At 56.5% G+C, this 56,836-nt stretch carries 51 protein-coding genes, 6 tRNA genes and 2 rRNA genes; 44 read left to right on the top strand and 15 right to left on the bottom strand.

Annotation, left to right across the window (positions count from 1 at the left end):
• The 4 genes from ACOTXT_RS11695 to ACOTXT_RS11710 all read left to right on the top strand — a co-directional run.
• A 23S ribosomal RNA gene (locus ACOTXT_RS11695) occupies positions 1–158 on the top strand; the annotation flags it as partial.
• A gap of 64 nt (positions 159–222) precedes the next feature.
• Positions 223–338, top strand: a 5S ribosomal RNA gene (gene rrf, locus ACOTXT_RS11700).
• Positions 339–394: 56 nt separating this feature from the next.
• Positions 395–471: transfer RNA gene (locus ACOTXT_RS11705), tRNA-Asp, on the top strand.
• A 53-nt stretch (positions 472–524) separates the two neighbouring features.
• Positions 525–600: transfer RNA gene (locus tag ACOTXT_RS11710), tRNA-Trp, on the top strand.
• A gap of 99 nt (positions 601–699) precedes the next feature.
• Here ACOTXT_RS11710 and hdfR read toward each other — a convergent pair.
• The gene (gene hdfR, locus ACOTXT_RS11715) at positions 700–1,521 is read right to left on the bottom strand and encodes an HTH-type transcriptional regulator HdfR (protein WP_021242824.1); all 822 of its coding nucleotides are present in this window, start codon (positions 1,519–1,521) and stop codon (positions 700–702) included.
• A gap of 118 nt (positions 1,522–1,639) precedes the next feature.
• Here hdfR and ACOTXT_RS11720 point away from each other — a divergent pair, with 118 nt between their 5' ends.
• A complete protein-coding gene (locus ACOTXT_RS11720; protein WP_008501577.1) occupies positions 1,640–1,978 on the top strand; it encodes a DUF413 domain-containing protein in 339 nt (112 codons plus the stop codon).
• Positions 1,979–2,007: 29 nt separating this feature from the next.
• On the opposite strand, the gene ACOTXT_RS11725 is transcribed toward ACOTXT_RS11720, so the two are convergent.
• The gene (locus ACOTXT_RS11725) at positions 2,008–3,528 is read right to left on the bottom strand and encodes a YifB family Mg chelatase-like AAA ATPase (RefSeq protein ID WP_421625317.1); all 1,521 of its coding nucleotides are present in this window, start codon (positions 3,526–3,528) and stop codon (positions 2,008–2,010) included.
• A 340-nt stretch (positions 3,529–3,868) separates the two neighbouring features.
• Here ACOTXT_RS11725 and ilvL point away from each other — a divergent pair, with 340 nt between their 5' ends.
• The 7 genes from ilvL (at position 3,869) to ilvA (ending at position 10,419) form a co-directional block, all read left to right on the top strand.
• Complete coding sequence (gene ilvL, locus ACOTXT_RS11730) at positions 3,869–3,967, top strand: ilv operon leader peptide (protein ID WP_001311244.1); 99 nt, start codon at positions 3,869–3,871, stop codon at positions 3,965–3,967.
• Between the two features lie 86 nt (positions 3,968–4,053).
• Positions 4,054–4,104 carry a peptide IlvX gene (gene ilvX, locus ACOTXT_RS11735; RefSeq protein ID WP_166792073.1) on the top strand — a complete coding sequence of 17 codons (51 nt, stop codon included), beginning with the start codon at positions 4,054–4,056 and terminating at the stop codon, positions 4,102–4,104.
• Between the two features lie 2 nt (positions 4,105–4,106).
• A complete protein-coding gene (ilvG, locus tag ACOTXT_RS11740; protein WP_063418312.1) occupies positions 4,107–5,753 on the top strand; it encodes an acetolactate synthase 2 catalytic subunit in 1,647 nt (548 codons plus the stop codon).
• On the top strand, positions 5,750–6,013 hold the full coding sequence (gene ilvM / locus ACOTXT_RS11745; RefSeq protein ID WP_003860184.1) for an acetolactate synthase 2 small subunit: 264 nt from the start codon (positions 5,750–5,752) through the stop codon (positions 6,011–6,013). Before ilvG ends, ilvM begins: the two co-directional genes overlap by 4 nt.
• 18 nt (positions 6,014–6,031) lie before the next feature.
• Complete coding sequence (ilvE, locus tag ACOTXT_RS11750; RefSeq protein WP_023326297.1) at positions 6,032–6,961, top strand: branched-chain-amino-acid transaminase; 930 nt, start codon at positions 6,032–6,034, stop codon at positions 6,959–6,961.
• Between the two features lie 60 nt (positions 6,962–7,021).
• Positions 7,022–8,872, top strand: a complete 1,851-nt coding sequence (ilvD, locus tag ACOTXT_RS11755; protein WP_333165327.1) for a dihydroxy-acid dehydratase — start codon at positions 7,022–7,024, stop codon at positions 8,870–8,872.
• A 2-nt stretch (positions 8,873–8,874) separates the two neighbouring features.
• The gene (gene ilvA / locus ACOTXT_RS11760) at positions 8,875–10,419 is read left to right on the top strand and encodes a threonine ammonia-lyase, biosynthetic (protein WP_039267211.1); all 1,545 of its coding nucleotides are present in this window, start codon (positions 8,875–8,877) and stop codon (positions 10,417–10,419) included.
• Positions 10,420–10,464: 45 nt separating this feature from the next.
• On the opposite strand, the gene ilvY is transcribed toward ilvA, so the two are convergent.
• On the bottom strand, positions 10,465–11,355 hold the full coding sequence (gene ilvY, locus ACOTXT_RS11765) for an HTH-type transcriptional activator IlvY (protein WP_023293577.1): 891 nt from the start codon (positions 11,353–11,355) through the stop codon (positions 10,465–10,467).
• A gap of 152 nt (positions 11,356–11,507) precedes the next feature.
• On the opposite strand from ilvY, the gene ilvC reads away from it, so the two are divergent.
• On the top strand, positions 11,508–12,983 hold the full coding sequence (ilvC, locus tag ACOTXT_RS11770; RefSeq protein ID WP_008501571.1) for a ketol-acid reductoisomerase: 1,476 nt from the start codon (positions 11,508–11,510) through the stop codon (positions 12,981–12,983).
• Positions 12,984–13,069: 86 nt separating this feature from the next.
• Here ilvC and ppiC read toward each other — a convergent pair whose 3' ends face one another.
• Positions 13,070–13,351, bottom strand: coding sequence for a peptidylprolyl isomerase PpiC (ppiC, locus tag ACOTXT_RS11775; protein WP_008501570.1), 282 nt, complete (start codon positions 13,349–13,351; stop codon positions 13,070–13,072).
• Positions 13,352–13,436: 85 nt separating this feature from the next.
• Here ppiC and rep point away from each other — a divergent pair, with 85 nt between their 5' ends.
• Positions 13,437–15,461 (top strand): DNA helicase Rep, encoded by a 2,025-nt coding sequence (rep, locus tag ACOTXT_RS11780; protein WP_008501569.1) that lies wholly within the window; start codon positions 13,437–13,439, stop codon positions 15,459–15,461.
• 51 nt (positions 15,462–15,512) lie between these two features.
• Here rep and gppA read toward each other — a convergent pair whose 3' ends face one another.
• Both gppA and rhlB read right to left on the bottom strand, forming a co-directional pair.
• Entirely contained in the window at positions 15,513–16,997 is a 1,485-nt protein-coding gene (gene gppA, locus ACOTXT_RS11785) for a guanosine-5'-triphosphate,3'-diphosphate diphosphatase (RefSeq protein ID WP_333165330.1), read from the bottom strand.
• A 6-nt stretch (positions 16,998–17,003) separates the two neighbouring features.
• Positions 17,004–18,272, bottom strand: coding sequence for an ATP-dependent RNA helicase RhlB (rhlB, locus tag ACOTXT_RS11790; protein WP_021242834.1), 1,269 nt, complete (start codon positions 18,270–18,272; stop codon positions 17,004–17,006).
• Between the two features lie 144 nt (positions 18,273–18,416).
• Between rhlB and trxA the strand changes: the two genes are divergently transcribed.
• From trxA to ACOTXT_RS11875, 17 genes are all read left to right on the top strand, one after another.
• Positions 18,417–18,746 (top strand): thioredoxin TrxA, encoded by a 330-nt coding sequence (gene trxA, locus ACOTXT_RS11795; protein WP_006179218.1) that lies wholly within the window; start codon positions 18,417–18,419, stop codon positions 18,744–18,746.
• A gap of 344 nt (positions 18,747–19,090) precedes the next feature.
• Positions 19,091–20,350 carry a transcription termination factor Rho gene (gene rho / locus ACOTXT_RS11800; protein WP_008501566.1) on the top strand — a complete coding sequence of 420 codons (1,260 nt, stop codon included), beginning with the start codon at positions 19,091–19,093 and terminating at the stop codon, positions 20,348–20,350.
• A gap of 238 nt (positions 20,351–20,588) precedes the next feature.
• On the top strand, positions 20,589–21,692 hold the full coding sequence (gene wecA / locus ACOTXT_RS11805) for a UDP-N-acetylglucosamine--undecaprenyl-phosphate N-acetylglucosaminephosphotransferase (protein WP_008501564.1): 1,104 nt from the start codon (positions 20,589–20,591) through the stop codon (positions 21,690–21,692).
• Between the two features lie 13 nt (positions 21,693–21,705).
• The gene (gene wzzE / locus ACOTXT_RS11810) at positions 21,706–22,752 is read left to right on the top strand and encodes an ECA polysaccharide chain length modulation protein (RefSeq protein WP_008501563.1); all 1,047 of its coding nucleotides are present in this window, start codon (positions 21,706–21,708) and stop codon (positions 22,750–22,752) included.
• Between the two features lie 56 nt (positions 22,753–22,808).
• Entirely contained in the window at positions 22,809–23,939 is a 1,131-nt protein-coding gene (wecB, locus tag ACOTXT_RS11815; RefSeq protein WP_063418315.1) for a non-hydrolyzing UDP-N-acetylglucosamine 2-epimerase, read from the top strand.
• Positions 23,936–25,198, top strand: a complete 1,263-nt coding sequence (wecC, locus tag ACOTXT_RS11820; protein WP_333165333.1) for a UDP-N-acetyl-D-mannosamine dehydrogenase — start codon at positions 23,936–23,938, stop codon at positions 25,196–25,198. Before wecB ends, wecC begins: the two co-directional genes overlap by 4 nt.
• Positions 25,195–25,872 (top strand): dTDP-4-amino-4,6-dideoxy-D-galactose acyltransferase, encoded by a 678-nt coding sequence (gene rffC / locus ACOTXT_RS11825; protein ID WP_023345094.1) that lies wholly within the window; start codon positions 25,195–25,197, stop codon positions 25,870–25,872. The genes wecC and rffC overlap by 4 nt, the downstream gene beginning before the upstream one ends.
• 4 nt (positions 25,873–25,876) lie before the next feature.
• A complete protein-coding gene (gene rffA, locus ACOTXT_RS11830; RefSeq protein WP_039025160.1) occupies positions 25,877–27,007 on the top strand; it encodes a dTDP-4-amino-4,6-dideoxygalactose transaminase in 1,131 nt (376 codons plus the stop codon).
• Between the two features lies 1 nt (position 27,008).
• Complete coding sequence (gene wzxE, locus ACOTXT_RS11835; protein ID WP_008501558.1) at positions 27,009–28,259, top strand: lipid III flippase WzxE; 1,251 nt, start codon at positions 27,009–27,011, stop codon at positions 28,257–28,259.
• Complete coding sequence (locus ACOTXT_RS11840; RefSeq protein ID WP_045336956.1) at positions 28,256–29,335, top strand: TDP-N-acetylfucosamine:lipid II N-acetylfucosaminyltransferase; 1,080 nt, start codon at positions 28,256–28,258, stop codon at positions 29,333–29,335. Before wzxE ends, ACOTXT_RS11840 begins: the two co-directional genes overlap by 4 nt.
• A complete protein-coding gene (gene wzyE, locus ACOTXT_RS11845; RefSeq protein ID WP_021242840.1) occupies positions 29,332–30,684 on the top strand; it encodes an ECA oligosaccharide polymerase in 1,353 nt (450 codons plus the stop codon). The genes ACOTXT_RS11840 and wzyE overlap by 4 nt, the downstream gene beginning before the upstream one ends.
• A 12-nt stretch (positions 30,685–30,696) precedes the next feature.
• Positions 30,697–31,437, top strand: a complete 741-nt coding sequence (wecG, locus tag ACOTXT_RS11850; RefSeq protein ID WP_008501554.1) for a lipopolysaccharide N-acetylmannosaminouronosyltransferase — start codon at positions 30,697–30,699, stop codon at positions 31,435–31,437.
• Positions 31,438–31,634: 197 nt separating this feature from the next.
• The gene (gene thrP / locus ACOTXT_RS11855; RefSeq protein ID WP_021242842.1) at positions 31,635–33,020 is read left to right on the top strand and encodes a bifunctional threonine/serine APC transporter ThrP; all 1,386 of its coding nucleotides are present in this window, start codon (positions 31,635–31,637) and stop codon (positions 33,018–33,020) included.
• A 102-nt stretch (positions 33,021–33,122) separates the two neighbouring features.
• Positions 33,123–33,199: transfer RNA gene (locus ACOTXT_RS11860), tRNA-Arg, on the top strand.
• Between the two features lie 67 nt (positions 33,200–33,266).
• A tRNA-His gene (locus ACOTXT_RS11865) sits at positions 33,267–33,342 on the top strand.
• Between the two features lie 21 nt (positions 33,343–33,363).
• Positions 33,364–33,449, top strand: a tRNA-Leu gene (locus ACOTXT_RS11870).
• A gap of 45 nt (positions 33,450–33,494) precedes the next feature.
• Positions 33,495–33,571 (top strand) — tRNA-Pro (locus tag ACOTXT_RS11875).
• 506 nt (positions 33,572–34,077) lie between these two features.
• Here the strand turns inward: ACOTXT_RS11875 and ACOTXT_RS11880 are convergent.
• From ACOTXT_RS11880 to hemC, 5 genes are all read right to left on the bottom strand, one after another.
• On the bottom strand, positions 34,078–35,289 hold the full coding sequence (locus ACOTXT_RS11880; protein WP_023293569.1) for a hypothetical protein: 1,212 nt from the start codon (positions 35,287–35,289) through the stop codon (positions 34,078–34,080).
• A gap of 172 nt (positions 35,290–35,461) precedes the next feature.
• On the bottom strand, positions 35,462–36,661 hold the full coding sequence (gene hemY / locus ACOTXT_RS11885; protein WP_023293568.1) for a protoheme IX biogenesis protein HemY: 1,200 nt from the start codon (positions 36,659–36,661) through the stop codon (positions 35,462–35,464).
• Positions 36,662–36,663: 2 nt separating this feature from the next.
• Complete coding sequence (gene hemX, locus ACOTXT_RS11890; RefSeq protein WP_023293567.1) at positions 36,664–37,860, bottom strand: uroporphyrinogen-III C-methyltransferase; 1,197 nt, start codon at positions 37,858–37,860, stop codon at positions 36,664–36,666.
• 20 nt (positions 37,861–37,880) lie between these two features.
• Complete coding sequence (gene hemD / locus ACOTXT_RS11895; RefSeq protein ID WP_021242845.1) at positions 37,881–38,621, bottom strand: uroporphyrinogen-III synthase; 741 nt, start codon at positions 38,619–38,621, stop codon at positions 37,881–37,883.
• Entirely contained in the window at positions 38,618–39,559 is a 942-nt protein-coding gene (gene hemC / locus ACOTXT_RS11900) for a hydroxymethylbilane synthase (protein ID WP_032622927.1), read from the bottom strand. The genes hemD and hemC overlap by 4 nt, the downstream gene beginning before the upstream one ends.
• 349 nt (positions 39,560–39,908) lie before the next feature.
• On the opposite strand from hemC, the gene cyaA reads away from it, so the two are divergent.
• Positions 39,909–42,452, top strand: a complete 2,544-nt coding sequence (gene cyaA / locus ACOTXT_RS11905) for a class I adenylate cyclase (protein WP_008501547.1) — start codon at positions 39,909–39,911, stop codon at positions 42,450–42,452.
• 89 nt (positions 42,453–42,541) lie between these two features.
• Here the strand turns inward: cyaA and cyaY are convergent, their stop codons facing one another.
• Complete coding sequence (cyaY, locus tag ACOTXT_RS11910) at positions 42,542–42,862, bottom strand: iron donor protein CyaY (RefSeq protein WP_008501546.1); 321 nt, start codon at positions 42,860–42,862, stop codon at positions 42,542–42,544.
• Positions 42,863–42,997: 135 nt separating this feature from the next.
• Here cyaY and lptM point away from each other — a divergent pair, with 135 nt between their 5' ends.
• The 8 genes from lptM to corA all read left to right on the top strand — a co-directional run bounded on the left by lptM (position 42,998) and on the right by corA (position 49,957).
• A complete protein-coding gene (gene lptM / locus ACOTXT_RS11915) occupies positions 42,998–43,201 on the top strand; it encodes an LPS translocon maturation chaperone LptM (protein ID WP_021242847.1) in 204 nt (67 codons plus the stop codon).
• A 35-nt stretch (positions 43,202–43,236) separates the two neighbouring features.
• Positions 43,237–44,061 (top strand): diaminopimelate epimerase, encoded by an 825-nt coding sequence (dapF, locus tag ACOTXT_RS11920; RefSeq protein ID WP_008501545.1) that lies wholly within the window; start codon positions 43,237–43,239, stop codon positions 44,059–44,061.
• Entirely contained in the window at positions 44,058–44,765 is a 708-nt protein-coding gene (locus ACOTXT_RS11925) for a DUF484 domain-containing protein (RefSeq protein WP_008501544.1), read from the top strand. Before dapF ends, ACOTXT_RS11925 begins: the two co-directional genes overlap by 4 nt.
• Positions 44,762–45,664 (top strand): tyrosine recombinase XerC, encoded by a 903-nt coding sequence (gene xerC / locus ACOTXT_RS11930; protein WP_008501543.1) that lies wholly within the window; start codon positions 44,762–44,764, stop codon positions 45,662–45,664. Before ACOTXT_RS11925 ends, xerC begins: the two co-directional genes overlap by 4 nt.
• Entirely contained in the window at positions 45,664–46,380 is a 717-nt protein-coding gene (gene yigB, locus ACOTXT_RS11935) for a 5-amino-6-(5-phospho-D-ribitylamino)uracil phosphatase YigB (protein WP_333165338.1), read from the top strand. Before xerC ends, yigB begins: the two co-directional genes overlap by 1 nt.
• A gap of 107 nt (positions 46,381–46,487) precedes the next feature.
• Entirely contained in the window at positions 46,488–48,650 is a 2,163-nt protein-coding gene (gene uvrD, locus ACOTXT_RS11940; protein WP_021242849.1) for a DNA helicase II, read from the top strand.
• Positions 48,651–48,799: 149 nt separating this feature from the next.
• Positions 48,800–48,856: a YsgD/CorL family protein gene (gene ysgD, locus ACOTXT_RS11945; protein ID WP_212743980.1), complete on the top strand. Its 57-nt coding sequence runs from the start codon at positions 48,800–48,802 to the stop codon at positions 48,854–48,856.
• A gap of 150 nt (positions 48,857–49,006) precedes the next feature.
• Complete coding sequence (gene corA, locus ACOTXT_RS11950; protein ID WP_008501540.1) at positions 49,007–49,957, top strand: magnesium/cobalt transporter CorA; 951 nt, start codon at positions 49,007–49,009, stop codon at positions 49,955–49,957.
• 84 nt (positions 49,958–50,041) lie between these two features.
• On the opposite strand, the gene rarD is transcribed toward corA, so the two are convergent.
• Positions 50,042–50,938, bottom strand: a complete 897-nt coding sequence (gene rarD / locus ACOTXT_RS11955; RefSeq protein WP_008501539.1) for an EamA family transporter RarD — start codon at positions 50,936–50,938, stop codon at positions 50,042–50,044.
• A 51-nt stretch (positions 50,939–50,989) separates the two neighbouring features.
• On the bottom strand, positions 50,990–51,457 hold the full coding sequence (gene yigI, locus ACOTXT_RS11960; RefSeq protein ID WP_008501538.1) for an acyl-CoA thioesterase YigI: 468 nt from the start codon (positions 51,455–51,457) through the stop codon (positions 50,990–50,992).
• Positions 51,458–51,620: 163 nt separating this feature from the next.
• Here yigI and pldA point away from each other — a divergent pair, with 163 nt between their 5' ends.
• From pldA to rhtC, 3 genes are all read left to right on the top strand, one after another.
• Positions 51,621–52,490 (top strand): phospholipase A, encoded by an 870-nt coding sequence (gene pldA, locus ACOTXT_RS11965; RefSeq protein WP_008501537.1) that lies wholly within the window; start codon positions 51,621–51,623, stop codon positions 52,488–52,490.
• A 90-nt stretch (positions 52,491–52,580) separates the two neighbouring features.
• Complete coding sequence (recQ, locus tag ACOTXT_RS11970; RefSeq protein WP_047653585.1) at positions 52,581–54,410, top strand: ATP-dependent DNA helicase RecQ; 1,830 nt, start codon at positions 52,581–52,583, stop codon at positions 54,408–54,410.
• A 61-nt stretch (positions 54,411–54,471) separates the two neighbouring features.
• Positions 54,472–55,092, top strand: coding sequence for a threonine export protein RhtC (rhtC, locus tag ACOTXT_RS11975; RefSeq protein WP_010426287.1), 621 nt, complete (start codon positions 54,472–54,474; stop codon positions 55,090–55,092).
• On the opposite strand, the gene rhtB is transcribed toward rhtC, so the two are convergent.
• On the bottom strand, positions 55,089–55,709 hold the full coding sequence (gene rhtB / locus ACOTXT_RS11980; RefSeq protein WP_008501533.1) for a homoserine/homoserine lactone efflux protein: 621 nt from the start codon (positions 55,707–55,709) through the stop codon (positions 55,089–55,091). The genes rhtC and rhtB overlap by 4 nt on opposite strands.
• Before the next feature lie 109 nt (positions 55,710–55,818).
• On the opposite strand from rhtB, the gene pldB reads away from it, so the two are divergent.
• Positions 55,819–56,811, top strand: coding sequence for a lysophospholipase L2 (gene pldB / locus ACOTXT_RS11985; RefSeq protein ID WP_008501532.1), 993 nt, complete (start codon positions 55,819–55,821; stop codon positions 56,809–56,811).
• Positions 56,812–56,836: the final 25 nt, after the last annotated feature.

Genomic DNA, 56,836 nt, shown 5'->3' on the forward strand with positions numbered 1-56,836 from the left:
GAAAGCATCTAAGCACGAAACTTGCCCCGAGATGAGTTCTCCCTGAGACTTTAAGTCTCCTGAAGGAACGTTGAAGACGACGACGTTGATAGGTCGGGTGTGTAAGCGCAGCGATGCGTTGAGCTAACCGATACTAATGAACCGTGAGGCTTAACCTTACAACGCCGAAGATGTTTTGGCGAAGAGACAGATTTTCAGCCTGATACAGATTAACAGAATTTGCCTGGCGGCTTTAGCGCGGTGGTCCCACCTGACCCCATGCCGAACTCAGAAGTGAAACGCCGTAGCGCCGATGGTAGTGTGGGGTCTCCCCATGTGAGAGTAGGGAACTGCCAGGCATCAAATTTAGTAGTAAGCCGGTGCATTAATCCGGTGGTTACAAGCAATCTTCGGTGGAGCGGTAGTTCAGTCGGTTAGAATACCTGCCTGTCACGCAGGGGGTCGCGGGTTCGAGTCCCGTCCGTTCCGCCACTTATTAAGACATTAAGCCTGCCTTACTGGCAGGCTTAATGGCAAAAAACTTTAGGGGCGTAGCTCAGTTGGTAGAGCACCGGTCTCCAAAACCGGGTGTCGCGAGTTCGAGTCTCTCCGCCCCTGCCATATAGAATCCTTTGCTTCGGCAAAGGATTTTTTTTTGCCTGAAAGACTGTAAAAACGCCTCTTCTTACTATTCAGCCAGCATTCCTGCTGGCTGATGTATCAATCCATTACATTGATTTTTAACAGATCTTTTATCTGCGACTGCTTATCACTGTTTTGCAGCCAAATCGCATACAGCGGTCTGGTAAGCGTGGTGGAATCCATTACGGTATGCAGCCCAGCTTTAGTGTCTGCCCAGCGAACAGGTAACCAGGTACAACCTCTCAGCAAGGGCAGTTGCTGACAGGCGATCTCTGCAGAGCTGGTCGTTAACTGTGGGACGTCATCAGGTGCAATCAAGCCCGTCTCATGCTGCTGAAAATCAGGCCCCCATTCCAGGCGCAAATAGGTCAGGTCTGCCTTCATCATCGAAGGTTCAGAGGCATAAAGCGCCAGGCCAAACTGGCCCACAATCTGGCTGCTAAATTCGTCCATCTTGGGGGCTTCGGTTGTGATAAGAAGATCAAGCTGGCGCTCATGAAGTTGCTTAACCAGCGACTGCCGTTGCGCAATCCTGGCTTCAAATTGCAGGTGGCTATGAGATTGATAAAGCCGGGTAAGCCACTGACTTAGCATACATTCCCACAGGGAAGCGCTGGCCCCTATTGAGAACTCATTATGCCTCGAAGTATGTGCAACCTCTTTGCGTGCCGCCTGCCAGGTATTCATCAGCGTTTCTGCGTAAGGCAGCAGTTTTTCACCGGCGGGCGTGAGGCGAATATTGTTGCGATGGCGGGTAAAAAGATTCACACCCAGTTGATTTTCCAGCTGTCGAATACGAAAACTGACTGCTGACTGCGTCAGGTAAAGGGCTTCCGCTGCTCGCCCAAAGTGGCGTGTTCTGCTCACTTCAAGGAAAGTTTTAAGCAATTCCGTATCCACATCTTTCTCCGCAAAATTATTTGTCGTTATGATTTAAATGTTTTGTTTTACACTCTGTCAAGCGTAACTAATACTCCGCGCCATAAATAGCTCGGCCAAAGAATTAGGAGCGTGTAGGATGGCGGAAAGCTTTACGACGACTAATCGTTTTTTCGACAATAAACATTATCCGCGCGGGTTCTCTCGTCACGGCGATTTCACCATCAAAGAAGCTCAGCTGCTTGAGCGCCATGGTTATGCCTTTAACGAGCTGGATCTGGGCAAGCGTGAGCCTGCTACTGAAGACGAAAAACAGTTTGTTTCTGTTTGCCGTGGTGAGCGTGAGCCGCAGTCTGAAGCGGAACGTGTATGGATCAAGTATATGGCACGCATTAAGCGTCCAAAGCGCTTCCATACGCTGTCTGGCGGTAAGCCGCAGATGGAAGGTGCAGAAGACTACACCGAGTCTGATGACTAAGATGATAAGAAGGGGCTACGGCCCCTTTTTTATGCCAGCAACTTCTGCAGGTGCAGCAGCAAACGATCGATAGCGCGGTAACTCAGCGCCTCCTGCAAGTGTTTCCTCTCAATGTCAGTACATCCCTCCACGTCAGCAATGGTTCTGGCCACTTTTAGCAAACGTTGCCACGCTCGTATAGACAGCCCAAAGCGCGTCAACGTCTCCTCAAGCCATCCTGCATCTTCACTGTTAAGCGAACAAAACTGCCGGATCCCGGCATTATCAAGCCGAGCATTCAGCCTGTTTTGACGGGCGTATTGTCGTGCCTGGGCAGCGATCACCCGCTCGCGCACTTTTACTGAGCTCTCACCCGTTATGCCCGTCTGCCTGAGCAGGCCCGGCGGCGGGAGGGGGATTTCGAGGGATAAATCGAAACGGTCGAGGAATGGGCCGGAAAGCTTTCCCAGATAGCGCAGCGTCTGCTCTGGCGTACAGCGGTTATGGTTGCCCTGATAATGCCCCGTCGGGCTGGGGTTCATCGCAGCGACCAGTAGAAACTGCGCGGGATAGCTTATTTTGGCACGCGTGCGCGAGATATGTATCTCACCAGATTCAATTGGTTCTCTCAGTGCATCCAGCACGCGACGCTCAAACTCAGGTAACTCATCAAGAAACAGAATGCCATTGTGTGCTAGTGAGATCTCACCCGGTCCGGGGATAGACCCACCGCCGACCATTGCCGTCAGTGAAGCGCTATGATGTGGGGAACGAAAAGGGCGACGGCGCCACTGTTTTTGCAACGATGCCGAACTGATGAGGCTATATATGGCAGCGCTTTCCAGCGCTTCATGATTATTGAGCGGCGGGAGCAACCCGCTCAGCCTGCTCGCCAGCATCGTTTTACCTGTACCAGGCGGGCCAATCAGCAGGAGATTGTGTCCGCCTGCAGCCGTAATCTCCAGCGCCCGTTTACCTTGCTCCTGTCCCATGATCTCACTGAGATCTTCTGGCGCATCTGCTACAGCCTCGTCGCACTCCTCCGGCTCGGACAGTTCATGTCGGCCTTCCAGCCAGGCACACACTTCCTGAAGATGCCCGGCGATAAGGCACCCCTTTTCGGCAATAAGACTCACTTCTGATGCGTTTTCATTGGCGACAATGATTTGCCGCCCTGCACGAATGGCTTCCAGCGCTCCCGATATCGCACCGGGAACGCCTCTCAATGCGCCTGTGAGCGCGAGTTCACCCACGAACTCGTACGAGCCTAGCCTGGTCGTAGTAAGCTGCTCAGAAGCCGCGAGAAGCGCAATTGCGATAGGTAAATCGTATCGCCCGCCCTCTTTGGGCAGATCGGCGGGGGCAAGGTTGATGGTGATCTTCTTCGCGGGGAAGGTATAACCGCTATTTATTATTGCGCTGCGAACGCGATCCCTGGCCTCTTTAACCGTCGTTTCAGGTAACCCGACAAGCGTGAGTCCGGGCAGCCCATTACTCAAATGAACCTCTACGGAAACAAGCGGTGCCTTTACCCCGAGAGCCGCACGCGTATAAACAACTGACAGTGACATTTGCACTACCTCCTGGTGTGACTATGCCAGTACGCGTTATGCCTGTTTAGCGCTATTTAGCGAATTTACGCTGCCTGTTCAGGGATTTTAAAAGCACACTGAAACTATTGCACAATCGTGGAACCCTCCTCGCAGAGCGAAAAAAACCTGTTTTGACGGTTAGCGGAGGAGTAAAAAAGTGAAAAATATTCATTTTCTAATTTCCGTATATAAAACAACGATTTTAAGAAATATGATTCGCGGGCTAACCAAATCCGTCATAAATAAATCTTGTGTTTGATTTAAAAACTGTGATAACTCTTTAGGTATTCCTTCGAACAAGATGCAAAAAGAACTGAAAATGACAGCCCTTCTACGAGTGATTAGCCTGGTCGTGATTAGCGTGGTGGTGATTATTATCCCACCGTGCGGGGCTGCACTTGGACGAGGAAAGGCTTAGAAATCAAGCCTTAACGAACTAAGACCCCCGCACCGAAAGGTCCGGGGGTTTTTTTATGACTAAAAAACGTAAATGAGGAGCAGAGAATGACGACTAGCACAAAATTCTGTTTCTCCCGATTTATGACGGGGAACTAACTATGAATGGGGCACAGTGGGTAGTACATGCGTTGCGCGCGCAGGGAGTCGAGACAGTATTCGGTTATCCGGGTGGCGCAATTATGCCGATTTACGATGCACTGTATGACGGCGGCGTGGAGCACCTGTTGTGCCGACACGAGCAGGGCGCAGCGATGGCCGCCATCGGTTATGCCCGTGCCACCGGTAAAACCGGTGTCTGTATGGCGACCTCAGGTCCGGGCGCAACGAACCTGATCACCGGTCTGGCTGATGCACTGCTGGATTCTGTTCCCGTTGTTGCCATCACCGGACAGGTTGCCTCTCCGTTCATCGGCACCGACGCGTTCCAGGAAGTCGATGTACTCGGTTTATCGCTGGCCTGCACCAAACACAGTTTTCTCGTTCAGTCACTGGAAGAGCTGCCGCGCGTAATGGCGGAAGCATTCGAGGTTGCCAGCTCCGGTCGCCCTGGTCCGGTTCTGGTCGATATCCCGAAAGATATCCAGGTCGCACACGGCGAACTGGAGCCGCACTTCTCCACCGTTGGAAGCGACGACGCCTTTCCGCATGCGGAAGTTGAAGAGGCGCGTCAGATGCTGGTGCAGGCGAAACAGCCGATGCTGTACGTTGGCGGTGGCGTAGGCATGGCGCAGGCCGTTCCCGCCCTGCGTGAATTTATTGCGGTAACGCAAATGCCTGCCACCTGCACGCTGAAAGGGTTGGGTGCGGTAGATGCCGATTACCCCTACTATCTGGGCATGCTGGGGATGCACGGCACCAAAGCGGCAAACCTGGCGGTGCAGGCGTGCGATCTGCTCATCGCCGTCGGTGCCCGTTTTGACGACCGCGTCACCGGTAAGCTGAATACCTTTGCGCCGAACGCCAAAGTTATCCATATGGATATCGACCCGGCGGAAATGAACAAGCTGCGTCAGGCGCACGTCGCGCTGCAGGGCGATCTCAACGCGCTATTACCGGCATTGCAGCAGCCGCTGGATATCAACGCGTGGCGTCAGCACACCGCCGAAATGCGCGCTGAACACGCCTGGCGTTACGACCATCCCGGCGAGGCCATCTACGCGCCGCTGCTGTTGAAGCAGTTGTCCGACCGTAAGCCCGCCGACAGCGTGGTGACGACCGATGTCGGCCAGCATCAGATGTGGTCCGCCCAGCACATGACCTACACCCGTCCGGAAAACTTCATCACTTCCAGCGGGTTAGGGACGATGGGCTTCGGTCTGCCAGCCGCGGTTGGCGCACAGGTTGCCCGCCCGAACGATACCGTTATCTGTATCTCCGGTGACGGCTCCTTCATGATGAACGTTCAGGAGCTCGGCACCGTGAAGCGCAAGCAGTTACCGCTGAAGATCGTGTTGCTCGATAACCAGCGTTTAGGGATGGTTCGCCAGTGGCAACAGCTGTTCTTCCAGGAACGTTACAGTGAAACCACCCTGACCGATAACCCCGATTTCCTCACCCTGGCCAGCGCCTTCGGCATTCCTGGCCAGCACATCACCCGTAAAGACCAGGTTGAAGCGGCACTCGACACCATGCTGTCAAGCGAAGGGCCATACCTGCTTCATGTCTCAATCGACGAGCTTGAGAACGTCTGGCCGTTGGTACCGCCCGGTGCCAGTAACTCACAAATGCTGGAGAAATTATCATGATGCAACATCAGGTCGCCGTGCAGGCTCGCTTCAACCCGGAAACATTAGAACGCGTTTTGCGCGTGGTGCGTCATCGTGGTTTTCAGATTTGCTCTATGAATATGGAGACGGCCACCGACGCGCAAAACATCAGTATCGAATTAACCGTTGCCAGCCCGCGGCCGGTCGACTTACTGTTTAGTCAGTTATCAAAGCTGGTAGACGTTGCCCATGTTGCCATCTGCCAGAGCACAACCACATCACAACAAATCCGCGCTTAAGCGTGACAGGACGAAAAAATGACGACAAAAAAAGCTGATTACATTTGGTTCAACGGTGAGATGGTTCGCTGGGAGGACGCGAAGGTCCACGTGATGTCCCACGCGCTGCATTACGGTACCTCCGTGTTTGAAGGCATCCGCTGCTACGATTCTCACAAAGGGCCAGTGGTGTTCCGCCATCGCGAACACATGCAGCGTCTGCATGACTCAGCCAAAATTTATCGTTTCCCGGTTTCTCAAAGCGTGGATGAGCTGATGGAAGCCTGCCGCGACGTGATCCGTAAGAACAACCTGACCAGCGCCTATATTCGTCCCCTGGTCTTCGTGGGCGACGTCGGCATGGGCGTGAACCCGCCAGCCGGTTACAACACCGATGTGATCATTGCCGCGTTCCCATGGGGTGCCTACCTGGGTGCAGAAGCCCTGGAGCAGGGGATCGACGCAATGGTCTCTTCATGGAACCGCGTTGCACCAAACACCATCCCGACCGCGGCGAAAGCGGGCGGTAACTACCTTTCTTCCCTTCTGGTCGGCAGCGAAGCGCGCCGTCACGGTTACCAGGAAGGTATCGCGCTCGACGTGAATGGCTACATCTCCGAAGGCGCAGGTGAAAACCTGTTTGAAGTGAAAGACGGCATTCTGTTTACGCCGCCATTCACCTCGTCCGCGCTGCCTGGCATCACCCGTGACGCCATCATCAAGCTGGCGAAAGATTTGGGTATCGAAGTGCGCGAGCAGGTGCTGTCTCGCGAATCCCTGTACCTGGCCGATGAAGTGTTCATGTCCGGTACCGCGGCTGAAATTACGCCGGTGCGTAGCGTAGACGGCATTCAGGTGGGCGAAGGCCGCTGTGGCCCGGTGACCAAACGCATTCAGCAAGCGTTCTTTGGCCTCTTCACCGGCGAGACAGAAGATAAATACGGCTGGTTGGATCAGGTTAATCACTAAATATAAATTTGGGACGGCACGCACCGTCCCATTACATAGTCAGACGGGAGTAAATAAAGCATGCCTAAGTATCGTTCAGCCACCACCACCCACGGCCGCAACATGGCCGGTGCCCGCGCGCTGTGGCGCGCCACCGGAATGACCGACGCCGATTTCGGCAAGCCAATTATCGCCGTGGTGAACTCCTTCACCCAGTTCGTACCGGGCCACGTGCACCTGCGCGATCTCGGTAAGCTGGTTGCCGAGCAAATCGAAGCCTCCGGCGGCGTGGCGAAAGAGTTCAACACCATTGCGGTGGATGACGGTATCGCGATGGGCCACGGGGGCATGCTCTATTCACTCCCGTCGCGCGAGCTGATCGCCGACTCGGTAGAGTACATGGTTAACGCCCACTGCGCCGATGCGATGGTCTGTATCTCCAACTGCGACAAAATCACCCCGGGGATGCTGATGGCCTCCCTGCGCCTGAACATTCCGGTGATCTTCGTCTCCGGTGGCCCGATGGAAGCGGGGAAAACCAAGCTCTCCGACAAAATCATCAAGCTCGACCTGGTCGATGCGATGATTCAGGGCGCGGACCCGAAAGTCTCTGACGAGCAGAGTGACCAGGTGGAGCGCTCCGCGTGCCCGACCTGCGGCTCCTGTTCCGGTATGTTCACGGCGAACTCCATGAACTGCCTGACCGAAGCGCTGGGTCTGTCTCAGCCGGGCAACGGCTCGCTGCTGGCGACCCATGCCGACCGTAAGCAGCTGTTCCTCAACGCCGGTAAACGCATCGTTGAACTGACTAAGCGCTACTACGAGCAGGACGACACCAGCGCGCTGCCGCGCAGCATCGCCAGCAAAGCGGCGTTCGAGAACGCCATGACCCTGGACATCGCCATGGGCGGTTCCACCAACACCGTTCTGCACCTGCTGGCCGCCGCGCAGGAAGCCGAAATCGACTTCACCATGAGCGACATCGACAGGCTCTCCCGTAAAGTGCCGCAGCTGTGTAAGGTCGCACCGAGTACCCAGAAGTACCATATGGAAGACGTGCATCGCGCGGGTGGCGTCATCGGTATCCTCGGCGAACTGGATCGCGCCGGGCTGCTGAACCGTGACGTGAAAAACGTGCTTGGCCTGACGCTGCCGGAGTCGCTGAACCAGTACGACGTGATGCTGACCAAAGACGACGCGGTGAAAAAAATGTTCCGCGCGGGCCCTGCTGGTATTCGTACTACCCATGCGTTCTCGCAGGACTGCCGCTGGGATACCCTGGACGATGACCGCGCTGAAGGCTGCATCCGCTCGCTGGAGCATGCCTATAGCAAAGACGGCGGCCTGGCCGTGCTGTACGGTAACTTTGCGGAAAATGGCTGCATCGTGAAAACCGCTGGCGTGGACGACAGCATCCTGAAATTCACCGGTCCGGCGAAGGTGTACGAAAGCCAGGATGAAGCGGTAGACGCCATCCTCGGCGGCAAAGTGGTGGAAGGCGACGTGGTGGTCATTCGCTACGAAGGGCCAAAAGGCGGGCCGGGCATGCAGGAGATGCTCTACCCGACCACCTTCCTGAAATCCATGGGCCTCGGTAAAGCCTGTGCGCTGATCACCGACGGTCGTTTCTCCGGTGGCACTTCCGGCCTCTCTATCGGCCACGTTTCCCCGGAAGCGGCAAGCGGCGGCAACATCGCCATCATCGAAGACGGCGATCTGATCGAAATCGACATTCCGAATCGCGGCATTCAGCTCAAGCTGAGCGACCAGGAAATTGCGGCCCGTCGTGAAGCGCAGGAAGCGCGCGGCGACAAAGCCTGGACGCCGAAAGACCGCCAGCGCGACGTCTCGTTTGCCCTGCGCGCCTACGCGAGCCTTGCCACCAGTGCAGATAAAGGCGCGGTGCGCGATAAATCTAAACTTGGGGGCTAATGATGGCCGAGTCACAACCCTTATCCGCCGCCCCTGAGGGGGCGGAATATCTCAGGGCGGTGCTGCGCGCACCGGTCTATGAAGCCGTTCAGGTCACGCCCCTGCAGAAAATGGAAAAACTCTCTTCGCGCCTCGACAACGTCATTCTGGTGAAGCGCGAAGACCGTCAGCCGGTGCACAGCTTCAAGCTGCGCGGCGCCTACGCGATGATGGCCGGGCTGACCGACGAGCAAAAAGCGCGCGGCGTGATTACCGCGTCGGCGGGCAACCACGCCCAGGGCGTCGCGTTCTCGTCTGCTCGTCTGGGGCTGAAGGCGCTGATCGTGATGCCGGTTGCTACCGCCGACATCAAGGTCGACGCGGTGCGCGGTTTCGGCGGCGAAGTCTTGCTCCACGGGGCCAACTTTGACGAAGCAAAAGCCAAAGCGATCGAGCTGGCGCAGCAGCAGGGGTTCACCTGGGTGCCGCCGTTCGACCACCCGATGGTGATTGCCGGGCAGGGGACGCTGGCGCTTGAACTGCTGCAGCAGGATGCCCATCTCGACCGCGTCTTTGTCCCGGTGGGCGGCGGCGGTTTAGCCGCAGGCGTGGCGGTGCTGATCAAACAGCTGATGCCGCAGATCAAAGTCATTGCCGTGGAAGCGGAAGACTCCGCCTGCCTGAAAGCGGCGCTGGATGCCGGGCATCCGGTCGACCTGCCGCGCGTCGGGCTGTTTGCCGAGGGCGTGGCGGTGAAGCGCATTGGCGACGAAACCTTCCGCCTGTGCCGGGAGTATCTCGACGATATCGTCACCGTCGACAGCGACGCTATCTGCGCGGCGATGAAAGATCTCTTCGAAGACGTGCGTGCGGTGGCGGAACCGTCCGGCGCGCTGGCGCTGGCGGGCATGAAAAAATACATCGCGCAGCACAACATCCGCGGCGAGCGTCTGGCGCACGTGCTTTCCGGTGCCAACGTGAACTTCCACGGCCTGCGCTACGTGTCCGAGCGCTGCGAGCTCGGCGAACAGCGTGAAGCGCTGCTGGCGGTGACTATTCCGGAAGAGAAGGGCAGCTTCCTGAAGTTCTGTCAGCTGCTGGGTGGACGTTCGGTGACGGAGTTTAACTACCGTTTTGCCGATGCCAAAGACGCCTGCATTTTTGTCGGCGTGCGTCTGAGCCGCGGCGTGGAGGAGCGCAAAGAGATCCTCAACCTGCTGCATGAGGGCGGCTATAGCGTGGTCGATCTCTCCGACGACGAGATGGCGAAGCTGCACGTGCGTTACATGGTCGGTGGCCGTCCTTCCAAGCCGCTCAGGGAACGCCTGTTCAGCTTTGAGTTCCCGGAATCGCCGGGCGCGTTGCTCAAGTTTCTGCACACGCTCGGCACGCACTGGAACATCTCTCTGTTCCACTACCGCAGCCACGGCACCGACTACGGCCGCGTGCTGGCGGCGTTCGAACTGGGCGAGCACGAGCCGGATTTCGAAACGCGGCTGAACGAGCTGGGCTACGAGTGCCATGACGAAACCCACAACCCGGCGTTCCGCTTCTTCCTGGCAGGCTAAGGGCTGAGCGGCATGTAGGCCGGGTAAGCGCAGCGCCACCCGGCTTTAGTGGTTCGGCAGTATCGTCCAGAACGCATCAATAAGCGGCTCATGCAGCCGCTTTTTTTGTGCGCACACGCCAAGCTCAAACGGCGTTTTCTCGTCGCTGCGCTCTAAAATCATCACGCGATTGCGCACCGGCTCCGGGCTGTTGTCCAGCACCACTTCCGGCAGCAGCGCCACGCCGCAGCCCAGCGCCACCATCGACACCATCGCCTCATGGCCGCTGACGGTGGCGTAAATCGACGGGTTGCTGATTTTCTGACGGCGGAACCACAGCTCTATGCGGCGACGCACCGGTCCCTGATCGGCCATGATAAACGGCACCGTCGACCAGTCCGGTTTTTCCACCGATACCTGGTTACGCACCGGGCAGGGCAGCGCGGGGGCAATCAGCACCACCGCCAGATTTTCCAGCATCGAGAACGCTACCGCGCCCGGCAGGGTTTCCGGTTTCCCGGCAATGGCGAGATCCGCTTCGCCCGTCACCACTTTTTCCATCGCGTCGGCAGCGTCGCCGGTGGTGAGCTTAATTTCAACCGACGGATGCGCCGCGCGAAAGCGGTCAAGGATGGGCGGCAGATGGCTGTAGGCGGCGGTCACGGAGCAGAAAATATGCAGCTCACCGGAGAGTGACGGCCCCTGCTGATCGATAGAGTGCCGCAGCTGCTGGTACTGCAGCAGCGTCTGCTGGGCAAAAATACGCAGCTCTTCGCCCGCTTCCGTGAGGGTGACGGTGCGGTTATCGCGCACGAACAGCGGCTGGCCGAGGTCTTCCTCAAGGCGCTGGATCTGGCGCGAAAGCGTGGAGGGGCTGACGTGCATCGCCCGGGCGCTGCGGCCAAAGTGACGGCTTTCCGCCAGGTGCAGGAACATTTTCAGATCGCGTAAATCCACCGATTCCACTCCCTCTTTTTACATTGCATAAATTGCAATGTGACGTTGTGAATATATCAATTTCCGCAATAAATTTCCTGTTGTAATGTGGGTACATTCTCGCTGAAACGCGAACCGAACAATAAGACACACAACATCACGAGGTATCACCCATGGCTAACTACTTTAATACACTGAACTTGCGCCAGCAGCTGGCGCAGCTGGGCAAATGCCGCTTCATGGCGCGCGATGAATTTGCCGATGGCGCGAGCTACCTTCAGGGTAAAAAAGTGGTCATCGTCGGCTGTGGCGCACAGGGTCTGAACCAGGGCCTGAACATGCGTGACTCCGGTCTGGATATCTCCTACGCACTGCGCAAAGAAGCGATTGCCGAGAAGCGCGCTTCATGGCGTAAAGCGACCGAAAACGGCTTCAAAGTGGGTACCTACGAAGAGCTGATCCCGCAGGCGGATCTGGTGGTTAACCTGACGCCGGACAAGCAGCACTCTGACGTTGTGCGTTCCGTACAGCCGCTGATGAAAGACGGCGCGGCGCTGGGTTACTCCCACGGCTTCAACATCGTTGAAGTGGGCGAGCAGATCCGTAAAGACATCACCGTGGTGATGGTGGCACCGAAGTGCCCGGGTACCGAAGTGCGTGAAGAGTACAAGCGTGGCTTCGGCGTGCCGACGCTGATCGCGGTTCACCCGGAAAACGATCCGAAAGGCGAAGGCATGGCGATTGCCAAGGCATGGGCAGCGGCGACCGGCGGCCACCGTGCGGGCGTGCTGGAATCGTCCTTCGTTGCCGAAGTGAAATCCGACCTGATGGGCGAGCAGACCATTCTGTGCGGCATGCTGCAGGCCGGTTCTCTGCTGTGCTTCGATAAGCTGGTTGAAGAGGGCACCGACCCGGCATACGCGGAAAAACTGATTCAGTTCGGCTGGGAAACCATCACCGAAGCGCTGAAGCAGGGCGGTATTACGCTGATGATGGACCGTCTGTCTAACCCGGCAAAACTGCGTGCTTACGCGCTGTCTGAACAGCTGAAAACCATCATGGCGCCGCTGTTCCAGAAACATATGGACGACATCATCTCCGGCGAGTTCTCTTCCGGCATGATGGCTGACTGGGCAAACGACGACAAGAAACTGCTGACCTGGCGTGAAGAGACCGGTAAAACCGCGTTCGAAACCGCGCCACAGTATGAAGGTAAAATCGGCGAGCAGGAGTACTTCGATAAAGGCGTCCTGATGATTGCGATGGTGAAAGCAGGCGTTGAGCTGGCGTTCGAAACCATGGTGGATTCCGGCATCATTGAAGAGTCTGCGTACTACGAATCACTGCACGAGCTGCCGCTGATCGCGAACACCATCGCCCGTAAGCGTCTGTACGAAATGAACGTGGTTATCTCGGATACCGCAGAATACGGTAACTACCTGTTCTCTTACGCCTGCGTACCGCTGCTGAAAGAGTTTATGACCACTCTGCAGCCGGGCGATCTGGGTAAAGCGATTGCAGAAGGTGCCGTGGATAACGCGCAGCTGCGCGACGTGAACGAAGCCATTCGCAGCCACCAGATCGAGAAAGTGGGTCACAAACTGCGTGGCTACATGACCGACATGAAGCGTATCGCGGTAGCGGGTTAACAACCTTGTCGGGTGGCGCTTCGCTTACCCGACCTACAAAACCGTAAGATGTAGGCCGGGTAAGGCGTAGCCGCCACCCGGCTTGTTTATTTGCGGTACAGCACTTTAATCACGTGGTAGCCGAACTGCGTGTGCAGCGGGCCGGTTGGCTCCAGCACCGGGCAGGAGAAGACCACTTTATCGAATGCCGGTACCATCTGACCCTGGCGGAATTCACCCAGATCGCCGCCGCGTTTGCCTGACGGACAGATAGAGTGCTTCTTCGCCAGCTTGCCGAAGTCGGCGCCGTTTTTGATCTGCTCCAGAAGATCCAGAGCCAGTTTCTCTTCTTTAACAAGAATATGCAGTGCTGCTGCTGTTTTTGCCATGATCGTGCCTTGAGTGGTATGGATTAGGCTCGCTATACTACCACGCTGTTATTCTCCCCTCCTGACTTTCATTGAGTGATCATTTATGCGTTTAAACCCCGGACAACAACAAGCCGTCGAATTTGTCACCGGACCGTGTCTGGTGCTGGCGGGTGCAGGATCCGGCAAAACGCGCGTTATCACCAATAAGATTGCGCACCTGATCCGCGGCTGTGGCTATCAGGCCCGGCACATTGCGGCGGTGACGTTTACCAATAAAGCGGCGCGTGAGATGAAAGAGCGTGTCGGCCAGACGCTGGGACGAAAAGAGGCGCGCGGCCTGATGATCTCCACCTTCCACACGCTGGGGCTGGATATCATCAAACGCGAGTATGCGGCGCTGGGAATGAAGTCCAACTTCTCGCTCTTCGATGACACCGACCAGGTGGCGTTGCTCAAAGAGCTCACCGAGGGGTTGATCGAAGATGACAAGGTGCTGTTGCAGCAGCTGATCTCAACGATCTCAAACTGGAAAAACGATCTGATGACCCCGGCCCAGGCCGCGGCGATCGCCAAAGGCGAACGGGATCGGATCTTCGCCCACTGCTACGGTCTGTACGATGCGCACATGAAAGCGTGCAACGTGCTGGACTTTGACGACCTGATTCTGCTGCCCACGCTGCTGCTGCAGCGGAACGAAGAGGTTCGCGAGCGCTGGCAGAACAAAATCCGTTACCTGCTGGTGGATGAGTATCAGGACACCAACACCAGCCAGTACGAGCTGGTGAAGCTGCTGGTGGGGCAGCGCGCGCGTTTCACCGTGGTCGGCGACGACGACCAGTCAATTTACTCCTGGCGCGGCGCGCGTCCGCAAAACCTGGTGCTGCTGAGCAAAGATTTTCCCGCTCTGCAGGTGATTAAGCTGGAGCAAAACTACCGCTCCTCCGGGCGTATCCTGAAAGCGGCAAATATCCTGATCGCCAATAACCCGCATGTGTTTGAGAAGCGTCTCTTCTCCGAGCTGGGTTACGGTACTGAATTGAAGGTGCTCAGCGCCAATAATGAAGAGCATGAGGCGGAGCGCGTGACGGGCGAACTGATCGCCCACCACTTCGTCAATAAAACCGAATATAAGGATTACGCGATCCTCTATCGCGGCAATCACCAGTCGCGCGTCTTTGAAAAGATGCTGATGCAGAACCGCATCCCGTACAAAATTTCGGGCGGTACGTCGTTCTTCTCACGGCCAGAGATTAAAGATCTGCTGGCCTATCTGCGCGTCCTCACGAACCCGGATGACGACAGCGCGTTTCTGCGCATCGTGAATACGCCGAAGCGCGAGATTGGCCCTGCGACGCTGCAAAAGCTGGGCGAGTGGGCGATGACGCGTAATAAAAGCCTGTTTACCGCCAGCTTCGACATGGGGCTGAGCCAGACGTTAACCGGCCGCGGTTACGATTCTTTAACACGATTCACCCACTGGCTCGGCGAAGTGCAGCGTCTCGCGGAGCGCGAGCCGGTGGCGGCGGTGCGCGATCTTATTCACGGCATCGACTATGAGTCCTGGCTGTACGAAACCTCGGCCAGCCCGAAAGCCGCTGAGATGCGGATGAAAAACGTTAACCAGCTCTTCAGCTGGATGACCGAAATGCTGGAAGGCTCTGAAATCGACGAGCCGATGACCCTGACGCAGGTCGTCACCCGCTTTACCCTGCGCGACATGATGGAGCGCGGCGAGAGCGAAGAAGAAGCCGATCAGGTTCAGCTGATGACGCTGCATGCGTCCAAAGGGCTGGAGTTCCCGTATGTGTATCTGGTTGGTATGGAAGAGGGATTGTTACCGCACCAGAGCAGCATTGACGAAGATAACGTCGACGAGGAGCGCCGTCTGGCCTACGTGGGGATCACCCGTGCGCAGAAAGAGCTGACGTTCACACTGTGTAAAGAGCGCCGTCAGTATGGCGAACTCGTCCGCCCGGAGCCGAGCCGTTTCCTGCTGGAGCTGCCGCAGGATGACCTGATCTGGGAACAGGAACGCAAAGTGATTACCGCAGAAGAGCGGATGCATAAGGGGCAGGCTAACGTGGCGAACATTCGCGCCATGCTGGCAAAAGCCAAAGAGAAAGGATAATGATGAGTAGGCCGGGTAAGGCGAAGCCGCCACCCGGCAATGTTCAGCGTATTACTTCACTTCCAGCACCCAGTGCACATAGCTCTGCCACTGGCACTCCTGCTCGATCATCTCTGCCCCAAGCGGGTGACGCTCAATCCAGTTTTCCGGCAGCGTCAGCGACAGTTTTTCGTCATCGGCCACCAGATTGATTGCAGGCAGCAAATCATCGCGACGGCGGCTGGCAAACAGAATCGCCAGACGCAGCAGGCGGCACAGATGCTCGGCCACGCGCGGCGGTACGGCGTTTTGCTGATGCAATGATGAGAGGTCAACGGCGTTGGTCTGGTTCAGCAGCAGCGTTGCCAGCAGCTTTTTCTGTGCGGGCGTGTAGCCCGGTAAATCCAGGTTGCGAACCAGATACGCTGCGTGAGTGGGGGCCTGCTTAAAATCAATGCTCAGCCCCACTTCATGCAGCGCACAGGCGCTCAGCAATAAATCGCGGCTCAGATGATCAAGATCCCAGACGTTAGCGACCTGATCGGCGAAGCGAGATGCCAGCTGCGATACGCGTCCTGCCTGATCGATATCAACCAGAAAACGACGCTGGACGTTGCGCAGGGTTCGGCTGCGGATATCCTGATCGACCGACAGATGCAGCATCCCGTAGACCAGGCCTTCGCGCAGCGCGCCGCCGGCAAGGGTCATACACTGGATGTTGAGCTCGGTGAAAATGGCGATCAGAATGGCCAGCCCGCTCGGGAAGACCAGCGCGCGTTCCAGCGTCAGGCCTTCAATTTCCAGTTCTTCCAGGCGTCCGCACTGGATGGCGCGCTGTTTTAGCTGCTGAAGTTTGGCAAGCGTAATCCGCTCGTCCATTCCCTGCGCCATCATGATTTCCTGCAGGGCCTGCACGGTCCCCGACGCACCCACGCACACTTTCCAGCCGTGATAGCGCAGTTCGTCCATCACGGGACGTAATACCTCGCGCGCGGCATTTTCTGCCTCGTCGAAGTTCTCTTTACCCAGATTACGATCGGTAAAATAGCGCTCAAGCCAGGTCACGCAGCCCATCGACAGGCTGAACAGCGACGTAGCCTGCGCGCCGGTGCCGGTCACCAGCTCGGTACTGGCTCCGCCGATATCCACCACCAGGCGGCGATCGTCACCCCCTGTAGTGTGTGCAACACCCTGATAAATCAGACGAGCTTCTTCTTCACCGCTGATAACCTGAACCGGGCAACCGAGAATCTCCTGCGCTCTGGCAATAAAATCCACGGCGTTAACCGCCAGGCGGAGTGTCGCAGTGGCGACAACGGTGATTTGGGCGTGCGGGATATCCTGCAGACGCTCGGCAAAGAGTCGCAGGCACTGCCAGCCACGTTCCATGGCTTCAGGCGAGAGGTGATTGTCGCTGCTCAGGCCCGCCGCGAGGCGGACCTTGCGCTTAATGCGCGTCAGCGTTTGTATGCTTCCCGCCACCTCGCGCACAACCAGCATATGAAAACTATTCGAACCGAGATCAATTGCCGCATAAAGCGAGGTGGAGCTGAGCATATTTTCTTAACCTGAACGACGACGATTACGCGGTGCGCCGCCTGAACGACGCGGACCATTGCCGGAGCGTGGGCGGGTAAGACGCTTAGGCGGCGGCAGTTCGCTTAACAGCGCTTCCGGATTGTATTTGCTCTGCGGAATAGAGTGACCGATGTAGGTCTCAATGGCCGGAAGGTTCAGCGCATACTCTTCACACGCAAGGCTAATAGAGTGACCGCTTGCGCCCGCGCGACCGGTACGACCGATACGGTGTACGTAGTCTTCACAGTCGTCTGGCAGATCGTAGTTAAAGACGTGCGTTACGGCTGGAATGTGTAAACCACGTGCAGCCACGTCGGTGGCGACCAGAATATCGAGATCGCCACGGGTAAACTCTTCAAGAATACGCAGGCGTTTTTTCTGCGCCACGTCGCCGGTCAACAGGCCAACACGGTGACCATCGGCAGCCAGGTGGCCCCAGATGTCTTCACAACGGTGTTTGGTGTTGGCAAAGATAATGGCGCGATCTGGCCACTCTTCTTCAATCAGCGTTTGCAGCAGGCGCATTTTCTCTTCATTAGAAGGATAGAAGAGCTCTTCTTTAATGCGGTGACCCGTTTTCTGCTCCGGTTCCACTTCTACGTATTCAGCGTTGTTCATCTGTTCGAACGCCAGCTCGCGAACGCGGTAGGAGAGGGTTGCAGAGAACAGCATATTCAGGCGCTGATTAGCCGGAGGCATACGGCGGAACAGCCAGCGGATGTCTTTAATGAAGCCCAGATCGTACATGCGGTCAGCTTCATCGAGCACCACAACCTGGATGGCACCGAGGTTAATGTGGTTCTGTTTGGCGTAATCGATAAGACGGCCAGTGGTACCGATCAGGATATCCACACCGCTTTCCAGCACTTTCAGCTGCTTATCGTAGCCGTCGCCGCCATAGGCCAGGCCCAGCTTCAGGCCGGTAGCCTGCGCCAGGGGTTCAGCGTCTGCGTGGATCTGTACCGCCAGTTCTCGCGTCGGGGCCATAATTAGCGCGCGCGGCTGGTTAACTTTGCGGTCTGCAATCGCTGGGTGAGAAAGTAAATAATGAAACGTTGACGTTAAAAACGCCATCGTTTTGCCGGTACCGGTTTGCGCCTGCCCGGCAACATCGCGACCGGCCAGCGTCAGCGGCAGCGCGAGGGCCTGAATGGGCGTGCAGTTATGAAACCCTTTATTTTCAAGGGCTTCAATCACCTTCGGGTGCAGCGCGAAGTCGGAAAACTTCTGTTCTGTTAAATGTGTTTTGCTCATAGTGTGGTAGAATATCAGCTTACTATTGCTTTACGAAAGCGTATCCGGTGAAATAAAGTCAACCTTTAGTTGGTTAATGCGACATCAACGCGTCGTTGGTGGAGACAAAACCAACGTACCAGGCTTATTCCTGTGGAGTTATATATGAGCGATAAAATTATTCACCTGACTGACGACAGTTTTGACACGGACGTACTTAAGGCTGACGGGCTGATCCTCGTCGATTTCTGGGCTGAATGGTGTGGTCCTTGCAAAATGATCGCCCCGATTCTGGATGAGATCGCCGACGAATATCAGGGCAAACTGACCGTTGCCAAGCTGAACATCGACCAGAACCCGGGCACCGCACCAAAATACGGTATCCGTGGTATTCCGACCCTGCTGCTGTTCAAAAACGGCGAAGTGGCGGCGACCAAAGTGGGCGCGCTGTCCAAAGGTCAACTGAAAGAGTTCCTCGACGCTAACCTGGCGTAAGGTTTCTCCGCTGTGCGTTCAGAGCCCCGGCTAAATGATTCGGAACTCTGGACGCCCGGCTGAAGTCGTGCTAAGTTAGCTATGACTTCGTTTTAAACATATCTTGTTGTTTGAATCTTGTTTTACCCGATACTTCCCGTTGTTAACATGAACAGTGCGTGAAGTGGCTAAATTCCGGGCTTGTCACTCAATCCGTCTTGTCGTTTCAGTTCTGCGTTCTTTCCCTGTGACCAGACAGCGAACAGACATGAGTTGATGGCCGCTAAACAGGCATGGATGACCCTGCCATACCATTCACAACATTAAGTTCGAGAATCACCCCGAGTTTAAGAACCCACACCATTATGAATCTTACCGAATTAAAGAATACGCCGGTTTCTGAGCTGATCACTCTCGGCGAAAATATGGGGCTGGAAAACCAGGCTCGTATGCGCAAGCAGGACATCATTTTCGCCATCCTGAAGCAGCACGCTAAGAGTGGCGAAGATATCTTTGGCGACGGTGTGCTGGAGATATTGCAAGACGGATTTGGTTTCCTCCGCTCTGCAGACAGCTCCTACCTCGCCGGCCCTGACGACATCTACGTATCCCCCAGCCAAATCCGCCGTTTCAACCTCCGCACTGGTGACACCATTTCAGGTAAGATTCGTCCTCCTAAAGAGGGTGAACGCTACTTTGCGCTGTTGAAAGTCAATGAAGTTAACTTCGATAAGCCAGAAAACTCGCGCAATAAGATCCTCTTTGAGAACTTAACGCCGCTGCACGCGAACTCTCGCCTGCGTATGGAGCGTGGTAACGGTTCTACCGAAGACTTAACCGCGCGCGTTCTGGATCTGGCCTCACCAATCGGTCGTGGTCAGCGTGGTCTGATTGTGGCGCCGCCAAAAGCGGGTAAAACCATGCTGCTGCAGAACATCGCGCAGAGCATTGCTTACAACCACCCTGACTGTGTGCTGATGGTGCTGCTGATTGACGAACGTCCGGAAGAAGTGACCGAGATGCAGCGTCTGGTTAAAGGTGAAGTGGTTGCTTCTACCTTCGACGAACCAGCATCTCGCCACGTTCAGGTTGCGGAAATGGTTATCGAGAAGGCAAAACGCCTGGTTGAGCACAAGAAAGACGTGATCATTCTGCTCGATTCCATCACCCGTCTGGCGCGTGCCTACAACACCGTGGTCCCGGCGTCTGGTAAAGTCCTGACCGGTGGTGTGGATGCTAACGCCCTGCATCGTCCAAAACGTTTCTTCGGTGCTGCACGTAACGTCGAAGAGGGCGGCAGCCTGACCATCATCGCGACCGCGCTGATCGATACCGGCTCCAAGATGGACGAAGTTATCTACGAAGAGTTTAAAGGGACAGGCAACATGGAACTGCACCTCTCTCGTAAGATCGCTGAAAAACGCGTCTTCCCGGCTATCGACTACAACCGTTCCGGTACCCGTAAAGAAGAGCTGCTCACCACCCAGGAAGAGCTGCAGAAAATGTGGATCCTGCGCAAAATCATCCATCCAATGGGTGAAATCGACGCGATGGAGTTCCTCATTAACAAACTGGCGATGACCAAAACCAACGATGATTTCTTCGACATGATGAAACGCTCGTAACGCAAATAAAGCCAGCGAACGCCACGTTTTTACGTGGCGTTTTTCTTTTATGGACTATACGCTAGTACCACCTACTCCCAATTTTGACGTGTAGGTGCGACAATAAGACGATTCGTAGAGTAAAAACATTAATAGCTTGAATAATATACAAATGAGGTCACAAGAGGTTTACTTTTACCTTCGGGCTATGAGCCTTCGTGGTTATACTTCCGAGACTAACATTTGTTGAGAATCCATTGTGAACCTATTCGATACGTTTACTGATCTAACCAGTATTTTTTTATTCACCACCTGTTTTTTGTTTATTGCGCGTAAGGTGGCGAAATACGTGGGGTTAGTGGATAAACCCAACTTCCGGAAGCGTCATCAGGGCATGATCCCCCTGGTGGGTGGTATTTCCGTTTTTGCCGGCATTTGCTATGCCTTCGCAATTGCTAACTACTATGTCCCACATGTCAAATTATATCTGATGTGTTCAACGGTACTGGTTATCGTCGGCGCGCTTGACGATCGTTATGACATCAGCGTTAAAATCCGCGCCTTTGTGCAGGCGGCAGTTGGCATTGCCATGATGGTCTCAGCAAAACTCTACTTGAGTAGCCTGGGCTATATTTTTGGTTCGTGGGAGATGGTGCTCGGCCCGTTCGGCTATTTTCTGACGCTTTTCGCCGTATGGGTTGCTATAAATGCCTTCAACATGGTCGATGGTATTGATGGCTTGCTGGGGGGACTCTCCTGCGTCTCGTTTGCCGCGATCGGTTTTATTTTGTGGTTTGACGGTCAATATAGTCTTGCTATGTGGTGCTTCGCCATGATTGCCGCCATCCTGCCTTATATCCTGTTAAACCTCGGTGCGCTGGGGCGTCGCTATAAAGTCTTTATGGGTGATGCGGGCAGCACACTCATTGGGTTTACCGTCATCTGGATTTTGCTGGAAACGACTCAGGGGCAAGTCCATCCTATCAGCCCTGTCACCGCGTTGTGGATTATCGCAATCCCGTTAATGGATATGGTTGCGATTATGTATCGCCGCTTGCGCAAAGGAATGAGTCCCTTCTCAGCCGACCGACAGCATATTCATCATTTGATCATGCGCGCTGGATTCACCTCCCGGCAGGCATTTGTTTTGATAACCGTGGCGGCCGCCATCCTTGCGGGAGTGGGTGTTGCCGCGGAGTATGCTCATTTTGTGCCAGAATGGGTTATGTTGGCATTATTTTTGCTAGCGTTTTTTCTTTACGGCTACTGCATTAAGCGCGCATGGAAAGTAGCGCGGTTCATTAAACGTATTAAACGCAGGATGCGTCGTAACAGTGGCAAAAACACAACATTAACTAAGTAAAACCGGGACTATGATGACTCAACCGTTGGCGGGAGCGAAATCAGTGGTAACTGAGAATGAACTGGATATTCGGGGTTTGTTTCGCGTGTTATGGGCAGGCAAACTTTGGATTGCGGGGATCGCGCTGGGGTTTGCACTGTTAGCGCTGGCCTATACGTTCTTTGCAAAACAAGAGTGGAGCGCCACGGCAATCACTGACAAACCAACGGTTAACATGCTTGGGGGGTTCTATTCCCAACAGCAATTCCTGCGAAACCTGGATATCAAAGCTAACCTCGCCACGCCAGATCAGGTCTCCGTTATGGATGAGGCCTATAAAGAGTTTGTGATGCAACTGGCTTCGTGGGATACGCGCCGCGACTTCTGGTCCCAGACGGATTACTACAAGCAGCGTCGGGTTGATAACACCAAAGCCGATGCCGCTCTGCTGGACGATCTGATTAACAATATACAATTTATGCCGGGCGACGCGCTGCGTAACGTGAATGACAGCGTCAAGCTGATTGCAGAAACCGCGCCGGACGCCAACAACCTGCTGCGTCAGTATGTCGCGTTTGCCAGCCAGCGTGCCGCAAGCCATCTTAACGAAGAGCTTAAAGGCGCCTGGTCGGCTCGCACCATCCAGATGAAAGCGCAGGTGAAACGTCAGGAAGAGGTGGCTAAAGCGATTTTCGCTCGCCGTGTACACAATATTGAGCAGGCGCTGAAAATTGCGGAACAGCACAATATTTCCCGTACTGAGACGGACGTGCCGGCTGATGAACTGCCTGATTCAGAGATGTTCCTCCTTGGCCGCCCCATGTTGCAGGCACGTCTGGAAAACCTTCAGGCCGTCGGTCCTGATTTTGACCTCGATTACGATCAAAATCGCGCGATGCTCAATACGCTTAATGTCGGTCCATCTCTGGACCCGCGTTTTCAGACCTATCGTTATTTGCGAACGCCTGAAGAACCTGTAAAACGCGATAGTCCGCGTCGTGCATTCCTGATGATCATGTGGGGGATTGTAGGCGCACTGACGGGCGCTGGCGTGGCGTTAACGCGTCGTCGCACAAACTAAGAATGCCGTCTACGATGAAGGCTGCGGCCTTCATCGCCTAATCGAAGAGAATCGATGTGAAAGTACTAACCGTATTTGGCACCAGGCCGGAGGCCATTAAGATGGCACCTCTGGTTCATGCGCTGGCCAGCGATCCTGATATTGAAGCGAAAGTGTGCGTCACGGCCCAGCACCGTGAGATGCTCGATCAGGTGTTAACGCTCTTTTCCATCGTCCCGGATTACGACCTCAATATTATGAAACCGGGGCAAGGATTGACGGAGATAACCTGTCGCATTCTGCAAGAGCTGAAGCCTATCCTGGAGTCATTCAAGCCTGACGTGGTGCTGGTACACGGCGACACCACCACGACCGTGGCGACTAGCCTGGCCGCGTTTTACCAGCGAATTCCCGTGGGGCATGTTGAGGCGGGTCTGCGTACCGGCAATCTTTATTCGCCGTGGCCGGAGGAGGCCAACCGCACGCTAACGGGCCACCTGGCGATGTATCACTTTGCGCCTACGGAAAACTCGCGTCAGAACCTGCTGCGTGAAAATATCGCCGATAACAAAATCTTTGTGACCGGCAATACGGTCATCGATGCGTTAATTTGGGTACGTGACCGGGTCCTGGCAAACCACGAGCTTAAGAACGAACTCGCTGCCCGCTATCCATTCCTGCACAACGGCAAAAAAACCATTCTGGTCACCGGCCATCGTCGCGAAAGCTTTGGCCGGGGTTTTGAGCAAATCTGTCACGCGCTGGCTGAAATCGCTGCGCAGAACGACGACGTGCAGATCGTCTATCCGGTCCATCTCAATCCTAACGTCAGCGAGCCGGTTAACCGCATCCTGGGCCATATCGAAAATGTCCTTCTGATTGAACCTCAGGACTATCTGCCGTTTGTCTGGCTGATGAACCATGCCTGGCTGATCCTTACCGATTCCGGCGGCATTCAGGAAGAAGCGCCTTCTCTTGGCAAACCGGTGCTGGTGATGCGTGAAACCACCGAACGTCCGGAAGCGGTCAAAGCCGGTACGGTGCGTCTGGTCGGCACCAACGCGGAACTCATCGTCGAAGAGGTCACGCGCCTTCTGCATGACGACGAAACGTATCAGGCGATGAGCCGGGCCCATAATCCGTATGGAGACGGGCAGGCTTGTGGCCGTATTTTGCATGCACTTAAAAACAATCGGGTATCGCTATGAGTTTTACTATCCTCTCTGTCATTGGTCTTGGCTACATTGGCTTGCCCACCGCGGCGGCGTTTGCCTCTCGTCAGAAACAGGTTGTCGGTGTGGATATCAACGCCCGTGCGGTGGAAACCATTAACCGTGGCGAGATTCATATTGTCGAGCCCGATCTTGACCGCGTGGTGAAAGAGGCGGTGGAGGGCGGCTTCCTGCGCGCCAGTACCACGCCCGTTGAAGCGGATGCTTACCTGATTGCCGTTCCAACGCCCTTTAAAGGTGACCACGAGCCCGACATGGTCTACGTCGAGGCGGCGGCAAAGTCCATTGCCCCTGTGCTGAAGAAAGGGGCGCTGGTGATTCTGGAATCAACCTCTCCGGTCGGTGCTACCGAGCAGATGGCGCAGTGGCTGGCCGACGCGCGCCCTGATTTAAGCTTCCCGCAACAGGCGGGGGAGCAGGCGGATATCAACATCGCCTACTGTCCGGAGCGCGTCCTCCCGGGCCAGGTCATGGTCGAACTGATTAAAAACGACCGCGTCATTGGCGGTATGACGCCCGTCTGTTCCGAGCGCGCCAGCGCGCTGTACAAGATTTTCCTGGAAGGGGAGTGTGTGGTGACAAACTCCCGCACCGCCGAGATGTGCAAGCTGACGGAAAACAGCTTCCGTGACGTTAATATCGCCTTTGCGAACGAACTGTCGCTGATTTGCGCCGATCAGGGGATTAACGTCTGGGAGTTGATTAGCCTGGCGAATCGCCATCCGCGTGTAAACATTCTCCAGCCAGGCCCGGGCGTGGGTGGACACTGCATCGCCGTCGATCCGTGGTTTATTGTGGCTCAGAATCCGGCGCAGGCGCGCCTGATTCGCACCGCGCGTGAAGTGAACGACAGCAAACCTCACTGGGTGCTCAATCAGGTCAAAACCACGGTAGCGGATTGTCTGGCAGAGAGCGGAAAGCGCGCCAGCGAGCTGAAAATTGCCTGCTTTGGTCTGGCATTCAAACCCAACATTGACGACCTGCGCGAAAGCCCGGCAATGGAAATTGCTCAGATGATTGCCGAATGGCACAAGGGTGAAACGCTGGTGGTTGAGCCGAATATCGATGAGTTGCCGGCAAAACTGGCGGAGCACTGCACGCTGGCTGCGCTGGATGAGGCGCTGGCGACGGCGGACGTGCTGGTGCTGCTGGTGGATCATAAAGCGTTTAAAGCGACGTCCGGTGATGCGGTGCGTCAGAAGTATGTGGTTGATACCAAAGGTGTCTGGCGTTGAACAGCCTGAACGGGGTACTTGAGCCCCTGCAGTGGGAGAGTGCCTTTTTCGGCCTGCCGTCGGCCATTGTGCGTCTGCGCGATGATGCGCCGGTACTGGCTGAATCGGATTTCATCGCCTGGCAACGGATTCAGGCGAAGATCCCGGCGGACCGTACCGACCTGCTTGATGCGCTCCAGCAACGCGGCTTTCAGCTGGTGGAAGGTGAGGCAGACCTTTCCATAACCCTCACCCGGCATGATGCGCCCGGTGCGGAAATGGCAACCGAACAGGATATTCCCGTGCTGCGTCAGATGGCGGCCCGGGCGTTTGCGCAGAGCCGCTTTCGTGCGCCCTGGTACGCACCTGACGATAGTGGACGTTTCTATGCCCAGTGGATAGAGAATGCGGTTAAAGGCACCTTTGACCACGTCTGCCTGGTTTTCCGCGCAGGGGACGGTCAACTCCAGGGGTTCGTCTCGCTTCGCAAGCTCAACGTGCGCGAGGCGCGTATTGGCTTATTAGCCGGGCGCGGCATGGGTGAGAAACTTATGCAGGCGGCGCTGCACTGGGCGCAGCAGCAGCAGGTTGAGACGCTGCGGGTGGCGACCCAGGTGGGCAACACCGCCGCGCTTAAACGTTATATTGCGAGTGGTGCCAACATCGACGCCACCGCCTACTGGTTATACAGGTGACAAGATGATTCCATTTAACGCACCACCCGTCGTCGGAACGGAACTCGACTATATGCAGTCTGCCATGGGCAGCGGCAAACTCTGCGGTGACGGCGGTTTCACCCGTCGCTGTCAGCAGTGGATGGAACAGCGTTTTCGCAGCGCCAAAGTACTGCTGACCCCGTCCTGTACGGCATCGCTGGAAATGGCCGCACTGCTGCTGGATATCCAGCCCGGCGATGAAGTGATCATGCCGAGCTACACCTTCGTTTCCACGGCGAATGCGTTTGTCCTGCGCGGGGCGAAAATCATCTTTGTGGATATCCGCCCGGATACCATGAACATTGATGAGACGCTGATTGAAGCGGCGATCACCGACAAAACGCGCGCGATCGTGCCGGTTCACTACGCAGGTGTGGCCTGTGAAATGGACACCATCATGGCCATCGCCAAAAAACATAACCTGTTTGTGGTGGAAGATGCCGCGCAGGGCGTGATGTCGACCTACAAGGGACGCGCGCTGGGCACCATCGGCCACATCGGCTGCTTTAGCTTCCACGAAACCAAAAACTACACGGCAGGCGGAGAGGGTGGCGCGACGCTGATTAACGACCGGGCACTCGTGGAGCGTGCGGAAGTGATCCGCGAAAAAGGCACCAACCGCAGCCAGTTCTTCCGCGGCCAGGTAGACAAATACACCTGGCGCGATATTGGCTCCAGCTATCTGATGGCGGATCTGCAGGCCGCGTACCTCTGGGCGCAGCTGGAAGCCGCGGATCGCATCAACCTGCAGCGTCTCTCCCTGTGGCAAACCTATTACGATGCGCTGGAACCTCTGGCAAAAGCCGGGCGTATTGCGCTGCCAACGATTCCGGCGGATTGCGTCCACAACGCGCACATGTTCTACATCAAGCTGCGCGATAACGACGACCGCAGCGAGCTCATCGCCTGGCTGAAAGAAGCCGAAATTATGGCGGTGTTCCACTATATCCCGCTGCACTCCAGCCCGGCGGGCGAAGCGTTTGGAACGTTCGCGGGTGAAGACCGTTACACCACCAAAGAAAGTGAGCGGTTGCTTCGTCTGCCACTGTTCTACAACCTCGCGCCAGTTAACCAGCGTACGGTGATTAATACCCTCCTGAGTTATTTCGGCTGATATGTCTCTGGCAAAAGCATCGGTGTGGACCGCCGCGTCCACGCTTGTAAAAATTGGGGCCGGGCTGTTGGTCGTCAAGCTCCTGGCCGTCTCATTTGGCCCGTCAGGAGTGGGGCTGGCGGGTAATTTCCGTCAGCTTGTCACCGTCCTTGGCGTGCTGGCCGGTGCCGGTATCTTCAACGGCGTCACCAAATACGTTGCGCAGTATCATGATGATGCGGCCCAGCTCCGCAGGGTGGTGGGCACCTCCTCGGCGATGGTCACGGGTTTTTCGACCCTGATGGCGATCATCTTTCTGCTGGCGGCGGCGCCCATCAGCCAGGGATTATTCGGCCACACCCACTATCAGGGGCTGGTGCGTCTGGTCGCATTGGTTCAGATGGGGATTGCCTGGGCTAACCTGCTGCTGGCGCTGATGAAAGGGTTTCGTGATGCTGCCGGGAACGCGCTTGCGTTGATCCTGGGCAGCGTCATCGGCGTGATTGCCTATTATTTCTGCTATCGCCTGGGTGGCTATGAAGGCGCACTGCTGGGGCTGGCGCTGGTTCCGGCGCTGGTGGTTGTGCCTGCGGCATTTATGCTGATGCGTCGGGGCGTCATTCCGCTGAGCTACCTGAAACCGCAATGGGACTCGATGCTTGCCAGCCAACTGGGTAAATTTACCCTGATGGCGCTCATCACCTCCGTCACGCTGCCGGTGGCCTACGTGATGATGCGAAACCTGCTGGCGGCGCACTATAGCTGGGATGAGGTCGGGATCTGGCAGGGCGTAAGCAGTATTTCCGATGCCTATCTTCAGTTTATTACGGCTTCCTTTAGCGTTTACCTGCTGCCAACCCTGTCGCGTCTGACGTCCAGACAGGACATAACGCGCGAGATTTTCCGATCGCTGCGCTTTGTATTGCCGGCCGTCGCGGCTGCCAGCTTTACCGTCTGGTTATTGCGCGATGTCGCCATCTGGCTGCTGTTCTCGGCGAAGTTCACCGCCATGCGCGATCTCTTTGCCTGGCAGCTGGTGGGTGATGTACTGAAAGTGGGGGCTTACGTTTTCGGCTATCTGGTGATCGCGAAAGCGTCCCTTCGGCTCTATATCCTGGCGGAAATTAGCCAGTTTGTTTTACTGACGGCATTTTCACACTGGCTGATACCCACGCACGGTGCGCTGGGGGCGGCTCAGGCCTACATGGCAACCTATATCGTTTATTTCGCCGCCTGTTGCGGTGTATTTTTATTGTGGCGTAAACGCGCATGACTGCACTGATTCACATCCTGGGATCGGATATCCCACACCATAACCAGACCGTTTTGCGGTTCTTCAACGACGAGCTGGCATCGGGAGATCCTGATGCGCGTGAGTTTATGGTTGCAGGTCAGGATAAGGGCCTGAGCGAGGCGTTTCCGGCACTGACGATTCGCTTCTGGCCGGATAAGGCCTCACTGGCGAAGGCGGTGGTTGCCAAAGCCAAAGCGGATCGTAAGCAACGTTTCTTTTTCCACGGGCAGTTCAATACCGGCCTGTGGCTGGCGCTTCTCAGCGGAGGGATTAAACCCTCCCAGTGCAGCTGGCATATCTGGGGAGCCGATCTTTATGAAGTCTCCCGCGGCTGGAAATTCCGTCTTTTTTATCCCCTGCGCCGCATGGCTCAGGGGCGCGTAGGCTGCGTTTTTGCTACCCGCGGCGATCTCAACTATTTTGCTAAACAGCACCCGAACGTGCTCGGCGAGTTGCTCTATTTCCCCACCCGCATGGATCCGGCGCTGAACGCCATGGCGAATGACGCGGTGCGTGAAGGCAAGCTGACGATTCTGGTGGGGAATTCCGGCGATCGCAGTAACGAACATGTCGCGGCGCTCAGGGCGGTGCATCAGCAGTTTGGCGACACGGTGAACGTGGTGGTGCCGATGGGCTATCCCGCCAACAACAGCGCCTATATCGACGAGGTTCGTCAGCAGGGGCTGGCGCTGTTTAGCGCTGAAAATCTGCACATCCTCAGCGATAAGCTGGAATTTGATGAATATCTTGCGCTGCTGAGAAAATGCGATCTCGGTTATTTCATCTTTGCCCGGCAGCAGGGGATTGGCACGCTGTGCCTGCTGATTCAGGCAGGTGTACCGTGCGTGCTCAACCGCGACAACCCGTTCTGGCAGGACATGGCCGAGCAGCATATTCCGGTGCTGTTTACCTCAGACACGCTGAATGTCGAGGTGGTACGTGAAGCTCAACGTCAGCTCACGCTGGTGGATAAAAACAGCATCGATTTTTTCAGCCCGAATTATCTCACGCCGTGGCACCGCGCGCTGCGTATCGCTGCAGGAGACAAAGCATGAGTCAGTTGCAATTCAGCGGCTTACTGGTTGTCTGGCTTCTGAGCAGCCTGTTTATCGCCACGCTCACCTGGTTTGAATTCCGCCGCGTGCGCTTCAACTTTAACGTCTTCTTCTCGTTACTGTTTCTGCTAACGTTCTTTTTCGGCTTCCCGTTGACCAGCATACTGGTCTTCCGTTTTGACGTGAGCGTCGCGCCGCCGGACATTCTGCTCCAGGCGCTTCTGGCGGCGACCTGCTTCTATGCGGTTTACTACGTCACCTATAAAACGCGTCTGCGTTCAGCGCAGACAGCTGCCCCACGACGGGCGCTCTTTACCATGAATCGGGTGGAAACCCACCTGACATGGGTGATGCTGATGACTATCGCCCTGGTCAGCGTTGGCATCTTCTTCATGCATAACGGCTTCCTGCTTTTTAAACTCCACTCCTACAGCCAGATTTTTTCGGCAGAAGTCTCGGGCGTGGCGCTTAAGCGTTTCTTCTACTTCTTCATCCCGGCGATGCTGGTGATCTTCTTCCTGCGCCAGGACAGCAAAGCGTGGCTGTTCTTCCTGGTCAGTACCGTCGCATTTGGCATCCTGACCTACATGATTGTGGGCGGTACGCGCGCGAACATCATCATCGCCTTCGCGATCTTCCTGTTTATCGGCATTATCCGCGGCTGGATTTCGCTCTGGATGCTGGTTGCAGCAGGCGTGTTTGGCATTGTGGGGATGTTCTGGCTGGCGCTGAAGCGCTACGGGATGAACGTGGCGGGTGATGAGGCGTTTTATACGTTCCTTTACCTCACGCGCGATACCTTCTCGCCATGGGAAAACCTGGCACTGCTGCTGCAAAATTACGACAAGATTGATTTCCAGGGGCTGGCGCCGATTGTTCGCGACTTCTACGTCTTTATCCCTTCCTGGCTATGGCCGGACCGTCCTGGCGTGGTGCTGAATACGGCGAATTACTTCACCTGGGAAGTGCTGAACAACCATTCCGGTCTGGCAATTTCTCCTACGCTGCTCGGTTCCCTGGTGGTGATGGGCGGGGCATGGTTCATTCTGCCCGGTGCGGTTGCCGTGGGGCTGATTATTAAGTGGTTCGACTGGCTTTACCTGCGTGGCAATGAAGAGACCAACCGCTATAAAGCGGCCATTTTGCACAGTTTCTGCTTTGGTGCCATTTTCAATATGATCGTTCTGGCGCGCGAAGGTCTGGACTCGTTCGTTTCGCGCGTGGTGTTCTTCATGGTTGTTTTCGGCATCTGCCTGTTACTGGCCAAACTGTTGTACTGGCTGTTTGACAGCGCCGGGCTTGTGCACAGGCGCGAGCGGCAGGGCAGCACAACGCTGTCGCAAGTCTGAGTAAGGATAGTAATGACTGATAGAATTTCTGCACCGCGCTATGCGCTACGTGGTCTGCAGCTGATTGGCTGGCGCGACATGCAGCACGCGCTGGATTTTCTGTTCGCCGACGGCCAGATGAAATCCGGTACGCTGGTGGCCATCAACGCGGAAAAGATGCTGGCGGTTGAGGATAACGCGGAAGTCAAAAGCCTGATAGACGCGGCCGAATTTAAATACGCGGACGGGATTAGTGTGGTTCGCTCTATCCGTAAAAAGTATCCTGACGCTAATGTTTCCCGCGTGGCGGGTGCCGATCTCTGGGAGCAGCTTATGGCCCGCGCAGGCGCGCAGGGAACGCCCGTGTTCCTGATTGGCGGGAAGCCGGAGATACTGGCCCAGACGGAAGAGAAACTGCGTCGTCAATGGAATGTTAATATTGTCGGCAGCCAGGATGGTTACTTCAAACCGGAAGATCGGCAGGCGCTGTTTGAGCGCGTTCGTGACAGCGGGGCGAAGATTGTCACCGTGGCGATGGGGTCCCCGCGCCAGGAGATCCTGATGCGTGACTGTCGTCTGGTCTGCCCGGATGCCCTCTACATGGGCGTTGGCGGCACATATGACGTCTTTACCGGCCACGTCAAGCGTGCGCCAGCGGTCTGGCAACATCTGGGGCTGGAGTGGTTGTATCGCCTGCTATCGCAGCCGACACGCATTAAACGACAGATCCGTCTGCTTCGCTACCTCGCCTGGCATTACACCGGGAAAATGTAATCAAAATGTAGCGCGATATGCTATTCGCGCTGCAACTCGCCTGCAAAACTGCTGATAATCTGTGCAATGCATTCATTTTTTTTATGCATCGTTTGCCATTTGGCACATTTTAAGAAACCATTCGCTCCGTATTTTAGTCCCCCTAAAAAACAATACCCGGTCTTAAGTCGGGAAACAGCAAACACAATCGAGGATCTATAGCAGAGAAAAAACAGGAGCTACAGCGTGGGCTGGAAGCTCGTCATATTGAACTGATAGCGCTGGGCGGCACTATCGGCGTGGGCCTGTTTATGGGCTCCGCAAGCACGCTCAAGTGGGCAGGCCCTTCCGTATTACTGGCGTACATTATTGCCGGGCTGTTTGTTTTCTTCATCATGCGTTCCATGGGCGAAATGCTCTTCCTGGAGCCGGTAACCGGCTCCTTCGCCGTTTACGCGCACCGGTATATGAGCCCCTTTTTCGGCTACCTGACAGCCTGGTCATACTGGTTCATGTGGATGGCGGTGGGCATCTCCGAGATCACCGCGATAGGGGTCTATGTCCAGTTCTGGTTCCCGGACATGGCCCAGTGGATACCCGCGCTTATTGCCGTGGGGCTGGTGGCGCTGGCAAACCTGGCCGCCGTGCGTCTTTATGGTGAGATCGAGTTCTGGTTCGCGATGATTAAAGTCACCACCATCATCGTGATGATTGTTGTTGGCCTGGGCGTGATTTTCTTCGGCTTTGGCAACGGTGGACACGCTATCGGTTTCGGTAACCTGACCGAAAACGGCGGCTTCTTCGCCGGCGGCTGGAAGGGTTTCCTGACGGCGCTGTGTATCGTTGTGGCTTCGTATCAGGGCGTGGAGCTGATCGGTATTACTGCCGGTGAAGCGAAAAATCCGCAGGTCACGCTGCGTAGCGCGGTGGGCAAAGTGCTGTGGCGCATCCTGATTTTCTATGTGGGCGCGATCTTCGTTATCGTAACCATCTTCCCGTGGAACGAAATTGGCACGACGGGTAGCCCGTTTGTTTTAACCTTTGCCAAAATTGGTATCACGGCGGCGGCGGGCATCATTAACTTTGTGGTCCTGACGGCAGCGCTGTCAGGGTGTAACAGCGGGATGTACAGCTGTGGGCGTATGCTCTATGCGCTCTCGAAGAATAACCAGCTGCCTGCGGCGATGAGCAAAGTGTCACGTGCTGGCGTGCCGGTGGCGGGCGTGGCGGTTTCGATTGCGATCCTGCTGATTGGCTCTTGCCTGAATTACATCATTCCCAATCCGCAGCGGGTGTTCGTTTACGTCTACAGCGCCAGCGTCCTGCCGGGCATGGTGCCGTGGTTTGTTATCCTCATCAGCCAGCTGCGTTTCCGTCATGCGCATAAAAAGGCGATTGAAAGCCATCCGTTCCGTTCAATTCTGTTCCCGTATGCGAACTATTTAACGATGGCGTTCCTGATTTGCGTATTAATCGGAATGTACTTTAATGAAGATACCCGCATGTCGCTGTTTGTCGGGATGATCTTCCTGGCCGCTGTAACGGCTGCCTATAAGCTTTTTGGTCTCGGTCGCCGTGCCACCACGCAGAAAGTGGAGGAATAAGCGGCAAAATGTGCAAACGATAACCAAACGCGCATTTTTTTCAAAAAAGCACTAGACAGCGGGGACGGAGGTACGTAATATCCAGCCCCGCAACGGCGCTAAGCGCCCGTAGCTCAGCTGGATAGAGCGCTGCCCTCCGGAGGCAGAGGTCTCAGGTTCGAATCCTGTCGGGCGCGCCATTTTAGTCCCGGCGCTAGAGCTGCGGTGGTCTGAGAAGTAGTCAGTACCGCGTGAAAGAATACAGTGGTGGCTATAGCTCAGTTGGTAGAGCCCTGGATTGTGATTCCAGTTGTCGTGGGTTCGAATCCCATTAGCCACCCCATTATTGAAAGAGTTGTGAATTGCGAAGGTGGCGGAATTGGTAGACGCGCTAGCTTCAGGTGTTAGTGTCCTTAGGATGTGGGGGTTCGAGTCCCCCCCCTCGCACCACGACTTTTTAAATGAATTGAACTAAAAATTCAAAAAGCAGTACATCGGCGAGTAGCGCAGCTTGGTAGCGCAACTGGTTTGGGACCAGTGGGTCGGAGGTTCGAATCCTCTCTCGCCGACCAATTTTGAACCCCGCTTAGGCGGGGTTTTTTGTTTTGTGCCACTTTTCACCCCTGTAGTGATTCCCCGACAGCGCCCTGTTTCATTGTCGCGATTCAGCGACATATAATGCATTGAAAATAAACATATTTACTATCCATAGGTTTTGCTGTCTCCTCCTGGCGACATATTTCTGCGTTGACCGATATGTTGTAGCGATTAAGACGACGCTTAACAGCATAATTTCCTTTTATCTTAAAATGTTGCGTCATGTAAAAGTTCTGCGTGTCATGTTGGCACGTTACGTGCAATAATATGCGTGTAGATGCTCATTCCATCTCTTATGTTCGCCTTCGTGCCTCATAAACTCCGGAATGACGCAGAGCCATTTACGGTGCTTATCGTCCACTGACAGATGTCGCTTCGGCCTCATCAGACACCATGGACATAACGTTGAGTGAAGCACCAAATATGTTGTCTTACAGACCTGTTTTAACGCCTGCTTTTATAGCAGGCGTTTTTTTATGCCTTATTCCCGATACCGGCGCACGATCAGGGCAACCATCACCAGGGCCGCTGACGAGACAGCATAGAGTGCGGCTACTGAGCCAAACCCGGCAGCCACTGCCGCTGCGATGCCGGTGAAGAGAGAGGCGCTGAGCGTTTGCCAGCGCCAGGCTTTACCACTGGCCGAAGCGGTTTGCGTAATATGAAAACTACTGAGAACGCCAAACGTCCCGGCCGCGAACAGAACATTCGAAGCCAGATGCGCGATAAAGATCATCCCCAGCGCACATGCCATCCACCCGGACAACAACGGCAGCATTCCATAAGCGGCCAGAAAGATGCCGAGACAAACGATGATGCGTGGCGTGCGAGCGGCAAAGCGCGTCAGGCTCTCTTTTTTTAGCAACATGGGGCCGCAAAGCTGTCCCAGGCTCCTTGCGAAAAGCAGCGGCAAAGCAAGGCCCGCCGCATCCTGAGGATGGAGTTGCTGTGCCAGTGCCGGAAGCAGTGCCATGGCCGGCGAGCCGGCGGCCGCCAGCGCTGGCAGGATGAGCAGACTGCGTTTCTGCCGAACGGTCAACGTCCGCCAGCGTAATGCCGCAGGGGCTTCCTCTTCCTCGAGGGACGGGAGTGATGGCGCTGAAAACCGGCGTCCAGCCAGCCATAGCATGAGCAGTGACCCGAGAAAGCTGGCGGCATCAATGGCCAGCAGGGTAAATACGGATATCTTCTGAAACAGCATCACGCCCAGGCCGGTCCCCAGCAAAACCTGAGAAGCAAAAATCACATTTTCCAGACAGGTCGCAGCAGGCAGCTCCGCTTCGCTGAGACCGCGCTTGAAGAGCAACGTCAGCGCGGGCCAGCTCATCCCGCTGAGCAGCGCTTCGGTGGATTGCACGGCGAGTAACGCGGTAACGCTGTGATAACCCACACCAACCAGGGGAAAGAGCAGGGCGAGCAATCCCAGCGCCTCGGTCAGTATCAGCAGGGCGATCGGAGAACATCGGGAGCACAGCTTTTCGCCGATCGTACTCCCGATAAACCCCGGTACCGTAGCGAAAAGAAAAGCGAGGGTGAGCAGTGCGGGCGGGGCTGACCATGCTAACAGCAAGCCGAAGACCACGACCTGGGTTAAGCCATTCCCCAGCGAAGAAAAGATAAAAGCACAAGCAAGGAGGCGCAGCCATCGGTGGCAGCGCAGCGCTTCAATCAGCGCATACAGAAGCGAATTCATGACGATTTCCTTTCAAAAACGATTTAATCCACGCTGCAGAATGTGCGCGTGTGTGAGAAAAAGTTAATGAAAAGAGATCGTTACATTGGCGGGCTCGTTTGCGGATGCAGGTGTAAAGAATGTAGCAGCAGAAAGGCGATAAAAAAAGGAGGCCGTTTGGCCTCCTTTTTGTTTATTGTTGGGTACCGTTGTTTTGCAGGGTCAGCAACAGCCCGTCACGGCGCATGGCGGCGGCCTCTTCCGGCTTATGCTGCTTGTCCAGCGTATCGGCAAGCCAGGCGTAGTCGAAGGCGTCCGGACGCTGCTTCAGCGCTGCACGGAAGGCGAGGCTCGCCTCCTGCCATTCGCCGTGCTTCATCAACGACTGGCCGAGCGTGCTCCACAGCAGCGGTCGATCGCCGACGGTTTTAATCTGCTGACGCAGCACTTTTTCGATTTGCTCAGGATTGTTGGTTTTCAGGCGCGGGATCACCATCACCAGACGATCGTCGTACTGACGCTTCAGACCGTCGAGGAGGATCGCCTGAGCCGTGTCGTGATCGTCACACTCAATGAGATGTTCCGCCATCGCCACCTGCAGAGGAACCTGCTGACGCGTTTTACGGCTCTGATTCTTCCACCACGTTTTCAGACCGTCGCTGCCCAGGTCTGCGCGCGCCTGATCCATCAGGCCAATCCACGCCAGACGCTGAAGCTCATCACGATGTTCATCGTCGCCCACCTCGGCCTTCGCCATCGACGGAATGATGTCCAGCAGTGAGCCCCAGGCGCCGGTACGAATATAGGCCTGCTCGGCAAGGCGCAGCACTTCCGGATGACGCGGCGCGACTTCCAGCAGACGGTCGATGCCGTGGCGAGCCGCGTGATTCTCATTGCGTGCCAGCTGCAGACGAACGCGCGTGATTTCCACCGGAATCGGGTCGCCGTGAGCCAGCTCAGCCGCTCGCTCCAGATGCTGATTAGCGCGGGCTTCATCACCGCGCTGCTGCGCCGCTTCGGCCGCCAGCAGATAGTTCACCACCGGCTGTTCGGCATGGTCGGCGTTTTTCGACATCAGCTTTTCAACCTGCTGATAGTCACCCTCTGCGAGCTTAAGCAGCGCCTGCTCGGTCTGTTTACGGGCGCGACGGCGCTTACGGCCAACGAACCAGCCGCGGGTATGGGCACCGGTACGGAAAATACGGCGCAGGATCCACTCGATCGCAAACAGCACCACCACGCCAAGGATCAGAATGATCGTCAGACCCGTTACGCTGGTTTCAATGTTGTAGTTATCGGTCTGGATCAGGACATAACCCTGATGACCCGCAAGCATAGGCCCCAGGACGATCCCGGCGATCAGCAGGATAAAGAGTAAGAGGACTTTTAGCATCGTTACTCTCCCTGCGGTGCGCTTTCAGGCGCAGGAGTCGGAGCAGGTGCCGCTCCGCTCGCCTGCTCAGCCGGAACGCCCGGCTGCGCCAGCAGGTTACGCACGCGCGTCTGCATCAGTTTCTCCAGAATCGGCTGGCTGGTCAGCTTGTCCGGCACGTTCATGGTGATGTTCTGCTGGCTCAGCTTATCAATGTCTTCGAGGAAGGCGGTGGTCGTCGCATCATCGGTGTTGTAGTAAGCGCGTACCCACGTTGAGACGTTATCCAGCGCCTGTTTATAGGTCTCTTCCTGATGACGCGGCACGGCCTGGGCCGCCACCAGCAGGCGGGAACGAATGTTCTCGCGCAGATAGATGTCCTGGTTCGGCGCGAGCAGCGGTACGGCCGTTTCGTCGCGACGGCGGATAGTGATAAAGCTGTCCATAAAGTTCTGCCAGCTTTTCTGCAGGTTTATGCGCCATTCGCTCAGGGAGCTGGAAAGCTCGGTACCGTCGGAATCCATCGGGGAGTCGTCGTCGTTGTTATCCGCCAGCTGCAGGTTATCAATCTGATTCGACAGCTGATTCACTTTAAGGATAATGCCGTCGTAATCCACCTGCGAAACGGCGGAGAGGCTGGCGATGTCTTCGGTAATCGCGCGACGGGCGGTAATGAGGCTTGGGTCGTTCATGTCCGCCAGGCTTGCATCGGCGCTTTTCAGCAGCGCGGCGGCAGTGGTGACGTCCTGATCGCTCCAGAGCTTACGTCCGGCGAGCTTCACCAGGAAGTCAGCCTGCGAGAGCAGCCAGGTTTTGGCATCGGTGCCGGAAATCGTGGCGACTTTCTGCTGTACTTCACCCAGCTGTTTGGTCAGCTCTTCCTGTTTGCTGTTCGCTTCGGCAAGCGCGGCGGCCTGCTGCTTAATCACGGCTTCCAGCTCGGTTTTCTGCGTCTCCTGCTCTTTTTGCAGGGCAGTGAGCTGATTCACCAGCGCATCGCTGGTGGACGTCTGGTTAGCGCTCTGTTGCTTCACCAGCCCGTACAGGCCAACCCCCGCTGCCAGCGCAATGGCGATGGCAATCGCGCTCAGCGTGAGGCTTGTTTTGTTGCTGCCGTTTTTCTTCTCAGCGGTTTTCTCAGTCGTCTCTGGCTGTGGCGTCGTCTCCACAGTCTCCCTGGTCTCTTCAACCACGGCGGAGGATTTGTCGTGTTCCGTCATTATGGCTTCCCATTTGAGAGTTATTGTAATGCGCGCAGCAGCGCATCGTTGTCGGCGTTATCAGCGATCCGAATATCCTGCCAGCCCAGTTCCCGGGCCTGGTTCGCCAGACGCTCACTGACGACCAGAAGCCGACAGCGGAGTAACCAGTTTTCGCGATACCAAAGCGGTATCAGCGTCCAAAGCTGTTGTAACATTTCACCGCTGGTGACCACCAGTGTATTGATGCCTCGCGCGTGCCAGCGCATCGCCTCTTCCGCGCCATCGTAGTGTTTTGCACAGCGCTGATAGCACTCAACGAACGTCACGTTCGCACCACGTTCACGCAGCGTTTCGCCCAGCAGCTCGCGCCCCCCATTGCCGCGCAAAATGAGCGCACGCTTTCCGGCAACAGTTTGTAATTCAGGTAATTGTAGCAAGACTTCAGTGATTTCCCGATCTAACGGGTAACGAACGTCCGCGCCGCTTACGGTATGCAGCGCCAGTGCCGTTGTGCGGCCAATCGCGAAATAGCCGGGGGCGGTTGGCCAGGCCATGTCCTGCTGCTGCAGCTGTGCGTGGGCAAATTCCACGGCATGCTGCGACAGCGCAAACAGCAGGTCACCGTCCTGAAGGGTATTCATCTGGTCGGCGAGCGCAGAGAGCTCGCGACCGGGGGAGAATTCAATGAGCGGAAAACTCCAGGCCACCTGCCCCAGTGCGCGCAGACGGCTCACTAACTGCTCTCCTGCGGGAGAAGGGCGGGTGACGAGAATACTCATGCAGGGGGCTCTCCATTATATACGTCAGCCAGGATCTCGCGGGCGCCGTTATCCAGTAACTCTTCCGCCAGCGACACGCCAAGCTGCTCGGCATCTTGCGCGTTACCGCGACGTTCGCCGCGCACCATCTGCGAACCGTCCGGGGCGCCTACCAGCGCGCGCAGCCACAGTTCGCCATTCGTCAATTCAGCATAGCTGCCAATTGGCACCTGGCACCCGCCTTCGAGGCGGGTATTCATCGCCCGCTCCGCTTTTACGCGCGTAGCGGTTTCTTCATGATTCAGTGGGGCAAGCAGCTCGCGAGTACGCGCATCGTCCAGACGGCACTCGATGCCGACGGCACCCTGGCCAACAGCGGGCAGTGAGAGCTCTGGCGGCAGCGCTACGCGAATACGTTCTTCCAGCCCCAGACGCTTCAGGCCGGCAACGGCGAGAATAATGGCATCGTAATCGCCGTTATCCAGCTTGCCCAGACGCGTGCCGACGTTACCGCGCAGCGAGCGGATGATCAGGTCAGGACGACGCTCTGCCAGCTGACACTGACGGCGTAAACTCGACGTACCAACCACGCTACCCGCTGGCAGCGCGTCGAGCGAGTCATAGCGGTTAGAGACAAACGCATCGCGCGGGTCTTCGCGCTCGCAGATGGTCACTAGCCCCAGCCCTTCCGGGAACTCGACGGGCACATCTTTCATCGAATGTACGGCGATATCGGCGCGGTTCTCAAGCAATGCCAGTTCCAGTTCTTTGACAAACAGGCCCTTGCCGCCCACTTTCGCCAGCGGCGTATCGAGGATCACATCACCGCGCGTGACCATCGGCACCAGCTCGACGCGCAATCCACTGTGGCAGGCTTCCAGGCGCTGCTTCACATAATGTGCCTGCCAGAGCGCGAGAGGGCTTTGGCGTGTGGCAATTCTCAAAACATTGTCTAACATGCTTGTTACCGTCATTATCAATCGCTAACCATCCTAACATTGTTGACTCTGGGATGGCAGTTTTACGGTTGATGAAGAGTGAGAGGGACAAGGCGGCGTATTCGTCAGCCAGAGCCGTATTCAGGAATTTACACGTACAGAACGGTGCTACACTTGTATGTAGCGCATCTTTCTTTACGGTCAATCGGCAAGGTGTTAAATTGATCACGTTTTAGACCATTTTTTCGTCGGTACCACCAAAAATGATAAGGGCGAAAAAGGGTAACGGTTATCTTTTTGAAATACTGCGGGTCCGCTGTTAGTCGTGTTTTGAATAGCTGCGACACCCGGAAACATCAGGCGATACGTCTTGTACCTCTATATTGAGACTCTGAAACAGAGACTGGATGCCATAAATCAACTGCGTGTGGATCGCGCGCTTGCTGCTATGGGCCCTGCTTTCCAGCAGGTATACAGTCTGCTGCCGACATTATTGCACTATCACCACCCGCTGATGCCTGGCTACCTTGATGGTAACGTTCCCCAGGGCATTTGCCTTTTCACGCCTGATGAAACCCAACAGCATTATTTGAACGAGCTGGAACTCTACCGGGGCATGCCGCCACAGGAGTCCCCGAAAGGTGAACTGCCGATTACCGGCGTTTACTCTATGGGGAGCACCTCATCGGTAGGGCAAAGCTGTTCTTCTGACCTGGACATCTGGGTCTGTCATCAGTCCTGGCTCGATAACGAAGAGCGTCAGCTGCTTCAGCGTAAATGCAGCCTGCTGGAGAGCTGGGCGGCCTCGCTCGGCGTGGAAGTGAGCTTCTTCCTGATTGATGAAAACCGTTTCCGCCATAACGAAAGCGGCAGTCTGGGTGGTGAGGACTGCGGCTCGACCCAGCACATCTTATTGCTGGATGAATTCTACCGTACTGCCGTTCGTCTGGCCGGGAAACGTATTCTGTGGAATATGGTCCCGTGCGAAGAAGAAGAGCATTACGACGATTACGTCATGTCGCTTTATGCGCAGGGCGTACTGACGCCAAACGAATGGCTGGACCTCGGCGGTCTCAGCTCACTGTCTGCGGAAGAGTATTTCGGCGCAAGCCTCTGGCAGCTCTATAAGAGTATCGACTCACCGTACAAAGCGGTGCTCAAAACGCTGCTGCTTGAAGCCTACTCCTGGGAATACCCGACGCCGCGCCTGCTGGCGAAAGACATCAAGCAGCGCCTGCACGACGGGGAGATCGTCTCCTTCGGGCTCGACGCCTACTGCATGATGCTGGAGCGCGTAACCGAATACCTGAAAGCCATTGATGACACCACGCGTCTGGACCTGGTACGTCGATGTTTCTATCTCAAAGTCTGTGAGAAGTTGAGCCGCGAACGCGCCTGCGTGGGCTGGCGTCGTGAAGTGGTCAGCCAGTTAGTCAAAGAGTGGGGATGGGACGACGCGCGTCTGTCCATGCTCGACAACCGGGCCAACTGGAAAATCGATCAGGTGCGTGAAGCGCACAACGAACTGCTCGATGCAATGATGCAAAGCTACCGTAATCTGATCCGCTTTGCGCGCCGCAACAACCTCAGCGTTTCCGCCAGTCCGCAGGATATCGGGGTATTGACCCGTAAGCTGTACGCCGCGTTTGAAGCGCTGCCGGGTAAAGTCACGCTGGTTAACCCGCAGATTTCGCCTGACCTGTCAGAACCGAACCTGACCTTTATCTACGTGCCGCCGGGCCGCGCGAACCGCACCGGGTGGTATCTGTACAACCGTGCGCCAAGCATGGATTCCATCATCAGCCATCAGCCGCTGGAATATAACCGCTATCTGAACAAGCTGGTGGCCTGGGCCTGGTTTAACGGCCTGCTGACCTCGCGCACGCGCCTGTTTATCAAAGGCAACGAGGTGGTCGATCTCGCTAAGCTGCAGGAGATGGTCGCGGATGTGTCGCACCACTTCCCGCTGCGTCTGCCTGCGCCGACGCCAAAAGCGCTCTACAGCCCGTGCGAGATTCGCCATCTGGCGATCATCGTCAACCTGGAATACGACCCGACGGCGGCCTTCCGCAATCAGGTGGTCCATTTTGACTTCCGCAAGCTGGACGTCTTTAGCTTTGGCGAGCAGCAAAACTGCCTGGTGGGCAGCGTGGACCTGCTGTACCGCAACTCGTGGAACGAAGTGCGTACCCTGCACTTCAACGGCGAGCAGGCGATGATCGAGGCGCTGAAAACCATTCTCGGCAAGATGCACCAGGATGCCGCGCCGCCGGACAGCGTGGAAGTGTTCTGCTACAGCCAGCACCTGCGCGGGTTGATTCGTACCCGCGTGCAGCAGCTGGTCTCCGAGTGTATCGAGCTGCGTCTCTCCAGTACCCGTCAGGAAACCGGGCGCTTTAAGGCGTTGCGCGTCTCCGGCCAGACCTGGGGCCTGTTCTTTGAACGTCTCAACGTATCGGTACAGAAGCTGGAAAACGCCATTGAATTCTACGGCGCGATTTCGCATAACAAGCTGCATGGCCTGTCGGTGCAGGTGGAAACCAACCACGTTAAGCTCCCGCAGGTGGTGGACGGCTTTGCCAGTGAAGGGATTATTCAGTTCTTCTTTGAAGAGTCGGGCGACGATGCCGGGTTCAACATCTACATTCTGGATGAGACCAACCGCGCCGAGGTGTATCACCATTGTGAAGGCAGTAAAGAGGAGCTGGTGCGCGACGTCAGCCGCTTCTACTCCTCTTCGCATGACCGCTTTACCTACGGCTCAAGCTTTATCAACTTTAACCTGCCGCAGTTCTACCAGATTGTGAACGTCGATGGCCGTGCGCAGGTGATCCCGTTCCGCACTCAGGCCGTCACGCCTGCCGCGCCTGCCAATCAGGACACCGCGCCGCTGTTGCAGCAGTATTTCTCCTGAGCCTTTTCGCCGGGTGGCTAATGCTTACCCGGCCTACGGTTCGAGCCGTTGTAGGCCCGGTAAGGCGCAGCCGCCACCGGGCAACAAAACTACCTGAAACGCACTTCCTCACCCGCCTGCGCGGTCGCGGCCTGTTCCAGCAGATCCCAGAACGGTACGCCGCTACGGTCGCACACCCACTCATCACCCTTCAGATCGAAGTGATAGCCGCCCTGTTTGGCCGCCAGCCACACCTGGTGAAGCGGCTCCTGACGGTTAATAATAATTTTGCTGCCATTTTCGAAGCTCAGGGTCAGAATACCGCCGTTGATTTCACAATCGATATCGCTGTCGCCGTCCCAGTCGTCAAGACGCTCTTCGATGGTCATCCACAGGTTGTCGGCAAGGCGATGGAATTCACTGTCGTTCATGGTTTTGTTCCTGTTTTTCGTGATGCCGGCAGTATAACCCTAAATAATTCCCGTTGCAGGAAAGCGGCAAACTCTTGCTTTTGTGTCTTCTCCTGCGATGATAGAAACAGATTTGAACTTACGGGCAACTTTATAATGAAAAACGCTTTCCGAACGCTTGCCGTTCTCATCACGCTGTTTAGCCTGACTGGCTGCGGACTGAAGGGACCCCTGTACTTTCCGCCTGCGGATAAAACCGCACCGCCGCCGACGAAACCGGTTAACAGCGGCATTGAGTCTTCCACGCCAGATACTAACGACCGTGGCGACAACGGCGGCCCGACTCAGGTTAATCTCTGACGACAACGTTCTGTACCCGCGCAATGGAGCAAATGATGCAGTTCTCTAAAATGCATGGCCTTGGCAACGATTTTATGGTCGTCGACGCGGTAACGCAGAATGTGTTTTTCTCACCGGAACTGATCCGTCGTCTGGCGGATCGGCATCTGGGCGTGGGGTTCGATCAGCTGCTGGTGGTTGAGCCGCCGTACGATCCCGACCTCGATTTCCACTACCGTATTTTTAACGCGGACGGCAGCGAAGTGAACCAGTGCGGCAACGGCGCGCGCTGTTTCGCCCGCTTTGTCCGCCTGAAAGGGCTGACTAACAAGCGTGATATTCGCGTCAGTACAGCCAATGGTCGCATGGTGCTCAGCGTCACCGATGATGAGCTGGTGCGCGTGAACATGGGCGAGCCTAACTTCGAGCCTTCCGTCGTGCCGTTTCGCGCAAACAAAGCGGAAAAGACCTATATTATGCGGGCGGCCGAGCAGACAGTATTGTGCGGCGTCGTCTCTATGGGTAACCCACACTGCGTGATCCAGGTTGATGATGTGGAAACCGCGGCGGTCGAAACGCTCGGCCCGGTGCTGGAAAGCCACGAACGTTTCCCGGAGCGCGCGAACATCGGTTTTATGCAGGTGGTGAAGCGCGAGCATATTCGTCTGCGGGTTTACGAGCGCGGTGCGGGCGAGACGCAGGCCTGCGGAAGCGGAGCCTGTGCGGCAGTGGCCGTGGGCATCTCCCAGGGGTTACTGGCTGAAGAGGTTCGCGTGGAATTACCGGGCGGTCGGCTTGATATCGCCTGGAAAGGACCGGGTCATCCACTGTATATGACGGGCCCGGCGGCACATGTCTATGACGGGTTTATCCATCTATGAAACAACCAGGGGAAGAACTGCAGGAAACAGTGACGGAACTGGACGACAGAGCTGTTGTTGATTATCTGCTGCGCAATCCTGAGTTTTTTATTCGCAATGCACGCGTCGTCGAAGAGATGCGCGTGCCGCATCCGGTTCGCGGAACCGTGTCGCTGGTAGAATGGCACATGGCGCGCGCGCGCAACCACATCAGCCAGCTTGAAGAGAACATGACGCTGCTGATGGAGCAGGCCAGCACCAATGAAAGCCTGTTCTATCGTCTGCTGCATCTGCAGGCGCGTCTGGCGTCGGCGCACAGTCTTGACGAGTTCCTCAGCCGCTTCCACCGCTGGGCCCGCGAGCTGGGGCTGGCGGGTGCAACGATTCGTCTTTTCCCTGACCGCTGGCGCATCGGTGCACCGTCGGGATTTACCCATCTGGCACTGAGCCGTCAGGCGTTTGAACCGCTGCGCATTCAGCGTCTGGGCCATGAGCACCACTATCTGGGGCCGCTTAACGGTCCTGAGCTGCTGGTGGTGTTACCGGAGGCCAAAGCGATTGGCTCGGTGGCGATGTCGCTGATGGGGCGCGATGGCGATCTGGGCGTCATCTTATTTACCAGCCGCGACGCGCATCACTATGAGCAGGGGCAAGCCACGCACCTGCTGCAGGAGATCGCCCTGATGCTGCCTGAGCTGCTGGAGCGCTGGATTGAGCGCGTATGACGGACGGACTGCTCGCCACTGACGTCTCGCGCTTTCTGCGCTATCTCGGCGTGGAACGCCAGCTTAGCCCCATTACGCTGCTTAACTATCAGCGTCAGCTTGATGCCATCATGCAGATCGCCGACGAGATCGGCCTGAAAAGCTGGCAACAATGTGATGCTGCGACGGTACGCGCGTTCGTCGTGCGTAGCCGCAAAAAAAATCTCAGCCCGGCAAGCCTGGCGCTCAGGCTCTCTGCGCTGCGCAGCTTCTTCGACTGGCTGGTCAGCCAGGGCGGCATAAAAGCCAACCCGGCAAAAGGGATCGCCACGCCGAAAGCGCCGCGCCATCTGCCTAAAAATATTGACGTTGACGACGTAAACCGCCTGCTGGATATCGATCTGAACGATCCGCTGGCCGTCCGCGATCGCGCGATGCTGGAGGTGATGTACGGTGCCGGGCTGCGTTTGTCTGAACTCGTCAACCTTGATCTCAAGCATCTCGACCTGGAATCGGGCGAAGTGTGGGTAATGGGGAAGGGCAGCAAAGAGCGCCGCCTGCCGATTGGCCGCAATGCGGTTTCCTGGATTGAGCACTGGCTTGACCTGCGCGGGCTGTTTGGCACCGACGAAGATGCGCTGTTCCTGTCGAAACTCGGCAAGCGGATCTCGGCGCGTAACGTGCAGAAGCGCTTTGCGGAGTGGGGCATTAAGCAGGGGCTGAACAGCCACGTGCATCCGCACAAGCTGCGCCACTCCTTTGCAACACACATGCTTGAGTCAAGCGGCGATCTGCGCGGCGTGCAGGAACTGCTTGGCCACGCGAACCTGTCGACGACTCAAATTTATACCCACTTAGACTTCCAACACCTTGCCTCGGTGTATGACGCGGCGCATCCACGCGCCAAACGGGGGAAATAATGCGTTTTTACCGCCCACTCGGTCAGATCTCAGCCCTGACGTTTGACCTTGATGACACTCTTTATGACAACCGCAAGGTGATCCTGCGTACCGAGCAGGAGTCGCTGGCGTTTGTGCAGAACTATCATCCCGCGCTGAAGACGATGCAGAACAAGGACTTCCAGAAGCTGCGTCAGTCCCTGCGGGAGACCGAGCCGGACATTTACCACGACGTGACCGAATGGCGTCGTCGCGCGGTTGAGCAGGCGATGCTGAATGTAGGCCTGAGTGCGCAGGATGCCGCGATTGGGGCGGAAGCGGCCATGGAAAACTTCGCCAAATGGCGCAGCCGTATCGACGTGCCGCATGAAACCCACGACACGCTGGCGACGCTTGCCGAAAAGTGGCCGCTGGTGGCCATCACCAACGGCAATGCCCAGCCGGAGCTGTTCGGCCTCAGCGATTACTTTGAATTCGTGCTGCGTGCGGGTCCTCACGGGCGCGCGAAGCCGTTCAGCGACATGTACCATCTGGCGGCGGATAAGCTTAACCTGCCGCTGGGTAAGATCCTGCACGTGGGGGATGACCTGACCACAGACGTGGCGGGCGCCATCCGCTGCGGCATGCAGGCCTGCTGGATCAAGCCGGAAAATGCTGACCTGATGATCGCCTCCGATAGCCGTCTTCTGCCGCACGTGGAAATTTCGCGGTTGGCATCCCTCACGACGCTGATATAATCACCAGTAATATTGTATAAATTACCAGGGTTTTGCTGTTGTAGGCCCGGTAAGCGAAGCGCCACCGGGCGTTTTGCTCTGTTCCTGAATACTATGTGACGGTGCCAATGGACGTTTCTTACCTGCTCGACAGCCTTAATGACAAACAGCGTGATGCGGTTGCCGCCTCGCGCACCAACCTGCTGGTGCTGGCTGGAGCGGGCAGTGGTAAGACGCGCGTGCTGGTTCACCGTATCGCCTGGCTGCAGAGCGTGGAAAACTGCTCGCCGTACTCCATCATGGCGGTCACGTTCACCAACAAGGCGGCGGCGGAGATGCGCCACCGCATCGCGCAGCTGATGGGCACCAGCCAGGGCGGCATGTGGGTTGGCACCTTCCACGGTCTGGCGCACCGCCTGTTGCGGGCGCACCACATGGACGCCAACCTGCCGCAGGATTTCCAGATCCTCGACAGCGAAGACCAGCTCCGTCTGCTGAAGCGCCTGATCAAGGCGATGAACCTCGACGAGAAGCAGTGGCCGCCGCGTCAGGCGATGTGGTACATCAACGGTCAGAAAGACGAGGGGCTGCGCCCGCACCACATTCAGAGCTTCGGCAACCCGGTCGAGCAGACCTGGCAGAACGTCTACAAGGCCTATCAGGAAGCGTGCGATCGCGCCGGCCTGGTGGATTTCGCCGAGCTGCTGCTGCGCGCCCACGAGCTGTGGCTCAACAAGCCGCACATCCTGCAGCACTACCGTGAACGCTTCACCAACATTCTGGTGGACGAATTCCAGGATACCAACAACATCCAGTACGCGTGGATCCGCCTGCTGGCCGGCGATACCGGCAAGGTGATGATCGTGGGCGATGACGATCAGTCCATCTACGGCTGGCGAGGCGCGCAGGTGGAAAACATTCAGCGCTTCCTTAACGACTTCCCCGGCGCCGAAACCATCCGTCTGGAGCAGAACTACCGCTCGACCAGCAATATCCTCAGCGCGGCCAACGCCCTGATTGAAAACAACAATGGGCGTCTGGGTAAAAAGCTGTGGACCGACGGCGTCGACGGCGAACCGATTTCGATTTACTGCGCCTTCAACGAGCTCGACGAAGCGCGCTTCGTGGTCAACCGCATCAAAACCTGGCAGGACAACGGCGGCGCGCTGGAGCAGTGCGCCATTCTCTATCGCAGCAACGCCCAGTCGCGCGTGCTGGAAGAGGCGCTGCTGCAGGTGGGGATGCCGTACCGCATTTACGGCGGTATGCGCTTCTTCGAACGTCAGGAAATCAAAGATGCGCTCTCGTATCTGCGTCTGATTGCCAACCGTAACGACGACGCGGCGTTTGAACGCGTGGTCAACACGCCGACCCGCGGGATTGGCGACCGTACGCTGGACGTGGTGCGTCAGGCCTCGCGCGACCGGCAGCTGACGCTGTGGCAGGCGTGCCGCGAGCTGCTGCAGGAAAAAGCGCTTGCCGGACGCGCGGCCAGCGCCCTGCAGCGCTTCCTTGAGCTGATTGACGCCCTGGCGCAGGAAACCGCCGACATGCCGCTGCACGTGCAGACCGACCGGGTGATTAAAGACTCCGGCCTGCGCACCATGTACGAGCAGGAAAAAGGCGAGAAGGGCCAGACCCGTATTGAGAACTTAGAGGAACTGGTCACGGCAACGCGCCAGTTCAGCTACAACGAAGAAGACGAGGACCTGATGCCGCTGCAGGCATTCCTCTCCCACGCCGCGCTGGAAGCGGGGGAAGGGCAGGCGGACACCTGGCAGGATGCGGTTCAGCTCATGACGCTGCACTCCGCCAAAGGTCTGGAGTTCCCGCAGGTGTTTATCGTCGGGATGGAAGAGGGGATGTTCCCGAGCCAGATGTCGCTGGATGAAGGCGGACGTCTGGAAGAGGAGCGTCGTCTGGCCTACGTGGGCGTGACGCGAGCGATGCAGAAGCTGACGCTGACCTACGCTGAAACCCGACGTCTCTATGGTAAAGAGGTCTACCACCGTCCGTCGCGCTTTATCGGTGAACTGCCGGAAGAGTGTGTCGAAGAGGTACGTCTGCGGGCGAGCATCAGCCGTCCGGTCAGCCATCAGCGCATGGGCTCGCCGATTGCGGAAACCGACACCGGCTACAAGCTGGGCCAGCGCGTGCGCCATTCGAAGTTTGGCGAAGGCACCATTGTGAATCTGGAAGGCAGCGGCGAGCACAGCCGCCTGCAGGTGGCGTTCCAGGGGCAGGGAATCAAATGGCTGGTGGCCGCCTACGCGAAGCTGGAAACAGTCTAACTTTCAGAAAAATATCATTATTTTGTAATAATCTGCTAGCCTTATACGTTGAAGGTCAATTAATGCCCTTCAGCGTTTCGTTGCGTGTTGACGCCACAGTTATAGCTGGCGTAACATGCGCGCACGATTACGCTAAGAGGACATTCGCCTTGGACACACCCAGTAGATACTGGCTCAATTCCCTGTCATCCAGGAACAACTCCTAAGGCTATCTCCTCTTGCTGATGGCCTTAGTGGTTGTCAGCGACTGCATTATTCCCGTCGCGCTGAGTCAGGCTGTTTAATGGTCTGAAACCCAATTTGTTTCTGTGTGCCCACCGAACTGTCCGATATTTTTTGCATTGGGAGTCCCGGTCATGTTGAGCGCATTTCAACTCGAAAATAACCGACTGACTCGGCTTGAAGCCGAAGAGTCACAGCCCCTCATTGATGCCGTATGGGTGGATCTGGTCGAGCCGGACGACGATGAGCGCCTTCGCGTACAATCTGAGCTGGGGCAAAGCCTGGCAACGCGCCCGGAACTGGAAGACATCGAAGCATCCGCCCGTTTTTTTGAAGACGAAGACGGCCTGCACATTCACTCCTTCTTCTTCTTCGAAGATGCCGAAGACCACGCGGGCAACTCCACCGTGGCATTTACCATTCGCGACGGCCGCCTGTTTACCCTGCGCGAGCGCGAGCTACCGGCATTCCGCCTCTACCGCATGCGCGCCCGCAGCCAGGCGATGGTGGACGGCAACGCCTATGAGCTGCTGCTCGATCTGTTCGAGACCAAAATTGAACAGCTGGCGGATGAAATTGAAAACATCTACAGCGATCTGGAAAAGCTGAGTCGCGTGATCATGGAAGGCCATCAGGGCGATGAGTATGACGAAGCGCTCTCAACGCTGGCGGAGCTGGAAGATATCGGCTGGAAGGTGCGTTTGTGTCTGATGGATACCCAGCGCGCGCTGAACTTCCTGGTGCGCAAGGCGCGTCTGCCGGGCGGTCAGCTGGAGCAGGCGCGTGAGATCCTGCGCGATATCGAATCCCTGCTGCCGCACAACGAATCCCTGTTCCAGAAGGTGAACTTCCTGATGCAGGCGGCGATGGGCTTTATCAACATCGAGCAGAACCGCATCATTAAGATCTTCTCGGTGGTGTCCGTGGTGTTCCTGCCGCCGACGCTGGTGGCGTCCAGCTACGGGATGAACTTCGAGTTTATGCCGGAGCTGAAGTGGAGCTTTGGCTACCCGGGGGCGATTATCTTCATGATCCTCGCCGGGCTGGCGCCGTATCTGTACTTTAAGCGTCGTAACTGGCTTTGAGAATCCGCCCGGTGGCGCTACGCTTACCGGGCCTACATATCTTGTAGGCCGGATAAGGCGCAGCCGCCATCCGGCAAAAAGGCACTACAGCCCTTTACGCCCCCTGCGCTGGGTATAAATCGCATCCGCAACAAAGATCGCCAATGCCACCCAAATAAAGGCGAACGTCACCATCTTATCCGCGCCCGGCACTTCGCCGTAAAACACCACTGCCAGCAGGAACATCAGCGTCGGGCCAATGTACTGGAAGAAGCCCAGCGTGGAGAGACGCAGGCGCGTCGCTGCACCGGTGAAGCACAGCAGTGGAATGGTGGTTACCACGCCCGCCGCCATCAGCATCAGGTTCAGCGACCACGGATTGCTGCCCATGTGGCTGGTTGGGCTGTCGGCGATGCCGAAGAGATAAATCGCCGCCACCGGCAGCAGCCACAGGGTTTCAAACAGCATCCCCGTCTGCGCTTCCACCGCAATCTTCTTACGCACCAGGCCGTAGAAGGCAAAGCTGAACGCCAGACCGAGGGCGATAATTGGCAGCGAGCCGAACGTCCACAGCTGCACCAGCACGCCGCAGAAGGCCAGAATCACCGCCACCCACTGCATCCGGCGGAAGCGCTCACCGAGGAAAATCATCCCCAGCACGATGTTCACCAGCGGGTTAATGAAGTACCCCAGGCTCGCCTCAAGCATGTGATGGTTATTCACTGCCCAGATAAACAGCAGCCAGTTACCGCCAATCAGCACGGCAGAGAGTGCCAGCAGGAAGATCTTCTTCGGGGTCTGCAGCAGCGTTTTGACGCCTGACCACTGACGGCTGAGGCTCATCAGCGCAATCATAAAGAAAAACGACCAGATGACGCGGTGAGTGAGGATCTCATCAGCCGGAACGTAGGCGATTAGCTTGAAGTACGCCGGGGCGATACCCCAAATAAAATAAGCGGCAAGGGCGAGTAAAACGCCCTGCCGCGTCTGTTTAGCATCCATCGGGAAAATCCGTTACAAAAAAGTGAATCAATTTTACCCGATTTTGCCGCCTCAACCCACCATATAAGTGGCGGTTGCGCTGGCGATATAAACCTGTTCTTCGTTGTGTAATTCCACGCGCGCCACGGCAACTTTATTCCCGGCGCGCAGCAGGCTGCTGGTACAGGTGAAGCGGTTTCCGCGCCCCGGGCGAAGATAGTCGACGCGCAAATCAATGGTGCCCATGCGCGCCAGACGCTGGCGAAGTTCGTCTTCGTTGATGGTGTCATGGCGCGTCAGCGTACTGCCCACGCAGACCAGTCCTGCCGCCACGTCCAGCGCGGAGGCAATCACGCCGCCGTGTAAAATACTTTGCGCCCAGTTCCCGACCATCATCGGCTGGTTATTGAAACTCAGCTGGGCAAAGTCTTTCTCGTAACGCTCCAGCTCCAGTCCCAGCGCACGGTTAAACGGCATATGGTAAACAAATATCTCGCCCACGAGTTTTAACACTTCTTCGGCGGTAAGCATGGCTGACATGAGGCATCACATCCTTATTGTTAACGAAATGTTGATTTTATGCCTCAGCAACAAGGAATGCTACTTTCAGAAACGAGGATGCAGCAGTTGTCGCAGAAGTCTGTAGAATGTTCGCCACATAACTATTCAGGTAATTTTACTCTTTTGCAGGAGAACACCACCGATGCGGACGTATCTGGCCTGGTTACTGGCGGCGATTTCGCTGCCCCTCACAGCCTATGCGCAGGAAGCGACAATTAAAGAGGTGCATGATAAGCCTGCCGTGCACGGTAGCATTATCGCGAACCTTCTTCAGGAGCATGACAATCCGTTCACGCTCTATCCGTACGACACCAACTACGTGATTTACACCCAGACCAGCGACCTCAACAAAGAGGCGATAAGCTCCTATAACTGGTCTGATAATGCGCGTAAAGATGAGGTGAAGTTCCAGCTCAGCCTCGCGTTCCCGTTCTGGCGCGGCATTCTGGGGCCGAACTCGGTGCTCGGTGCGTCTTACACGCAGAAGTCCTGGTGGCAGCTCTCTAACAGCGGGGAATCCTCGCCGTTCCGCGAAACCAACTACGAGCCGCAGCTGTTCCTCGGCTTCGCAACGGATTATGAATTCGCCGGCTGGACGCTGCGTGACGTCGAAGTGGGCTTTAACCATGATTCTAACGGCCGTTCCGATCCGACTTCCCGTAGCTGGAACCGCGCCTATACGCGCCTGATGGCGCAGAACGGTAACTGGATGGTGGAGGTGAAGCCGTGGTATGTAGTCGGAAGCACTGATGACAACCCGGACATCACCAAATACATGGGCTACTACCAGCTCAAAGTCGGCTATCAGCTGGGCGATGCCGTACTGAGCGCGAAGGGGCAGTATAACTGGAATACCGGTTACGGCGGCGCGGAAGTGGGCTTAAGCTATCCTATGACGAAGCACGTTCGCATCTATACGCAGGTCTACAGCGGTTACGGCGAGTCGCTTATCGATTACAACTTCAACCAGACCCGCGTCGGCGTGGGCGTGATGCTGAACGATATTCTCTAGGTTGCTCGAATGTTTTTGCGTTAAACGTTGAAGTTTCTCTCTCAGGCGCTGAAAATAGCGCCTGTTTCATTTCAGGCATATGGGGTTAATGTGGCGCAGGCGGAAGTATTGAATCAGGAGTCGCTGGCTAAACAGGTTTTGCATGAAACCTTTGGCTACCAGCAGTTCCGCCCTGGCCAGGAAACCATCATTGAAACGGTGCTGGAAGGCCGTGACTGCCTGGTGGTGATGCCGACCGGCGGCGGTAAATCCCTCTGTTATCAGGTGCCCGCGCTGGTGCTTAACGGCCTGACGGTCGTGGTATCCCCGCTTATTTCGCTAATGAAAGACCAGGTTGACCAACTGCTCGCCAACGGCGTCGCGGCGGCCTGCCTTAACTCGACCCAAACCCGGGAGCAGCAGCAAGAGGTGATGGCCGGGTGCCGCACCGGGCAGATCCGCCTGCTGTATATCGCGCCGGAACGCCTGATGCTGGATAACTTCCTCGACCATCTCGCGCACTGGAATCCGGTTCTGCTGGCGGTGGATGAAGCGCACTGTATCTCCCAGTGGGGACACGATTTCCGCCCGGAATACGCCGCCCTCGGCCAGCTGCGTCAGCGCTTCCCCGAGCTGCCGTTTATGGCGCTTACCGCCACGGCGGATGACACCACGCGCCTGGATATCGTTCGCCTGCTGGGGCTGAACGACCCGTATATTCAGGTCAGCAGCTTCGACCGTCCGAACATCCGCTACATGCTGATGGAAAAATTCAAGCCGCTGGATCAGCTCCTGCGCTACGTCCAGGAGCAGCGCGGCAAGTCCGGCATCATCTACTGCAATAGCCGCGCAAAGGTGGAAGACACCGCTGCGCGTCTGCAAAATCGCGGCTTTAGCGCGGCGGCATACCATGCCGGGTTAGAGAACCACATCCGCGCCGACGTGCAGGAAAAATTCCAGCGCGACGACCTGCAAATCGTCGTCGCGACGGTGGCGTTCGGGATGGGGATCAACAAGCCCAACGTGCGCTTTGTGGTGCACTTCGACATTCCGCGCAATATCGAATCCTACTATCAGGAAACCGGTCGCGCCGGGCGTGACGGTCTGCCTGCAGAAGCGATGCTGTTTTACGATCCGGCCGATATGGCGTGGCTGCGCCGCTGTCTGGAAGAGAAGCCGCAGGGCCAGCTGCAGGATATCGAGCGCCACAAGCTCAACGCGATGGGCGCGTTTGCCGAAGCGCAAACCTGCCGTCGTCTGGTGCTGCTTAACTACTTTGGTGAAGGGCGACAGGAGCCGTGCGGTAACTGCGATATCTGCCTGGATCCCCCAAAACAGTACGATGGCCTGATGGACGCGCGTAAGGCGCTCTCGACCATTTACCGCGTAAACCAGCGCTTCGGGATGGGCTACGTGGTGGAAGTGCTGCGCGGTGCCAACAACCAGCGTATCCGCGACATGGGCCACGACAAGCTGCCTGTCTACGGTATTGGCAAGGACCAGAGCCACGAGCACTGGGTCAGCATTATTCGCCAGCTGATTCACCTCGGCTTTGCCACGCAGAACATTGCTCAGCATTCCGCGCTACAGCTGACCGAAGCGGCGCGTCCGGTGCTGCGCGGTGACGTTGAACTGAAGCTCGCCGTGCCGCGCGTGGTCGCCCTCAAGCCGCGCGTGATGCAGAAATCCTACGGCGGCAACTACGACCGCAAGCTGTTCGCCAAACTGCGCAAGCTGCGTAAGGCCATCGCTGATGAAGAGAACATCCCGCCATACGTGGTGTTCAACGACGCGACGCTCATTGAGATGGCCGAGCAGATGCCGCTCAGCGCCAGCGAAATGCTCAGCGTTAACGGCGTCGGTACGCGCAAGCTGGAGCGCTTCGGTAAAGAGTTTATGGCACTCATCCGTTCCCACGTTGATGGTGATGATGAGGAGTAGTCAGCCGGGCGAAAAAGTGCCAGGATGATGACTCACTGAATTATTTCCCCGCGAGCTAATTATGTTAATGCTATTTCTCACCGTGGCGTTAGTGCACATCGTTGCGCTGATGAGCCCGGGACCTGACTTTTTCTTCGTGTCGCAAACGGCCGTCAGCCGCTCCCGCAAGGAGGCGATGATGGGTGTGCTCGGTATCACCATGGGCGTTATGGTCTGGGCGGCAGTTGCGCTGCTCGGTCTGAACCTGATCCTGGCGAAGATGGCCTGGCTGCATAACATCATTATGGTCGGCGGCGGGCTGTACCTGTGCTGGATGGGTTACCAGATGCTGCGCGGGGCGCTGAAAAAAGAAGAGAAAAAACCGGAAGAGCCAAAGGTCGAGCTGGCAACGGGCGGCCGCAGCTTTGTAAAAGGGCTGCTGACCAACCTGGCGAACCCGAAAGCGATTATCTATTTCGGCTCCGTGTTCTCGCTGTTTGTGGGAGATAGCGTCGGTGCGGGCGCACGCTGGGGCATCTTCCTGCTGATCGTCGTTGAAACCTTTGCCTGGTTTACCATCGTGGCCAGTCTGTTCGCCTTACCGGCGATGCGCCGCGGCTACCAGCGTATTGCGAAGTGGATCGACGGCTTCGCCGGCGCGCTGTTCGCCGGCTTCGGCATTCATCTCATCATTTCTCGCTAAGCATGACGCGCTGACGCAAGCAGCGCGCCAACCAGCATAAACAGCGAACCAAAGACTTTATTCAGGGCCTTCATCTGCTTAGGCCCTTTAATCCACGCCGCAATCCGCTGCGCCAGCGTCGCGTAACCAATCATGACGATAATATCGACGATAATGGTGGTCGCGCCCAGCACTACGTACTGCATCACCTGCGGCTGATGCGGCACGATAAACTGCGGGAACAGCGCGGCGAGGAAAACGATGCTCTTCGGGTTGGTCAGGTTGACGAAAACCGCACGCTTAAACAGATGACCGCGGTTTTGCGTCTGCGCGAGCGTATTCAGGTTAATGGAGCCTGCCGCGCGCCACTGCTGGATGCCGAGCCAAATCAGATAGGCCGCCCCGGCCCATTTCAGCACTTCAAAGGCCAGTACGGAGCGGGAGAACAGGGTGCCCAGACCAATCCCGACCAGCACGATATGAATGCCCAGCCCGGTCTGCAAACCGGCAATGGACGCCGCCGCGCCGCGATAGCCGTGGTTGATGGAGGTGGTCATGGTGTTAATGGCGCCCGAGCCCGGTGAAAGGCTAAGGATGATGGATGTCAGCAGGTAAGCGAACCACCACTCGAAGGTCATTTGAAACTCCCGAATTGTCTGTTTTTATGCCACAATACGCTATTGTTGAGTCATTTTGTGACCGGTTACGAAAAAACGATATTCCTTGGCTTAGGTGAGTAGAAACCCAATGTTTCAGCAGAAAAAGGACTGGGAAACACGAGAAAACGCATTTGCTGCTTTCTCCATGGGGCCGCTGACCGATTTCTGGCGCCAGCGTGAGGAAGATGAGTTTACGGGCGTCGGCGATATTCCAGTACGCTTTGTGCGTTTTCACGACAAGAAAAATGACCGGGTCATTGTGGTCTGCCCCGGACGTATTGAGAGCTACATCAAATACGCCGAACTGGCCTATGACCTGTTCCATCTGGGCTTCGATGTGCTGATTATCGATCACCGCGGGCAGGGGCTGTCAGGGCGACTGTTATCGGATACCCATCGCGGCCACGTGGATAACTTCAGCGATTACGTCGACGATCTCGCCGCGTTCTGGCAGCAGGAGGTCGAGCCAGGCCCCTGGCGGAAGCGCTATATTCTGGCGCACTCAATGGGCGGTGCGATTTCAACGCTGTTTTTACAGCGCCACGCTCACCAGTGCGACGCCATTGCGCTCACCGCGCCGATGTATGGCATCGTCATGCGCTTTCCTGACTGGATGGTACGCCATATTCTCGACTGGGCTGAGGGCCATCAGCGCATTCGGGAAGGCTATGCCATCGGGACGGGACGCTGGCGGGCGCTGCCGTTTGCGATGAACGTGCTGACGCACAGTCGCCAGCGCTATCGTCGTAACCTGCGTTTTTATGCCGATGAGCCCCGCCTGCGCGTGGGTGGCCCGACATATCACTGGGTACGGGAAGGTATCCTTGCCGGTGAGCAGGTGCTGGCTGGTGTCGACAACGACGACACGCCAACACTCCTGATTCAGGCGGAAGAAGAGCGTGTGGTGGATAACCGCATGCATGACCGCTATTGTGAACTGCGCGCTGCCGCCGGTCACCCTTGTGAAGGGGGAAAACCGCTGGTCATTAACGGCGCGTACCATGAGATCCTTTTTGAAAAGGACGCTATGCGCTCAGTCGCGCTCAACGCCATTGTTGAATTTTTCAACAGGCATAATTGATTTTTGTTTTCCACCAGAGGTTGAA

It is taken from the genome of Enterobacter cloacae complex sp. IR5422 (assembly GCF_049238165.1).
Classification (GTDB): Bacteria; Pseudomonadota; Gammaproteobacteria; order Enterobacterales; family Enterobacteriaceae; genus Enterobacter; species Enterobacter roggenkampii.

What these genes read in the sequence shown, in the direction of transcription:
- rhtC (WP_010426287.1), top strand. Translation starts at nt 54,472, where the DNA reads ATGTTAATGCTATTTCTCACCGTGGCGTTAGTGCACATCGTTGCGCTG.
- rffA (WP_039025160.1), top strand. Translation starts at nt 25,877, where the DNA reads ATGATTCCATTTAACGCACCACCCGTCGTCGGAACGGAACTCGACTAT.
- lptM (WP_021242847.1), top strand. Translation starts at nt 42,998, where the DNA reads ATGAAAAACGCTTTCCGAACGCTTGCCGTTCTCATCACGCTGTTTAGC.
- ACOTXT_RS11925 (WP_008501544.1), top strand. Translation starts at nt 44,058, where the DNA reads ATGAAACAACCAGGGGAAGAACTGCAGGAAACAGTGACGGAACTGGAC.
- wzzE (WP_008501563.1), top strand. Translation starts at nt 21,706, where the DNA reads ATGACTCAACCGTTGGCGGGAGCGAAATCAGTGGTAACTGAGAATGAA.
- ilvC (WP_008501571.1), top strand. Translation starts at nt 11,508, where the DNA reads ATGGCTAACTACTTTAATACACTGAACTTGCGCCAGCAGCTGGCGCAG.
- yigI (WP_008501538.1), bottom strand. Translation starts at nt 51,457, where the DNA reads ATGTCAGCCATGCTTACCGCCGAAGAAGTGTTAAAACTCGTGGGCGAG.
- rhlB (WP_021242834.1), bottom strand. Translation starts at nt 18,272, where the DNA reads ATGAGCAAAACACATTTAACAGAACAGAAGTTTTCCGACTTCGCGCTG.
- yigB (WP_333165338.1), top strand. Translation starts at nt 45,664, where the DNA reads ATGCGTTTTTACCGCCCACTCGGTCAGATCTCAGCCCTGACGTTTGAC.
- ACOTXT_RS11880 (WP_023293569.1), bottom strand. Translation starts at nt 35,289, where the DNA reads ATGAATTCGCTTCTGTATGCGCTGATTGAAGCGCTGCGCTGCCACCGA.
- wecG (WP_008501554.1), top strand. Translation starts at nt 30,697, where the DNA reads ATGACTGATAGAATTTCTGCACCGCGCTATGCGCTACGTGGTCTGCAG.
- trxA (WP_006179218.1), top strand. Translation starts at nt 18,417, where the DNA reads ATGAGCGATAAAATTATTCACCTGACTGACGACAGTTTTGACACGGAC.
- ilvD (WP_333165327.1), top strand. Translation starts at nt 7,022, where the DNA reads ATGCCTAAGTATCGTTCAGCCACCACCACCCACGGCCGCAACATGGCC.
- pldA (WP_008501537.1), top strand. Translation starts at nt 51,621, where the DNA reads ATGCGGACGTATCTGGCCTGGTTACTGGCGGCGATTTCGCTGCCCCTC.
- ilvA (WP_039267211.1), top strand. Translation starts at nt 8,875, where the DNA reads ATGGCCGAGTCACAACCCTTATCCGCCGCCCCTGAGGGGGCGGAATAT.
- wecC (WP_333165333.1), top strand. Translation starts at nt 23,936, where the DNA reads ATGAGTTTTACTATCCTCTCTGTCATTGGTCTTGGCTACATTGGCTTG.
- pldB (WP_008501532.1), top strand. Translation starts at nt 55,819, where the DNA reads ATGTTTCAGCAGAAAAAGGACTGGGAAACACGAGAAAACGCATTTGCT.
- rho (WP_008501566.1), top strand. Translation starts at nt 19,091, where the DNA reads ATGAATCTTACCGAATTAAAGAATACGCCGGTTTCTGAGCTGATCACT.
- hemC (WP_032622927.1), bottom strand. Translation starts at nt 39,559, where the DNA reads ATGTTAGACAATGTTTTGAGAATTGCCACACGCCAAAGCCCTCTCGCG.
- rhtB (WP_008501533.1), bottom strand. Translation starts at nt 55,709, where the DNA reads ATGACCTTCGAGTGGTGGTTCGCTTACCTGCTGACATCCATCATCCTT.
- ACOTXT_RS11720 (WP_008501577.1), top strand. Translation starts at nt 1,640, where the DNA reads ATGGCGGAAAGCTTTACGACGACTAATCGTTTTTTCGACAATAAACAT.
- hemY (WP_023293568.1), bottom strand. Translation starts at nt 36,661, where the DNA reads ATGCTAAAAGTCCTCTTACTCTTTATCCTGCTGATCGCCGGGATCGTC.
- corA (WP_008501540.1), top strand. Translation starts at nt 49,007, where the DNA reads ATGTTGAGCGCATTTCAACTCGAAAATAACCGACTGACTCGGCTTGAA.
- ACOTXT_RS11840 (WP_045336956.1), top strand. Translation starts at nt 28,256, where the DNA reads ATGACTGCACTGATTCACATCCTGGGATCGGATATCCCACACCATAAC.
- hemX (WP_023293567.1), bottom strand. Translation starts at nt 37,860, where the DNA reads ATGACGGAACACGACAAATCCTCCGCCGTGGTTGAAGAGACCAGGGAG.
- ppiC (WP_008501570.1), bottom strand. Translation starts at nt 13,351, where the DNA reads ATGGCAAAAACAGCAGCAGCACTGCATATTCTTGTTAAAGAAGAGAAA.
- ilvM (WP_003860184.1), top strand. Translation starts at nt 5,750, where the DNA reads ATGATGCAACATCAGGTCGCCGTGCAGGCTCGCTTCAACCCGGAAACA.
- wzyE (WP_021242840.1), top strand. Translation starts at nt 29,332, where the DNA reads ATGAGTCAGTTGCAATTCAGCGGCTTACTGGTTGTCTGGCTTCTGAGC.
- wzxE (WP_008501558.1), top strand. Translation starts at nt 27,009, where the DNA reads ATGTCTCTGGCAAAAGCATCGGTGTGGACCGCCGCGTCCACGCTTGTA.
- cyaY (WP_008501546.1), bottom strand. Translation starts at nt 42,862, where the DNA reads ATGAACGACAGTGAATTCCATCGCCTTGCCGACAACCTGTGGATGACC.
- ilvL (WP_001311244.1), top strand. Translation starts at nt 3,869, where the DNA reads ATGACAGCCCTTCTACGAGTGATTAGCCTGGTCGTGATTAGCGTGGTG.
- dapF (WP_008501545.1), top strand. Translation starts at nt 43,237, where the DNA reads ATGCAGTTCTCTAAAATGCATGGCCTTGGCAACGATTTTATGGTCGTC.
- ACOTXT_RS11725 (WP_421625317.1), bottom strand. Translation starts at nt 3,528, where the DNA reads ATGTCACTGTCAGTTGTTTATACGCGTGCGGCTCTCGGGGTAAAGGCA.
- ilvE (WP_023326297.1), top strand. Translation starts at nt 6,032, where the DNA reads ATGACGACAAAAAAAGCTGATTACATTTGGTTCAACGGTGAGATGGTT.
- rep (WP_008501569.1), top strand. Translation starts at nt 13,437, where the DNA reads ATGCGTTTAAACCCCGGACAACAACAAGCCGTCGAATTTGTCACCGGA.
- ilvG (WP_063418312.1), top strand. Translation starts at nt 4,107, where the DNA reads ATGAATGGGGCACAGTGGGTAGTACATGCGTTGCGCGCGCAGGGAGTC.
- rarD (WP_008501539.1), bottom strand. Translation starts at nt 50,938, where the DNA reads ATGGATGCTAAACAGACGCGGCAGGGCGTTTTACTCGCCCTTGCCGCT.
- xerC (WP_008501543.1), top strand. Translation starts at nt 44,762, where the DNA reads ATGACGGACGGACTGCTCGCCACTGACGTCTCGCGCTTTCTGCGCTAT.
- uvrD (WP_021242849.1), top strand. Translation starts at nt 46,488, where the DNA reads ATGGACGTTTCTTACCTGCTCGACAGCCTTAATGACAAACAGCGTGAT.
- hemD (WP_021242845.1), bottom strand. Translation starts at nt 38,621, where the DNA reads ATGAGTATTCTCGTCACCCGCCCTTCTCCCGCAGGAGAGCAGTTAGTG.
- gppA (WP_333165330.1), bottom strand. Translation starts at nt 16,997, where the DNA reads ATGCTCAGCTCCACCTCGCTTTATGCGGCAATTGATCTCGGTTCGAAT.